The sequence below is a fragment of the Bradyrhizobium sp. CCBAU 11386 genome (genome assembly GCF_028128955.1).
Classification (GTDB): Bacteria; Pseudomonadota; Alphaproteobacteria; order Rhizobiales; family Xanthobacteraceae; genus Bradyrhizobium.
On the sequence record NZ_LBKA01000237.1, the window covers coordinates 1 to 56919 of the forward strand.

The window sequence follows — 56919 nt, forward strand, 5'->3', positions numbered from 1 at the left end:
ATGCTCGTGCCCCGCGGCATGCCGGTTTGGCAGGCTGCGCTGTGGAGCATCTTCACCAGCCTGCCGCAGCCGTTGATGGCGGTGCCGTCCTATTTGGCCGTAACCGCCTTCGCGCCGTTCCTGCCGATAGGCTTAGGCATCGCAGCAGGCGCGATGGTCTGGATGGCGTTCGCCGAACTGATTCCCGACGCCAACAAGGATGCGCCGGCAAGCGTGGTTGGCGTGACCGTGACATTGGCCTTTGCCGGGATGGTAGCCTTCCAGTATTTGCTGCTGAAGTAGGTGCTGTCTGGCGAGCGAGGGCGCAGTCGCCGCGACGTCCAGAGCCTAGCGCTTTGTGGCTGCGCGGCGAAGGAGAACGGGCAAACAATTGGCAGCCGACGCTGCGGCCCAATGACCGCTTGGGGTCAACAGGCGCCGTCCTGACCGCCGCCGGTCACGTCCGGTCTGCCGCGACAACCGGACGATTTCAGAGCCGGTCTGGGCTTCGCGTTCGGGCCAACAGGCGACATTGAAGGTCTGAGCAGATAGAAAGAGGCCGCTCTCTAGGCGGCCTCCGGAATTAGTGAATTTTGATCTCCTCCAAGGGAAGCCGCGGCTCCGCAGCGCGCTCCTCCCGGTCCTTCTTGCGGAACTCAAGTTCCCGACGCTCGAATTCAACTAGTTCCTTCCGAGCTGCCTCTAAGAGGTGGTCGCGCGGCGTCATGCCTAGTTGATTGCGTTCCGTCATCACTCGCTCCCCGTCTCACGCCACAGGCTACAAAAAGTCTGGAACCGCGGAAAGGTTCATTGCCGAAAAATTACGGATTTATGACGGCGAAGGAAAAATGCAGGGCCGCTTACCGACCCTGGATATTGCCCTTCTTGGTCGCTGGCGTCTGGGCAGTCCCCGAGTTTACTCCCACTCTTATCCGCGTTTTGCCTGGTCGGCGGCGAAGCGGGCGTCAATGGCATCGAGAACGGCCAGTTGTGCCTGTTCAACCGAGGCGATGGCGTAATCGATCGCGAAACCGGCGTCCGACTCCAAGAGCTCGGCGCGCTCCTCGGCGAGTTTCACGTCGAGACCATGCTTTGCTTTGGCCACGTGCGCCTTTAAGGCGTTTACATCCGCAGTAATTTTCGCTTGCAGGGCTTTCGTATCTCTGGTGGCGGACTCTCCGGCAAGCTTGATTTTCTGGTTCACCTTTTCGACTGCCGTCTTTGCAGCAGAAAGCGCCTCGGCTCTGCGCGCGTCGATCTTGTCGCGCGCTTCCTTTTTTGCGGCCGCAAAGGCATTTTCAGCACCCTTTGCACGTACCGACAACTCGGCGAGCTGTTCAGAGAGTGGCGTCATGTGCTCCTCCTTTTGAAAGGCTAATAGGTGAACACGCCCCCGCTCGAGTCACGTTGATCTGGGTCAACTCTTGTTTTGGCCCAACTAACAGGGCGACCGATTAGCATGGAGGCATCATGTTTCGTGGCCGCGCCGAGCGATGTCTCAGTTGGGTCATTTTCGGCCTTGGGCACGCTCTGTTGCGAAGTCCACTTTACCCCGATGAGCTGACATCGCGAGTGTCAACTGCAGCAGGATATCGGGTGCCAAGCTTGCGATCGAAGGTTCGTGCCTCTCGCAAGTGGAACCCGAATTGCGCTTGTTCTGTTAGGTATAGGGCGCGCGGCCCCCAACCAGTAAGATTTCCGAGCGAGTCCTATGCCCAAGATCCGCGTTTCAATCCAGGAATTGCAGCGTCGAGCGTTGTTAGAAGTGAGAAAGCAGCCTGGCTGTCATAACGTCCTGGAAATAGCGATCAATCGCGTTACAAAGCACGCTGAAAATAACTGGTCGCTCTGTGTGATCGTAGCGGGCGCGGCAGATGCCAATACCGCCGCGCGCGCCGCGGTTCACGTCCAAACTGTTTTGCGCCGGGACTATGATCTGCTGACGGATTGATCTGCAGTCCATCAAGGGAAGGCGGAGATCAAATGGACCGCGAGTGTCCGCTTTGCTGCGCATCACGGACGCAATGCGGACATAGCGCGAGGTCCAAGAAAGGTGCCACTTTCGGACCAAACGACCACCTCGTCGGCATGCGCGGGGAATGCCGCGCATCGTCTGTCTCGGCGGGGCGTGCTGGCGGAATTCCAAGACGCCAGCTTCCAGTAGCTTGTGCGCATCATCGTGCAGAACGCGACGATCGCGGTCCGGGGCATGGTTCGCGCACACTCTTCCGACATCGCCGCGGCGTTTGCCGCGCCCCGGAAATTGGAACTCCCTATGATGTTACCCATACGCATTTTGCAATTGTGCCGCGTAACGCTGGAATCTAAGTCCTCAATGATCCTGCGAGACAAAAATTCGCCTCGCGATCGCGTGTGTTTGGAGTTCAATTTTTGACATTGAGAGCTTCCGCAGCTGAATTGGATTTCGGGGTGCGAAGCGTAGGCGGATTCAAACAAAGTTCGAGGTTGCCGCCCTATGCCGCTCGAAATGCGATGCGGCGGATGGTTCGCGGCGGGCTACAGTGACGCATCCCAGCGGGATTGGTAACCGACTTTTGGCAGCACTACCGGCGGCGGATCTCGATCTGCTGGCACCCGACCTAGAGATGGTCGCGCTCGATCGGGACGCGGTCGTCTCGCGGGCGGGTGACCAGACTGAGCACGTCCTCTTCCCTCATAGTGGCGCCATTTCTGTGATGATCGACATGGCGAACGGGCAGACGGTCGCCAGCGCCGCAATAGGGCGCGAGGGAGCAGTAGGCACTCTTTCCGTGCTCGGGCCGTCTCCTGCGGCCGTTACCGCCATCGTTCGTGCCGCGGGCACCGCCTCGCGGATCCCCGCATCGCGATTCCACGCCGCTTTCAGCCGGAGCCCCGCGATCCGTCACGCAGTCCAGATTCACTTCAAGGCCATGCTGATACAGCTACAAATCGGCGGGGCCTGCAATGCGCTGCATCCGGTCCAAGCCCGCATGGCGCGCTGGCTGCTCCATCTTCGCGACCGCGTCGACCACGACGTCCTCCCGCTCACCCAGGAGGCGCTTTCGCAAATACTGGGTGTGCGACGAACGACGGTGACGCTCCTGATGCGGAATCTGCGCGCTTCCGGAGCGATCATATCTGAACGGCGAGGCGAAATCGAGATCGACCCTTCCCGGCTCGCAGCGCTGGCTTGCGAATGCCGCGACACCATGCGTCTCGAAATCGAGGGGATCTTCTCTATGAATGCAACCCAATCTCGCGTTTTGGTTCTGCCGACGCAGTAAATGAAACGGGCGATGTAGCCGCTTCGGCGCGGCCGGTGAAGTGGGCGAAGACGGTGCTGGATAGCGGATCCTTCGGGCCGATCAGGCCGCCGCCCCATGCCTTGAGCGGGACCTCCCACCTAATGTCCGTTGCGGGTCACGAGCCGTGCGGTGAGCAAATCAAGTCGGCTCTGCCTTCGATAGGAGACCTCAGCAAGACCTCCTACATTTGTCGAGACGGGCCAGCTCCGGACATTCCTTGGAGCCGCAGTCCCCGGCTCTGGAAGGTATGCCAATCGGGTCTTCACCCGAAACCACCTGTTTCTCAAGCACGTCAGGTGGCGTAGAATATAGTTGCCGTTGAAGCGGGATGTGCCGAAGTCGCCGTTCGGGACGAAAGAGCAGAACTAATGCTGTCGGCAGGTACGCACCCTTATGAGACCGCCCCCTTTCGGTCTCGCATGACAATTCACAGTCCACGAAACGCCTGAGCCGCTTTTGCGGCGGCGCGTTGCAGTAACTTCAGGAGAAAGCGATGAGCAAGATCAATCGAAGGTCTGCATTGGGATTCGGGTTGGCAGCGGCTACCGCAGCCGTGATGAAGCCCGCCGCTGCTCAAACCGCGGGCTACAAGGATACGACGCCGTGGCCAGGGGTGGTGGTGCGTGAATACGAGGGCGAGACACCATCCCTTATCCCCGGTTTCAAGACCGTCTCGATGCGCGACATCATCATGCAGCCGGGCTCGAAGACCATGGGCCCCCCGATGATGAATGCCATGGTTTGCCACATCACCGAAGGGGAGCTTCGGCTCGATCAGGATGGAAAGATCTTTACGGGCAAGAAAAACTTTGTCTGGACCTGCAACAAGGACACAAAAGAGCAGGCGTACAATGACGGAAACGTGGTCGCAATTATGAGGATCACGGATCTGAAAGCCTAAGGCTCGTTTCTTCGAGACCGATTTGCAGATGCGGATGGCGCATTCGAGGACGCGCCATCCGCGGAATGTAGACCGCCAATGATGGTTACCGTGGAGCAGCACAGGCGGCTTCAAGGGTGCTGCGCCGCCGACAGTTTTCTCTGGGGCCAAAGTCGAAATCGCTCATGCTGAGCGCAGCGCGCCCGCTATGCCCCAAAATAGCAAACATAAGAGCGAACCCTGCATGAGGTCCGCCTTGGGTCTTGGTCGTGTAAAAACACCGTTCCCTGGGGAAGTCGGTGAGAAGCCAGGACCGGCTTGGTCTCAGGCCACGATCGCAGCCATCAGCTGCTTGCTCCCGACGATGTTCATGACTCGCGTCAGATTATAGGCCAGGACCGAGAGTGCCATCTCGGCGGCTACTTTTGGGAGGGTTTTGGTGAGGAAGTGTGTCGCTCCCATGCGAGCCTTCATCGTGCCGAATGGATGCTCGACTGTCTCGCGACGCTGGCGCATGGCCTGTGGGTTTGCATCAAGGCGCTGCTGCACAGCCTCGAGCAGATGCTCATGCTCCCATCGCGTAATCCGCCGCTCTGGCCCGGTCGTACATTGCGATTTGAGCGAACAAGTTTGACAGGCTGTGGTCCAGTAACGCCGTAGCATCTTGCCGTCTTCTTCGTTTGTGTAGCGATACGGCAATCGCTCCCCAGCTGGACAGCGATAGGCGTCCTCCCCTGGCAAATACGCAAAGTCCTGCTTACCGAAGCGCCCCTCGGATTTGGCGCCCGACGTCTGCGGCTTAGGCAGCGTTACCGTGATGCCGGCCTCGTGGCACGCGAGGATCTCCGGGCTGTTGAAGTAGCCGCGATCGGCGACAGCTTCGAGCGTTTCGGTCTTTAGAACAGCCTTCGCCTGCTTGGCCATATTGGCGAGTTGTGCCCGATCGGAACCGCTGTTCGTCACCTCGTGCGTCACGATCAAATGATGTTCGGTGTCGACGGCGACCTGCACGTTGTAGCCGACGACCCCGGAGCCGCGGCCGCTCGTGGGCATCGAACGGCTGTCGGGATCAGTCAGGGAGATTTGCTGATCGGGCGAAGCAAGCATCCGCTTCTCGTAGACAGCAAGCTTGCCCATTTCCTCCTTCAGCTTCGTCAGCTTCTCGGTCAGTCTCGTCACCTTGGCGGCCAGCGCCTCCGTCGGTTCCTGCCGGTCGGCCGCGTCAAGTTGGCTCAGATAGCGCGCAACGCTCTCCTCCAGCTGGGCTCGCCGCCGCTCCACCTTCGCCCGCGTGAAGTTCTTGTCCCGGTTGTTCACCGCTTTGAACTTGCTGCCATCGATGGCGACGCTCGATGTCGCGAGGAGACGCATTTCACGGCAGAGTTCGACGAAGCGTGCACATACCTTGCGGAGCGCCAAGCCGTTGTCTTTGCGGAAGTCCGCGATCGTCTTATGATCGGGAGTGAGCCGGCCCAGCAGCCACATGGCCTCGACATTGCGTCCGGCCTCTCGTTCGAGCCGTCGGCTCGACTGCACCCGGTTCAGATAGCCGTAGATGTAAAGCTTCAGGAGAACCGAGGGATGGTATGACGGCCGACCGGTCGCCGCCGGCTCCACTCCCTCGAAGCTTAACTCGGCCAAATCGAGCGCATCGACGAATACGTCGATCACGCGAACAGGGTTGCTCTCGTCAATGAAATCATCGAGGCATTCGGGCAATAGCGTCCACTGCCCACGATCCGCCTGCTCAACGAAGCGCTTCATTCCAGCCCCCCGCAAATCGTGCGGGAATCATATCGCGCGAATCACATCAAGCGCAGCGTTTTCACACAGCCAGGGTCACAAGCGGTCTTCGCGCAAAGTTACCTCGCGCGCACGGGCAACAGCATTGGCGGAACTGCCGGTGCGACGGATCAAAATGACCACTACTCGTTCGCAGTGCCGTAGGGTGGGCAAAGACGCGCTCGTTGCGCGCCGTGCCCACCATCTTATCCTCACTGCGAATAGTGGGCACGCTTCGCTTTGCCCACCCTACATACTGGACGTTTCGCGATCCCCGCCACGATAGCATCCTGCCAGTGTTTTGCCCGACGCGTCAACTTGATCGCGGCCGCGAATGTCGTCGCGACGCGGCTCGAAAATCCTTTGTCGATCAAGGGGCCTTCTACTGTGCATGGGGTTGTTTTTCGACTTTTTGTTTTGAGCCCCGCCGAAGCACCTCACTCCGCCTGCAACATCTCCGCAATCGTGGCACCCGCGGCGAGCGTGCCGAGCTTGCCGCCGACATCGCGCGTCGCCCTGCCCTCGCCGATCGCCTTCGCCACCGCCGCCTCGATCGCACGCGCCGCTTCCTCGTAGCGCACGGCGCCGCTCTTTTCGCCGTACCAGCCGAGCAGCAAGGCCGTCGACAAAATCAGCGAGACCGGATTGGCGATGTCCTGCCCGGCGATGTCGGGCGCCGAGCCGTGCGCGGCCTGCGCCATGGCGTAGCGGTCGCCGACATTGAGCGAGCCGCCGAGGCCGAGGCTGCCCGAGAGCTCAGCCGTGAGATCGGACAGGATGTCGCCGAACATATTGGTGGCGACGATGACGTCGAAGCGATCGGGGTTGCGCACCACATGCGCCATCATGGCATCGACGAGGATGTCGTCGACGGCGAGGCCGGCATAGCCCTTCGCCGCCTCGCGGCAGATGTCCAGAAACATGCCGTCGCCGATCTTGAGCACATTGGCCTTGTGCACGATGGTGAGGTGCCTGCGCCGCTTCATGGCGAGACGGCAGGCGGCGTGCGCGATGCGCTCGCAGCAGGCCCGCGTGATCCTGCGCAGCGAGATCACGACGTCAGGCGTCACCAGCATCTCGCCGTTGCCCTGCTCCATGTTGCGGTCCGCGTAGAATCCTTCGGTGTTCTCGCGCACCACGACGAGATCGAAATTGCCGACACGGCCGGGCCGCCCGGCATAAGTCCGTGCGGGCCTGACATTGGCGTAGAGGTCGAGGCCCTTGCGGAAGTGCCTGGACGGATTGATCTCGCCATGCGCCTCGTCCTTGAAGTCGAAGGTCGCGGTCGGCCCCAGGATCAGGCCGTCGGCGGCGCGGACGATGTCGAGCAGCGCGGGGCGCACCGTCGTGCCGAATTGTTTCAGGCTCGCATGCCCGACCGCATGCTCCTCCAGGCGCAGATTGAGCTGAAAGCGTTCCGAGGCCGCGCGCAGCACGAGCGATGTCGCGGTTGTGATCTCGGGTCCGATGCCGTCACCGGGCAGAACGACGATATGCATGACGATCCCCTGAAATTGCGGCAGCCGGCGCGATCATACGCCAGCGCGCAGGCGCATCGCCTGACCTTCGCGCATACACAGCATGCAAGCATATGCCTGTGGAAGCGGCCTTAAGCGTAGTACACGCCGAAGGTCCCCTATGGCCACGCCGCCGGAGCAACGCGCCAACGCAATGACGATCACGTTACCTGCCGCCGCGCGCGAGCCCGACCATCCGATCGCCGACGGCCTGCCGGCCGCGCAGCGGCGCTGGGCGATCGCCGCGATCTTCACCGCGCTGGCGATGGCTTCGCTCGACACCGCGATCGCCAACATCGCACTGCCCGCCATTGCTGCCGATCTGCATGTCACGCCGGAGCAGTCGGTCTGGGTGGTCAACGTCTACCAGATCGCGCTGGTGGCGACGCTGCTGCCGCTCGGGGCCCTCGGTGAAATTGTCGGGCACCAGCGCATCTATCTCGGCGGCCTGATCCTGTTCACCATCGCCTCGCTGCTCTGCGCGGTGGCGTGGTCGCTGGACAGCCTGCTGGTCGCACGTACGCTGCAGGGCCTGGGGGCCAGCGGCATCATGAGCGTCAACACGGCGCTGGTGCGTTTCGTCTATCCCGGCCGGATGCTGGGCCGCGGCCTCGGCCACAACGCACTGGTGGTCGCGACCGCCTTCACCTTCGGGCCCTCGATTGCCTCCGCCATCCTCGCGCTCGGCCCGTGGCCGTGGCTGTTCGCCGTCAACATCCCCTTCGGCCTCGTTGCGATCGGCATCGGCTTTGCGATGCTGCCGAAGACGCCGCGGGCCGATCACGGCTTTGACTTTCTCGGCGCGATCCTGGCGTCTGCCTGCCTCGGCCTGTTCATCACGGGCATCGGCAGCGCCGCGCACAATCTGTCGCCTTTCATCGTGGGCATCGAGCTGGTCGCAGCCCTCGCGCTCGGCTTCATCCTGACGCGCCGCCACGCCGATCATCCGGCGCCGATGCTGCCGATCGACCTGTTCAACCGGCCGATGTTCGCGCTGTCGGCGGCGACGGCGGTCTGCTCCTTCGCGGTGCAGGGCCTCGCCTTCGTCTCGCTGCCGTTCTATTTCGAGGATGTGCTGGGGCGCTCGCAGGTCGAGACCGGCTTCTTCATGACGCCCTGGCCGCTGGTGGTCGGCATCATGGCGCCGATCGCCGGGCGCCTCTCCGACCGGCATGCGGTCGGACTGCTCGGCGGCATCGGGCTCGTGCTGCTTGGCCTCGGCATGGCCCTGCTCGCGCTGCTGCCGGCCAACCCTGCTATCCCCGATATCGTCTGGCGAATGGTGATCTGCGGCATGGGCTTCGGCTTCTTCCAGGCACCGAACATGAAGGCGGTGATGTCGAGCGCGCCGCCTCACCGCAGCGGCAGCGCCTCCGGCATCGTCGCTACCGCGCGCCTGACCGGACAGACGACGGGAGCCGCGCTCGCGGCGCTCTGCTTTGCGCTGGCCGGTCATGAGGGAGCAACCGTCGCGCTGGCGCTCGGTGCAGGCTTTGCCACGCTCGGCAGCGTGATGAGCTTCTTGCGGCTGGCGGTGAAGTAAGGCCTTCAGGCCAGATGCCGCGCCGCCGTCACGTCGATGGTCGCCGCCGGGATGATGGTCTCGTCGTCGAGCGCCGCAAGACGCGCGTCGATGGCATCGATGACCTTTCGCGAGAACGGCCCGAGATGCGCATAGGCCGCGATCATCTGCACCGCGATCCGCGCCGATGATGTGTCGCGCTTGGCGCAGTTCATGAAGGTCTGCCAGAGCGGCCCGCGCGCCTCGGGAATCGCGGTGACCACGCGATGCACCGTCTCCATCGCCCCGACTCTTGAACGGATGTCGCCTTCGGCGAGCTCATGGCGCTGCTTCGATCGATCCAGCAGCGTCATCAACTTGTCGACCCGGCCCGCATAGGCCGCCGGGCTGTAGACCCGCTCCAGCACCGTCTTGTAGTCGGTCAGGATGTCCCGCAGCGGACGCACCGGATCGAAATTGATGCCGCCGGTGCACTGATCGCCGCCCGTCGTCGATGCCAGATCGTGGTCCGCGTGCAACCGGCCCTCCTTCGCGAGCCGGCGCGTGAGCTGCGTGTTCGGCAACGCATAGAGCAGGCCGACCATGGCGACGGGAATCGCGGCCTCCTCGATGAAGTCGATCATCGCCTCCGCCATCGAGACCTTCTCGTTGTCGAAGCCGACGATGAAGCCGGCGGTGACGAGCATGCCGGCGCCGTAGATCTTGTGGATGCTCTCGGCGATGTTGCGCCGCGTGTTCTGCTTCTTCCGCATCGCCACCAGCGTCGCGGGATCCGGGCTTTCGATGCCGACGAAGATGCCGAAGAAGTTGGCGGCTGCCATCATGTCCAGCAGTTCCGGATCGTCGGCCAGGTTGACCGAGGCTTCGGTGGACAATTCGAAGGGATAGCCGTGGGCGCGCTGCCATTCGGCGAGCCGGGGCAGGAACAGCTTGAGCGACTTCTTGTTGCCGATGAAATTGTCGTCGACGAAGTCGAGATGGCCGCGGTAGCCCATCTGGTAGAGCGTCTCGAGCTCGACGAACATCTGCTCGGCCGTCTTGGTTCGCGGCACGCGTCCGTAGAGCTCGATGATGTCGCAGAACTCGCAGGTGAACGGGCAGCCGCGCGAATACTGCACACCGAGATAGAGATAGTCCTCGAATTTGAGCAGGTCGAACCGCGGCACCGGCGTCCTGGTGACGTCGGCCTGGAATTTCGGCGCGGTGAAGACGCCGAAGCGCACACCGCCCTCCCAGGCCGCGATGAATTCGTCGATGACGCTCTCGGCCTCGCCGAGCACCCGGAAGTCGGCCTTCTCATAGATGTGGGGGCTGGAGGTCGGATCGGGACCGCCGACGACCACCGGCTTGCCCGCCGCGCGGCATAGCTCGATCAGGCGCAGCGTGTCGGCCTGCTGCGGCAGCATTCCGCCGGTGAAGACGACATCGGCCCAGGCGAGATCCTCGTCGCTCAGGGGCGTCGTGTTGCAATCGATCAGCCGGACCGTCCAACTCTTGGGCAGCATCGCAGCAACGGTGATCAGGCCGAGAGGAGCAGCGGGGCGCTTCACGCCCATCAGCTCGCAGGACTCACCAAAACTCCAGAACGACTCCGCCGTGAACAGCGGATAGAGCATCAGCACGTTGCAGGGGCTCGGCACGTCCATGGAACTCCTTCTGGCTTCGGCCGAGTGTAGCAGAGCATCTTCGTCTTGCACCCCGGCAAAAGGGACAAACTGTCGCCCGCTCCTGCGCGGGAACACGCCGGACGTCGTCCCAGGCCCTGGATTGGCGCCCGGGGAGAGGCCGCGCCCGCCGAAACCGAGTACGGCACAACACCGCGGGACCCTTAATCATCCTGCGACCGCGAAAATCTTCGACCGCCACCCCGCGGACTGTTGATTTGAACAGTTCCAGTTTGCCGGACACATTGCGCCCCTGAGTCTAATCGGTGGATTGGGCCAATCAGGGGACTGCGATGGCAAACCTAACAATCAACGGAAAAACCTTCACCCTCGACGTCGAGCCGGATACGCCGCTGCTCTGGGCGATCCGCGAGAATGCCGGCCTGACCGGCACCAAATACGGCTGCGGCATTGCACAATGCGGCGCCTGCACGGTTCACATCGACGGCGTCGCCACCCGCTCCTGCGGCGTTTCGGTCGCCGAGGCCGAGGGCAAGAAGATCACCACGATCGAAGGGCTCGCCTCCGGCAAAACGCTGCACAAGGTGCAGGAAGCCTGGATCGCGAAGGACGTTCCGCAATGCGGCTATTGCCAGAGCGGCATGATCATGGCGGTGGCGGCGCTGCTGAACGAGAAGCCGAAGCCGACCGATGCCGACATCGACGAGGCCATCACCAATATCTGCCGTTGCGGCACCTTCCAGCAGGTGCGCGAGGCGATCCACACGATCGCAAGCGCGTAAGGAGCCGCACATGAACAAGCACGTCTCTCCCAAGATGAACCGCCGTGCCTTCGTCATCGGCAGCGCCGCGGTCGGCGCGGGCCTCGCAATCGGCCTCGACCTTCCCTTCGGCGGTCCCGCCGTGGTGCGCGCCGCCGACGGCTCGCCCGAGATCGGCGCCTGGGTTGTGGTCAGACCCGACGACACCGTGGTGATCCGCATCGCCCGCTCCGAGATGGGCCAGGGCTCGCTGACAGGCCTCGCCCAGCTCGTCGCCGAGGAGCTCGAATGCGACTGGTCGAAGGTCACGACCGAATATCCGACCCCCGGCCAGAGCGTCGCCCGCAAGCGCGTCTGGGGTGATTTCTCGACCGGCGGCAGCCGCGGCATCCGCTCCTCGCAGGACTATGTCCGCAAGGGCGGCGCCACCGCGCGCGTGATGCTGATCCAGGCCGCCGCCGACGCGTGGAAGGTGCCGGCCTCCGAATGCACGGCCGCGAGCAGCGTCATCACCCATACGCCGACGGGCCGAACCACGACCTACGGCAAAGTCGCCGAGGCCGCGGCGAGGCTGACGCCGCCGGCCGACGTCAAGCTGAAGGACCCGAAGGACTGGAAGCTGGTCGGCAAGGGCGTGCTGCGCCTCGACACCGCCGACAAGACCACCGGCACGATGGTCTACGGCATCGACGTCAAGGTACCGGGCATGCTGAACGCCGCGATCAAGGACTGCCCCGTGTTCGGCGGCAAGCTGAAGAGCTATGACGAAGCCAAGATCGCCGACATGAAAGGCGTCAAGAAGGTCGTCAAGGTCGGCGATACCGCGGTCGCGGTCGTTGCCGACACCTGGTGGCACGCCAAGATCGCGCTGGAAGCGCTGCCGATCGTCTGGGACGAGGGCGACAACGCCAAGGTCTCCAGCGAGTCGATCGCGAAGTGGCTCGCCGAAGGCCTCGACGACGGGCAGCCGGCCTATGTCGGCAACAAGAACGGTGACGTGAAGGCCGCGATCGCCGGCGCCGCGAAGAAGGTCGAGGCCGTCTACAGCTACCCCTACCAGAACCATGCCACCATGGAGCCGATGAACGCCACGGCACTCTACACGGCGGACAAATGCGAGGTCTGGTGCGGCACGCAGAATGGCGAGGCGGCCTTCGCCGCGACGCTCGAGGCCTCCGGCCTGCCGGCGGAGAAGTGCGACGTGCACAAGGTGATGCCCGGCGGCGGCTTCGGCCGGCGCGGCCAGACCGACTATGTCCGCCAGGCGGTCATGATCGCCAAGCAGATGCCGGGGACGCCGATCAAGCTGTTGTGGTCGCGCGAAGAGGACATGGCGCACGGCAGGTATCACCCGATCACCCAGTGCAAGATGACCGGCGCGTTCGACGCCGACAACAACCTGGTCGCGCTGCACTACCGCCTGTCCGGGCAGTCGATCCTGTTCTCGCTCCGCCCCGAAGCGCTCCAGAACGGGATGGATCCGGCCGCATTCCAGGGTGTCGCCCAATCCGGCGAAGCCGCGTTCGGCTATTCGGTGCCGAACCTGCTGATCGAGCATGCGATGCGCAACCCGCACGTTCCGCCGGGCTTCTGGCGCGGCGTCAACGTCAATCACAACGCGATCTATTTGGAATGCTTCATGGACGAGCTGGCCCATGCCGCAGGCCAGGACCCGCTCGAATTCCGCCGTAAGCTGATGGGCAATCACCCCAAGCACCTGGCGGTGCTCAATGCCGTGGCCGAGAAGATCGGCTGGAGCAAGCCGGCGCCGCAAGGCGTCTATCGCGGCATCGCGCAGGTGATGGGCTATGGCAGCTACGTCGCCGGCGCCGCCGAGATCTCGGTGACCGACGGCAGCAAGATCAAGGTGCATCGCATCGTCGCCTCCACCGATCCCGGCTACGTCGTCAATCCGGCACAGGTGGAGCGGCAGATCGCGGGCTCCTTCGTCTACGGTCTGTCGGCGCTGTTCTACGGCGGCTGCACGGTCAAGGACGGCAAGATCGAGCAGACCAACTTCGACACCTACAACTCGATGCGCATCAACGAGATGCCGAAGGTGGAATCGGTGATGGTGCCGAGCGGCGGGTTCTGGGGCGGCGTCGGCGAGCCGACCATCGGCGTCGCCGCACCGGCGGTGCTCAACGCGTACTTCGCCGCGACCGGTAAGCGCATCCGCTCAGTGCCGCTGCGCGACCAGAACATCACCTTCGCCTGAGAGAAGCCGCGGCGGCCACGACGGCCGCCGCGTCATTTTGCCTGGATGATCCCAATGAGTACGCGCCCGGTGACACGGCGGAATGCCGTGCTCGGCATCACCGCGGCAGCCGCAACGCTGGCGCGGCCATCGATTTCAAGGGCGCGGTCCGCGGGCCTCGTGGTCGTGGTCGGCGGCGGCTTTGGCGGTGCGGCCTGCGCGCGAGCATTGAAGCGGGCCAATGCGTCACTCGACGTCACGCTGATCGACGCGAACAGGGTGTTCACCGCCTGCCCGTTCAGCAACGAGGTGATCGCGGGTCTACGCGACATCCAACTCCAGCAATTCAGCTATGACAAGCTCGCCGCCAACGGCGTCTTTGTCGTCAGCGAGACCGCGACGAAGATCGACCCGCAGCAACAAAGCGTCACTGTCGAAGACAGCACCTCGTTCTTTTACGACCGCCTCGTGCTCTCGCCCGGCATCGACTTCCACGTCGAAGCCCTGCCCGGCTACGACGACGCGGCGTCGGAAAAAATGCCGCATGCCTGGAAGGCCGGCGCGCAGACGCTGCTGCTGCGCAGGCAGTTGGAGGCGATGGACGACGGTGGCACGGTCGCCATTGCGATCCCCGCCAATCCGTCGCGCTGTCCGCCGGCGCCCTACGAGCGCGCCAGCCTGATCGCGCATTACCTGAAGACGAAGAAACTGCGCTCGAAAGTCCTGATCCTCGATGCCAAGGACAATTTCTCGCAGCAGCGGCTGTTCGAGACGGCGTGGAAGGAGCTTTACGGCGACATGATCGAGCGCATCGCGCTGTCGCAAGGCGGCCGCGTCACCTCGGTTGACGCTTCGACGAAGACCATCGTTACCGAGTTCGGCAACTACACGCCTGACGTCGCCAACGTCATCCCGCCGCAGCGCGCCGGCCACGTCGCCCAGATCGCGGGCGCGGCGGATGCGACCGGCTGGTGCCCGATCGATCCAATCACTTTCGAGTCGAAGCTCGCCCCGAACATCCACGTCATCGGCGATGCCTGCCTCGGCGGCGGCATCCCCAAATCGGCGTCGGCCGCGAGCGCGCAAGGCAAGGCCTGCGCCGCCGCGATCGTCAGCCTGCTCGCAGGCCGCGCCCCGGAGGCGCCGCGGCTCACCGGTGTCTGCTACACCACCGTCGCGCCCGGTTACGGCTTCTCGCTCGCCGGCAACTACCAGCCCAGAGGCGACATCTTTGCCGAGGTCGAGGGCGGCGCGACCAGCCCGGTCGACGCCCCGCGCGAGCTGCGCGCCCGCGAGGCGACCGAAGCCGAGCGCTGGTTTCAAACCATCACGGCGGACACCTTTGGCTAGATCGACCGTCCATATTGCAGCGATGATCGCCGCTGGCCTCACATTCGCCTGTGGAGCAGGTGCAGAGGAGTTCGCGCCTTACACGGTCGTCGGCGACGGCATTGCGGCCTCGCTCACCGGCTCGCCCGGCGATGCCGCGCGTGGACGCGCGCTGGTGCTGGCGCGCACGACGACCTGCATCCTCTGCCATTCCGGCCCCTTCCCGGAAACGCGGTTCCAGGGCGACCTCGCGCCCGATCTGACCAGCGCCGGGAACCGGTGGTCGGTGAGCCAGTTGCGGCTTCGTCTGGTCGATGCGTCACGCTTCAACGCGGAGACCATCATGCCGTCCTATTATCGCAATGACGGCCTCGTCCGCGTCGGACGCAATTTCGCCGGCAAACCGATATTGTCGGCCGCGGAGATCGAGGACATCGTGGCCTATCTTGCAACGCTTCGGGACTAGGACTGCTCATGCCAACCACGCGACGACAATTCCTGAGCCTTGCCGGCGGCATCACCGCCGCCGGGACGATCCCGATCGTCACGCTGCGGCCGCTGGAGGCGACGCCCGCGATGCTCAACGCGGCGATCCGCAACGTCGTCGGTGAAGCCCAGATTCGCACCGGCAGGGTGAAGCTCGACATTCCGCCGCTGGTCGAGAACGGCAACACCGTGCCGATAACCGTGAGCGTCGCAAGCCCGATGACGCCCGATGACTACGTCAAGAGCATCCACCTCTTCAACGAGAAGAACCCGCAGCCGAACATCGGCAATTTCCATCTCGGCCCCTCCTCTGGCCGCGCCCAGGTCTCGACGAGGATCAGGCTGGCCGACACCCAGAAGGTGGTCGCAATCGCGCGTCTGTCCGACGACACGTTCTGGCAGGTCGCCGCCGACATCGTCGTGACGCTGGCGGCCTGCACCGAGGAGCTGAACTGATGGCCGCGCTGATCAACGTTCCGGCAAAGGCCAAGCGCGGCGACGTCATCGAAATCCGCACGCTGACCTCGCACATCATGGAAACCGGCTTCCGCCACACCGCCGATGGCCGGCTCGTGCCGCGCGACATCATCACGAACTTCACCTGCCGCTACAACGGCACCGAGATCTTTCGCGCCGACCTGTTTCCGGCGATCGCCGCGAACCCATACCTGTCGTTCTTCACGGTCGCGAAGGAGAGCGGCAAGTTCGAGTTCGAATGGACCGGCGACAACGGCTATTCGTCCACCGCGACGGCATCGATCACGGTCGAATGAATTCCTGGCGCGCGATAGCGGTGGCGATACTGCTCTCCACGGGCTCCGCCCTGCTCGCCGGCGAGATTGCGCCCGAGGCGCGCCGGTCCGGCTACGCTTTCATGGGGCCGGACACGCGTGCCATGCAGGATGACGACACGTCCAATCCAGGCATGCTGTTCGTGCTCGACGGCGAGGCGCTGTGGACGAAGAAGACCGGCAGCGCGGAGAAAGCCTGCGCGGATTGCCACGGCGATGCGCGGGGCAGCATGAAGGGCGTCGCGGCGCGCTATCCCGCTTTCGACAAGACACAAGGCCGCCCTGTCACACTCGATCAACGCATCAATCTCTGCCGCGCCAACCATCAGCAGGCAACGCCGCTCCCCTACGAGAGCCGCGACCTGCTGGCGCTGTCCGCCTTCGTCGCCCACCAGTCGCGCGGTGTCGCGATCACGGCTGGCGAGGATCAGCAACTCAAGCCATTCGTCGAACAGGGCCGCGACCTCTTCATGCAGCGCGAAGGCCAGCTCAACCTCGCCTGCACCAATTGCCACGACGACAACTTTGACAGGCATCTCGCGGGCGCGCCGGTCACGCAGGGACAGCCGACCGGCTATCCGCTGTATCGGCTGGAATGGCAGACGCTGGGCTCGCTGGAGCGGCGCTTACGCAGCTGCATGTCCGGCGTCCGCGCCCAGGCCTACGATTACGGCGCACCGGAGCTCGTCGCGCTCGAGCTCTATTTGATGTCGCGGGCGCGCGGCCTGCCGATGGAAACACCGGCCGTGCGGCCCTGATTCCTTCGAATTAGGACTAGGCAGGCGCGGCACGGTCGCTAGTATCCCTCCCAAAGACGATGAGTCACAGGGAGGACTTGAAGTGATCGACTACAGAATCTCGCGCCGTACGCTTCTGGCGGGCACCGCAGCGGCTGGCGCACTCAGCCTGACCGGATTGCCGGCGCGCGCCGAGGTCAACTGGAAGAAATACGCCGGAACCAAGCTGGAGGTGATCCTCGCCAAGGGTCCGCGCGGCGACAACCTGCAAAAGAACATCAAGGAGTTCACCGATCTCACCGGCATCCAGGTGGAATCGGAGCAGATCCCCGAGCAGCAGCAGCGCCAGAAGGTCGTGATCGAGCTCACCTCGGGCCGGCCGAGCTTCGACGTCGTGCACATGAGCTATCACGTGCAGAAGCGGCAGTTCGAAAAAGCCGGCTGGCTCGCCGACATGACGCCGTTCATGAAGGATCCGACACTGACCGCGCCCGATCTCGTCGAGAGCGACTTCTCGGCCGCCGGCCTGCAATACGCCAAGAACGACAAGGGCCAGATGCTGTCGCTGCCCTGGTCGGTCGACTATTTCATCCTCTACTACAACAAGGAGCTATTCCAGAAGAAGGGCGTCGCCGTCCCCAAGACGCTCGACGAGATGGTTGCTGCTGCCGAGAAGCTGACCGACACCAAGGACGGCACCTATGGCTTCGTCGGACGCGGCCTGCGCAACGCCAACATGACGTTGTGGACCAACTTCTTCCTCGACTATGGCGGCGAATTCCTTGACGCCAAGGGCAATATCCTCACGGACGGACCGGAAGCGGTCGCGGCGACAAAGCTCTATCAGACGTTGCTGACCAAGGTCGCCCCGCCCGGCGTTGCCGGCTTCAACTGGATGGAGTCGATGGCCTCGTTCACGCAAGGGCGCTCCGCAATGTGGATCGACGGCGTCGGCTGGGCGCCGCCGCTGGAGGATCCGGCCGCCTCGCGCGTCGTCGGCAAGGTCGGCTACACCGTCGTGCCTGCCGGACCGAAGGGACAATATTCAGCCACCTACGGCGACGGCCTCGGCATTGCCGCGGCGAGCAAGAACAAGGAAGCCGCCTATCTGCTCTGCCAGTGGGCGGTCTCGAAGAAGCAAGGCGCGCGGCTGCTGCAGGCCGGCGGCGGCGTGCCGTTCCGCAACTCGATCCTGAACGACGCTGAAGTCCAGAGCGGCGTGAAGATGCCCAAGGAGTGGCTGCAATCGGTGATCGACTCCGCCAAGATCAGCAAGCTCGGCCTGCCCGTCGTGATCCCCGTCGCCGAATTCCGCGATCTCGTCGGCGCGGCGCTCACCTCGACACTGTCAGGCGCCGATCCCGCAGCCGAGCTGAAGAAGGCCCACGACCAGTTTCGGCCGATCCTGGAGCGTAGCGAAAAGACGTGAGCGCGCTGACACAATCGGCTCCGGCCGCGGCACAGTCTGGTGCCGCGCCGGAGAAAGAGTTGCGGCCGCCGTCCTACTGGCCGTTCGTGGTGCCGGCGCTGGTCGTCGTGCTCGCCATCATCATCTTCCCGTGGGTCTTCACCATCTGGATGAGCCTGAACGAGTGGAAGGTCGGCTCGCCGACCACCTTCGTCGGGATCTCCAACTATCTGCGGCTGACCAGCGATCCGCGCTTCATCGAGGCGGTGGGCCACACCATGGTCTACACCGCGCTGTCGGTGCTGCTGCCGCTGCTGCTCGGCACGTTCGCAGCCGTAGTGTTCCACCAGAAATTCGCCGGCCGCGGCTTCCTGCGCGGCGTCTTCATCATGCCGATGATGGCGACGCCCGTCGCGATCGCGCTGGTCTGGACCATGATGTTCCACCCGCAGCTCGGCGTGCTGAACTACCTCTTGTCGCTGGTCGGGATACCCGCGCAGCTCTGGGTGTTTCATCCCGCGACCGTCATTCCCTCGCTGGTGCTGGTCGAGACCTGGCAATGGACGCCGCTCGTGATGCTGATCGTCCTTGGGGGCCTCGCCGCAATCCCGACCGAGCCCTATGAGAGCGCGCAGATCGACGGCGCCAATCTCTGGCAGGTGTTCCGCTTCATCACGCTGCCGCTGATCATGCCGTTCCTGTTCATCGCCGGCATGATCCGCATGATCGACGCGGTGAAGAGTTTCGACATCATCTTCGCGATCACGCAAGGAGGACCCGGCTCGGCGTCGGAGACCATCAACATCTATCTCTACAGCGTCGCGTTCACCTATTACGACCTCGGCTACGGCTCGGCGATCGCGGTGGTGTTCTTCCTCCTCATCGTCGCTCTCGCGGCCGTGATGCTCTACATGCGCCAGCGCATGCTGTGGACAGAAATCGCGAGCGACGCATGACACCTCGTCAGATCATCGGCAAAATCGGCCTGTGGCTTTCGGTGTTTGTCATCGTGTCGCCGGCAATCCTGTTCTTCCTCTGGATGCTGTCGCTGTCGCTCAAATTCGAGATCGACAACGCCGCCTACCCGCCGGTTTTCTTCCCCGAGCATATCGCCTGGAAGAACTATGCCGACGTGCTCGCCTCCAACCGCTTCCTGACCTATTTCGTCAACAGCTTGGTCGTCACCGGCAGCGCGACCGTGCTGGCACTGCTCGTCGGCGTTCCCGCCGGCTATGGGATCGCGCGCATGGCTGCGCACAAGTCCGCGATCGTGATCCTGATCGCGCGCATCACGCCCGGCCTGTCCTACCTGATCCCCCTGTTCCTGATGTTCCAGTGGCTCGGATTGCTCGGCACCCTGGTGCCGCAGATCATCATCCATCTCGTGGTGACTGTGCCGATCGTGATCTGGATCATGATCGGCTATTTCGAGACGACGCCGCTCGAGCTGGAAGAGGCGGCCCTGATCGACGGCGCCACGCGCTGGCAGGTCTTTCGCCACGTCGCCCTGCCGATCGCCAGGCCAGGGATCGCGGTCGCCCTCATCCTCGCCGTGATCTTCTCCTGGAACAATTTCGTCTTCGGCATCGTGCTGGCTGGACGCGAGACGCGCACCCTGCCCGTCGCCGTCTACAACATGATCTCGTTCGACCAGTTGAGCTGGGGGCCGCTCGCGGCTGCCGCGCTGATCGTCACCCTTCCGGTGCTGCTGCTGACGGTGTTTGCGCAGCGGCAGATCGTGGCCGGGCTCACCGCGGGTGCCGTCAAGGGCGGCTGATCACCGATGCCGCCAATCGTGGAGATGCGATCCTGGTGGGCTCACCAGCCCACGCGCAGCCCCACGCGCCCGCCGGCGACCTTCTGGTCCGGCCCGTAGCCGATGCCGCCGTTGAACTGCATGTTCCGATTGAGGCGCAGCGCCGCATTGAACGCGAGACCGTTGGCTCGCTCGAAGGTCCCGTAGTTCATCGTCATGGCGAAGGTCTCGTCCGGCAGCAGCGTCGGCACGCCGGCCATGGCAAAGGCCATGGCGACGCCGCTGGTCGCCTTGCTGGTCCGCGCGCTGAGGTCGTCGAGGCGACCGTTGATGCTGGCGAGCTGCGCATTGATAGCGCTGAGATCGCTCGTCGAGGCCAGGCCGAGATTGGCGAGCGTGGTGGTCGCGAGATTGCCGGCGCCGTCGGACGTGACAAGCTGCGTCGCGCCGCTTTGCGCGGCCTTGCTGGTCGACGAGGTGATGCCGGCCATCGTGTAGGTGTTGCCTGCCGTGCCGAACGCCTGCTGATTGGCGCGCGTCGTTGTGGCGCCGTTGCCGAAAGCAGCGGAGTTGGCGAAGCCGGCGCTGGTATTGTTGCCGACGGCGACGGCGTTGGCGCCTGCGACCGATACGGTGTTGCCGATCGCGATACCGCCTGACCCGGTCACGGTGGCCGTGTTCGCCATCACCAGCGCATTGGGCGCGTTGACGGCGTTGCCGGAGCCGAACACCGAGGAGCCGGCTGCGCTCGCGGTGCCGGCCACGATGTTGTTGGAGCCGACCACGTTGACGTTGTCGCCCCGGCCGGTCTGGTTGGTGCCGTTGATCGTGTTGTTGTCGCCCAGCACGAAGCTGCCGTTGCCGTTCACGGTGTTGGGGTCGCCGATGGCGAAGCTGCCATTGCCGCGGACGACCTGACCGGTGCCGAACGCACCGCTATTGCTGCCGGTGACGCTGTTGTTCGCGCCGACCGCGGTGCTGTTGGCGCCGGTCACCACACTGTTGGAGCCGACCGCCGTCCCGTTCGTGCTGCCTGCATTGGCAATCGCCCACGCACCGACGGCCAGCGAACTTTCGCCGGCCGCGTAGCTGCTGTTTCCGTACGCCGAGCTGGACATGCCGGTCGCGGTGCTCCAGCCGCCGGATGCGGTCGCGTAGTCGGCGGAGGCATGGGAGCTGGTCCCCACCGCCGTGGACATCCAGCCGGCAGCACTGCTGTTGGAGCCGACGGCAACGGCAAAGTCGCCACTCGCATTGCTCACATAGCCGTAGGCGGAGCTCTCATAGCCGTAGGCCGCGCTCTGCGCCCCGGTGGCGGAGGTGTATCGACCGCCCGCGTTGGCGCCATAACCCAGCGCGACGCTTTGCTCGTTGGTCGCCTGGCTCAAGGCGCCGGCGGCAAGACTGAAATTGCCAAACGCGTTGCTGGACGCGCCGTAGGCCGAGCTGGATGCGCCGCCGGCCGTGCTGCCGGCGCCGCACGCCGTACTTCCGGCAGAGCCTGCGCCTGCACCGCCGGTGCTGTTGCTGGCGTCGACGCAGACGAATTGCGCCTGCGCGGATGGAGAATCGAGCAAGGCGCCAAGCACGATCGCCGCCGCTGCACAAATCGCGGCTGGCCGCGTGCGCCGCCACGCCGCCTTCCTCCCCGTTCGCCCGGTCCGCTCGCCGATCCGTCCCCCGGCCGACCGCCCCGCAAGATTCAACCCCCGCTCGTACATCGCTCACCTTCACGTCATTGCAAATTGTCCGAGCCGCGAAACACACACGTCTGGCCCGCGCGCAATAATATGAATATTCATGTCCGGAGACTGCGGTTCGACGGTGCGGAAACTTGCCTGATCGTCCCAATTTGCAGACCAACTGCCCGAGGGAGCGGCCTGGCATGACGAAAATTCCGTATCTGCGCTTCGACACCGCGGAGTTGCCTGCCGCCGAGCGGCTCGACCGCTACCGCGCAATTCTCACGCACTACGACGTGTCGGTCCCCGAGGGCACGGACCGGGACGACTTCGAGGTCCTGGCCGAGGCCTGGTTGCTCGGGGGACTGGTCACTGCGTCCACCCGGATGGGGCCGGTGCGCTTCACGCGCTCCGCCGCGCTGGCCAAGGCCGACGGCCGCAATTCATTCGCGCTGCTGCTGCTCAGGCGCGGCGCCTGGAGCGGCGAAGTCGACGGCGAACCGATCTCGGCCGGTCCCGGCCAGGTGCTGGTGCTCGATCTGACCCGGCCCTTCGACGGCGTCGCCACGGCGACCGACACCATCAGCCTCGACGTCGAGCGCGATCCGATCGTCAGTGCCGCGCCCGACGGCCTCGACCTGCACGGCCTCGTCCTTGACGGCGCCGCCGGCCGCGTTCTCGCCGATCATATGGCGCTCCTGCGGCGCAGGCTTCCGGCGATGGACGAGAACGACGCGCCCGATGCGGTCCGGACGACGCTCGACCTGCTGCGCGGATGTCTTAGCGTGGCCGCCCGGCCGCGCGAGCAGGGGCTTGCCCGGCGTGACATCGCCATCCTTCACCGCGCCAGCCGCTTCATCGACCAGAATCTGGGCCGCTCCGACCTCTCGGTGGCAACTATCTGCCGCGAGATCGGCGTGTCGCGCTCGGTGCTCTATCGCGTCTTCGCGCCGCTCGCGGGCGTCGCCGACTACATTCGCGGGCGGCGGCTCGAAGCGATCCATGTGCTGCTTGATGACGCCGATGAAGATCGCTGGAACGCGGAGATCGCCGCTGAATTCGGCTTCGTGAGCCAGGCCCATTTCAGCCGCAGCTTCCGGCAACATTTTGGCTACTCGCCGCGCGCAGCGCGCGACACCCGCCTGCACGATCTTGCAGCCGCGGTGGAAGCCGGCCCGGAGCTGTTTCGCGAATGGATTGGCCGGCTCGGCTAACTCGCCGGGGCGTGCGGTCCGGAAAGGAACGGCCGGGCGACTTCTTGCCGCCCGGCCGCCATCGATGCTTCGCTCTGCTACTCCGCCGGCGCGGCGTGCATCTCCGGATGCGCGGCATAGTGCTCGGTGGTGCCCAGCTTGCTGGCCGCGAACAGGCCGGCGGCCATCACCGCGTAGGCGAATGCGACTGCGGGCGTGACGCCGAAGCCGCCGCCGATGCCGACGGCCTCGCCATGCATGAAGCCGAAATAGGTCAGCACCGCACCGACCAGCGCAAAGGCGGAGGCCTTCTCGAAGTCGCGTTCGATGATGAAGACACCGATCGCGCCGAGGATGAGGCCGCCGAGGATGGAGCCGCCGCCCATGACTTCGAGCCCGTGATAGAACACGCCCTGCTGTGGCAGCGCGGCGATCGCGGCCGCCTTGACCGCGTCGGCCTTGTCGGCGGCGAGCCCGCCGACGCTCGTCGCCGCCATCATGGCCGAGCCCAGCATCGTGTCGATCTGGAGCTTGGCCCAGGCGGCCAGATGCGGCGTCAGCGCCAGCACGATCGCAGGCGCATGCTTGACCGGCGTGGTCTGGAACGCCTGCGCGCCGATGAGCATGCCGATGTAGAGCAGGATCGGCGAGATCGCGACGACAGGCACCAGCGCCAGCAGCACCGAGATGATGCCGAACCAGGCCAGCACGACCACCATGATGCCGGTCGCAGCCGAATAGCCGATGCGGCCGCCCATCGCCTTCCAGCCGGGGTGGCCGATATAGACGGCGTTGATGAAGGGATTGCCCATCAGGCAGCCGATCAGGCTGACGACGCCGTCGGCGGTGAGCACGCGCGTGGTCGGGTACTCGTCGCCGGCGGCTTCCGCGCTCTCGACATTGTCCATGGCCTCCACGAGATCATAGATGCCGAATGGAATGGCCGTGACCAGAATGACGCCGAGGAATTCGAAGCCGGAGAAGACGTAGCCCACCGCCGGGATCGGCACCGAGAAGCCGAAATTGGCGAACGCCGCGCCAACGCCAGCGATGCTCAATCCGCCGAGGCCAAGACCGAACAGGTTCGAGCCCCAGGCGATGATCATGCCGGCCGCGATGGCGACGAGACCCGCCGGAATGCCGCGCCAATATTTCACGCCACCGAACCAGCTCACCAGGATGATGGCGAAGCAGACGAGACCGATCTGCGGCGTCATGTACATTTCGAGCGCCGGGCGCATCGAGATGAAGGTGACCGAGACGCCGGCGAGCGTGCCGAGCAGCGCCGCGCGCGGCGTGATCTTGCGGATGAACGGCGCGATGAAGCCGCCGATCATGAGAATAAAACTCTGGAAGAACACCCAGACGAGGCCGGCCGACCAGCCCTTGAGCGGATCTCCGGTCTTGATCGTGATCGGCAGCATGATCACGAAGGTGACGATGAACATGTGCGGCACGCTGACGCCCGACGGCAGCGCGCAGACGTCGTTGCGGCCGGTCTTCTGCGCGAGGCGGTAGGCGAGATAGGCGTAATAGAAGGTCGACAGGCACATCATCAGCCCGAGCGCGGGCAGGATGCGGCCGAATACGAGGCTATCGGGCATCTTCAGCACGAAGCGCAACAGGCCCGTGAGCACCAGCATGTTGACGAGGATGTTGGTGCCGAAGCCGAAAAACGCGTTCCAGTCGCCCGATGTCCATAGTGCCGGCTTGAACCCGGACGTGTTCAGATCAGATTTGCCGGCCGTCCCCGTCATTGTGCTCATGGTGATGCCCCTAAGCTGATGTGGAAATCTTCATCGCCTCCAGTACTGCGGCTGAGTCCGCGACCCAGCCGAAGATGCCGCCCTGGGCCTTGATCATCTTCAGGCCCATCTCGTGAAACTCGGGAAAGTAGGATGCGCAGCCGTCCGAGATGACGACGCAGCGATAGCCGCGGTCATTGGCTTCGCGCACGGTGGTGTTGACGCACACTTCGGTGGTGACGCCGCACACCAGCAGATTTTCGATGCCGTATTTCTCCAGCACGTCGGTGAGCTCGGTGGCGTAGAAGGCGCCCTTGCCCGGCTTGTCGATCACGATTTCGCTGTCGAGCGGATAGAGCTCGGGGATGATGTCGTGACCGGCCTCGCCGCGAATGAGAATGCGCCCCATCGGGCCGGGATCGCCGATGCGAAGGCTCGGCGCGCCGCGTTCGACCTTCGCCGGCGGCGCATCGGAGAGATCGGGCAGATGCCCTTCGCGCGTGTGGATCACCAGCATGCCGGTGTCGCGCGCCGCCTTCAGCACCGCGCCGATCGGCTTCACCGCACGCGCAAGCTGGCTGACGTCGTTGCCGAGCGTCTCGCCGAAGCCGCCGGGCTCCATGAAATCGCGCTGCATGTCGATGATGAGAAGCGCGGTGGCGGGCCAGTCGAGCCTGATCGGCTCGGGCTCGGCGCTGATGACGCCCAGTGTCGGCTTGGTCGAGTTCAACATGACGCCCGCCCCTCGCGAGAACTCTCTTTGCCGGGAGTTCTGCAAACGCCGTGCCATTGTGTACAATAGCTGCGGGGCGCGGGCGGCGAGAGAATTTGCTGCGCTGTCAGAATGTTAGGAGCGGAACGCGCGTCTGCTCATTCGCTGTGCGACGGCTTTGCGGCGTGCATTTGCTTAAACGATGTGCGCTCTCCGTCGTCATTCCGGGGCGCGACGAAGTCGCGAACCCGGAATCTATCGGGCCGCAATGTATAAGGTGAAATGGATTCCGGGTTCGCGCTACGCGCGCCCCGGAGTGACGGGGATGGCGTTACCGCCCCGCCCCATACAGCCGCCGATACTCGTCCTCATACGGCGCATACGAGTCCTTCAGCGTCGCCATGTTGAGCAGCATGGTGGCCACCATCGTGTCCGTCTTGTCGAACACGCGCGTCTTGACCCAGGCGCTTTCGGTGCGGCGGCTGCCGGAGAGCGCGACCACCTCGCGCTCCACCTCATACTCGTCGTCGACGAAGAGCGGCCCCTTCACCAGCCTGATCTCCTGGTCGGCGAACAGACCGACCGCCGGGCCCTTGGCCGGCAACGGGTCGTCCTTGGAGCGGTACTGGAACAGCACGCTCAGCATCTCCATCGGGATGATCGGCTTGCGCCATGGGTTGTCGGCACTGGAGTAATACGGTGAGTTCTCGGTGATCACGGCGAGCTTCTGCCGGAGCGAGAACGGATAGAGGTCGCCCATGGTCTGGTCGAACGCCATGCGCACAGCTTGCCGCTTGCTGGTCTGCGCGACCTTCACATCGCGCAGGATCACGGGATCGGCGAGCGGCTTGAGCTCGGTGAGGCGGGTCTCGAGCGCGGTCGCCGCGTGCGGTTCGCCGACCGAGGCCGTGCCGCGCAGCACTTCGGTGCCGTCGCGCTTGATCATCTGGATCTGGCACTGGCTCGCGCCGGCTAGAGGTTTCGACAGGATCGCCTGCACCTCCTCGCCTTCGAAGCAGGCGTTGCGATAATGCGTGGAGAGGCAGCCAGTCTCGAACCAGGCCTGTCCCCACAGCCGTGCGCCGAGCGGCGCGAACTGGCTGAAATGCGTCGGGCCTTCGATGGTGCCGCCCTTGAAGCCGAGCTTTTGCGCGGTGGCGTCATCATGGATCGAGGCGTGCGCGTCGTAAGTTTGCGCGTGAAGCATCTGGCGCGGCTGGCGCCACGGCCCGATCAAGGCCTCGGCCGTCTCAATGATCTCGGTGTCGAATGCGTTTGCCGTCATGGTGTCCTCCGCAAGCAAGCCATGACTAGCAGGAGCGCCACGGATGCGGCCAGCGATATTGACTTCGCCGGCCCATGCTCTTGACTGCGATCTCCCGCTTCGCACAGCCGCAAGCCTCCCGCGGCGCAAAATCCCCCGCCCGACCAGGACAATAAGGACTTCCGAAATGACGCTGATGCAGGTCGAGCTGGACGATAAATACCGGCTCGAATCGAAGCGGATCTTCCTGTCCGGCACGCAGGCCCTGGTTCGACTGCCCATGTTGCAGCGCGAACGCGACCGGCTTCAGGGGCTCAACACCGGCGGCTTCATCTCGGGCTATCGCGGTTCCCCGCTCGGCATGTACGACCACGCGCTGTGGCGGGCGAAGTCGCACCTCCAGCAGCACGACATCGCCTTCGTGCCCGGCCTGAACGAGGACCTGGCTGCGACCGCGGTCTGGGGCAGCCAGCAGGTCGGCCTGTTTCCCGGCGCCAAGGTCGATGGTGTGTTCGGCATCTGGTACGGCAAGGGCCCCGGCGTCGACCGCTCGGTCGACGCGCTGAAGCATGCCAACGCGGCCGGCACCTCGCTCAGTGGCGGCGTGCTGGCGCTGGCCGGCGACGACCATGGCTGCCAGTCCTCGACGCTGGCGCATCAGAGCGAGCAGGTGTTCGCGGCAGCGCTGATCCCCGTGATCAATCCCGCCACGCTTCAGGACTATCTCGACCTCGGCCTCTACGGCTTTGCGCTATCGCGCTTCTCCGGCTGCTGGGTCGGCTTCAAGGCGATCAGCGAAACCGTGGAGAGCTCGGCGTCCATCTACAGCGATCCCGAACGCATCCAGATCAAGCTGCCCGACGATTTCGAGATGCCGCCCGGCGGCCTCAACATCCGCTGGCCCGATCCGCCGCTGGACGCCGAGAGACGCCTGTTCGGCCCGAAGATGGCCGCCGTGCAGGCCTTTGCCCGCGCCAACCAGCTCGATCGCATCGTGCTCGACTCAAAGCCCGCGCGACTCGGCATTGTCGCAACCGGCAAGGCCTATCTCGATCTGCGCCAGGCGCTCGCCGATTTGGGCATTACCGACAAGGACGCGCAGGACCTGGGCCTGCGCATCTACAAGGTCGCGCTGACCTGGCCGCTGGAGGAAAGCGGAGCCAAGCGCTTCGCCGAGGGGCTTCACGACGTTCTGGTCGTCGAGGAGAAGCGCGGCTTCATCGAAGACCAGCTGATGCGCATCCTCTACAACATCGACGCGTCCAGGCGCCCGACCGTCACCGGAAAGCGCGACGAGCGCGGCGCGCCGCTGCTGCCGAGCGAGGGCGAGCTGACGCCGACCATCGTGGCGTCGGCGCTGGTCGCGCGGCTGCGCAAGCTCGGCCATCACAGCCCGGTGCTGGAGCAGCGCCTCGCGCGGCTCGAGGCCTTCGACAATCCCGTCACGGCCAGCGCGCCGATCAAGCTCGCGCGCACGCCGTTCTTCTGCTCGGGCTGCCCGCACAATTCCTCGACGCGCGTGCCGGAGGGAAGCCGCGCCATGGCCGGCATCGGCTGCCACGGCATGGCCCTGAGCATGCCGACCCGCCGCACCGACCTGATCTCGCATATGGGCGCCGAGGGCGTGAACTGGATCGGCCAGTCGCCCTTCACCACCGAGCAGCACATCTTCCAGAACCTCGGTGACGGCACCTACACTCATTCCGGACTTCTCGCCCTTCGCGCGGCGTCTGCCGCCGGCATCAACATCACCTACAAGATCCTCTACAACGACGCCGTCGCGATGACCGGGGGCCAGCCGGCCGAAGGCAGCTTCAACGTCGCGCAGATCGCGCACCAGGTCTGGGCCGAAGGCGTCAAGCGCCTCGCGATCGTCTCGGATGATCCGAGCAAATATCCTGACGGCAACTACTTCCCGCAGGGCGCGACCATCCATCACCGCCGCGAGCTCGATGCCGTGCAGCGCGAGCTGCGCGACATCAAAGGCCTCACCGTCATCATCTACGACCAGACCTGCGCAGCCGAAAAGCGCCGCCGCCGCAAGCGCGGGCTCTATCCCGATCCGGCAAAACGCGCCTTCATCAACGAACTCGTCTGCGAAGGCTGCGGCGACTGCTCGCAGGCCTCCAACTGTGTCTCGGTGCAGCCGCTGGAGACCGAGTTCGGGCGCAAGCGCCAGATCGACCAGTCGAACTGCAACAAGGACTTTTCCTGCGTCGGGGGCTTTTGCCCGAGCTTTGTCACCGTGCACGGCGGCTCGCTGAAGCGGGTCGAGACCTCGGCGGTCGATTCCGGGCAGCTGTTCGCCGACCTGCCGCTGCCGCCCGCGCGTGAGCTGGACGGTCCCTACAACATCCTCGTCACCGGCATCGGCGGCACCGGCGTCATCACCATCGGCGCGCTGCTCGGCATGGCCGCCCATGTCGACGGCCGCGGCTGCTCGGCGCTGGACTTCACCGGCCTGTCGCAGAAGAACGGCGCGGTGATGAGCCATGTCCGCATCGCACCGAAGCCCGAGGACATTTCGGCGGTCCGCATCACCACTGGCGGCGCCGACGTCATCCTCGGCTGCGACATGATCGTCTCGGCCGGTCCCTCCGCGCTCAGCCGCGCCGAACGCGGGGTGACGAAGGCCTACATCAATGCCGATCTGCAGCCGACCGCAAGCTTCGTGCAAAACCCCGATCTCGATTTCGAGATGGGCACGATGCAGACCGTGTTGCGCGACGCCGTCGGCGACAAGAACCTCGACATCATCGACGCCACAGGCATCGCCGCGGCGCTGATGGGCGATTCCATTGCGACCAATCCGTTCATGCTCGGCTTCGCCTTCCAGAAGGGCGCGATTCCGCTGTCGCTGGAGGCGCTGCTGCGCGCCATCGAGATCAACGGCGCCGCGATCGAGATGAACAAGCTCGCCTTCACCTGGGGCCGCCTTGCCGCCCACGACATGGCGCGGGTGCGCAGCGTACTCCAGTTCAAGAGCCGGGCCTCCGCGCCGACCAAATCGCTCGACGACATCGTCGCGACCCGCGCGGAATTTTTGACCGGCTATCAGGACAAGGCCTACGCCGACCGCTACCTCGCCGCCGTCGCCAAGGTGCGCAAGGCGGAGAATGCGGCCTCGCCGGCGTCCGTCGAGCTGACCGAGGCCGTGGCCAAGAACCTGTTCAAGTTGATGTCCTACAAGGACGAGTACGAGGTCGCGCGGCTCTACACCGACGGCAGCTTTGCCAAGAAGGTCTCGGAGAAATTCGACGGGGACTTCACGCTGAAGTTCTACCTCTCCCCGCCGATCTTCGCGCAACGCGACAAGACGACCGGGCATCTCCGGAAGAAGGAGTTCGGCGGCTGGATGATCCACGCCTTCCGCGTGCTGGCTAAGCTGAAATTCCTGCGCGGCGGCGCGTTCGATCCGTTCGGCCGCACCGAGGAGCGCAGGACCGAGCGCAAGCTGATCGAGGATTATCTCGCGATGATCGACCAGCGGATCACCGGGCTGAACGCGGCGCAGATTCCGCTGCTGGCACGGCTCGCGCGCGTGCCCGAGACGATCCGCGGCTTCGGGCACGTCAAGGAAGGCAATATCAAGCAGGCGATGGCCGAGACGGCGCGGCTGGAGGCGGAGCTCGAGAACAGCCGCTTTGCCGCCGCGGCGGAGTAGCGGTTAGAGCGCGAGCTCTCTCCACGTCATTGCGAGGAGCCCTTGCGACGAAGCAATCCAGAATCTTTCCCCACAAGCAGCCTGGATTGCTTCGCTACGCTCGCAATGACGGTGATCTTGGATACGACGGAGACTACAACTCGACAGATGCCCTCGCGGCACTCGACGCTGTGGTCGCTCCCTCCGCCAGATGCCGCCCCGCGATATACCCGAACGTCAGCGCCGGCCCGAGCGTGATCCCCGGGCCCGGATAGTTGCCGTTCATGATCGAGCCCATGTCGTTGCCACACGCATAGAGCCCCGCAATCGGCGTGCCGTCGCCCCGCAGCACGCGGGCCTGCGCATCGACCTTCATGCCGATCGCCGTGCCGAGATCGGCCGGATAGATCCGTAGCGCGAAGAACGGCGCGCGCAGGATCGGCGCGACGCAGGGGTTAGGCTTGTGCGCGGCGTCGCCGAGGTGACGCTGGTAGATCGTGCTCCCTCGGCCGAATTCGGGATCGCGCCCCTCCTTTGCGTCGGTGTTGTAGCTCGCCACCGTCGCGGCGAGCACGGATGGCTTGATGCCGATCCTGGCCGCAAGCTGCTCGATCTCGGGAGCCTCGATCAACTCACCGCTCGCCACATAGCGCCGGACGTTACGCGTGAACGGCTTGATGCGGCCGAGGCCATAGCGCCACAAAAACTGACGGTCGCAGACCAGGTAGAACGGCCGATCCGGCTCGCCATGGCCGTCGCGCAGCATGGCGAGCACGAACTCGTGGTAGGACAGCGCCTCGTTGACGAAGCGCCGGCCCGCGGCGTTGACGGCGATCACGCCGGGCTTAGCGCGATCGGTCACCGTGTGCGGAAAGACGCCACGGCTGCCGTCAGCGCGCCGGAACAGCGAGGCCGGCACCCAATAGGCCGGGCTCGTGGCCTCCGTATTGAGCGCAGCCCCGGCCGTCGCCGCGAGCCGAAGCCCGTCGCCTGTGCCTGATGGATTGGCCGCGGAGACAAATCCGGCCGCAGGCGGGAAGAACCGCTTGCGCAAAGCAGCATCGTGCGAGAAGCCGCCAGCCGCCAGCACCACGCCGCGGCGCGCCGCGATCGCACGGTCGCGGGAACCGTGACGGATCACCACGCCGCTGACGCGATCGCCCTGCATCGACAAATCCTCGACATCCGCGCTGAAGAGGATCTCCACCTGCCGCGCCAGCAGCGAGGCGAAGAGCCGCGCAGCGAGCGCGTTGCCGAGATGCAGCGTCGTGCCGCGCGGGCTACGCAGCCGCTGCAACATGTATTCCGAGACCAGCCGCGCCGCGCGCAGGGTCGAACGCAGCGACTTGCCGATCCGGCGCAGATGCGGAATGTCGAGAGGATTGACCATCATCCCGCCGAACAGCGTGAACTCCGGCAGCGGCGGCCGCAATCGCACGAAAGCCCGGCCCAGCCGCGTGCCGTCGAAAGCCGCGGGCTCGAGCACGCGCCCGCCTGATGTCGCGCCCAGCCGTTCCGGATAATAGTCGGGACAGGCCTTCACCGGCTGGAGGCGCACTTCCGTCTTGGCTTCGAGCCAGGTGATCGCTTCGGGTCCGCGCGCGAGGAAGGCGGCGCGCAGGCCGGCATTGGCGGGCTCGGGGACCGTGCTCGACAGATACTGGACGGCATCGGCGACGCTGTCGGACAGCCCCGCCTCCTTCATCTTCGGGTTGGCAGGGATCCAGACCATGCCGCCGGACCACGCCGTGGTGCCGCCGACGAAGGCCGTCTTCTCGATCACGAGGACACGAAGACCTTCGGCGGCAGCGACCGCCGCTGCCGTCATGCCACCGGCGCCGGCGCCGACGACAATGACGTCGTAAGTCTCTTGCGCCGGCATCATGCGGCAAGTTTCCGGAGGCGAGGCATGACATCGTCATACCTCGCCCGCGGGCTCGCAGCTAGCGGGCGGGCTTCCGCTCGATCGGATCGATGTCGATCGCCCGCAGGCGGCCAAGCCGCAGCACGTCCATGGCGAGCCGCCGGCCGATCCGGTCGCGGTCGAGCACGCGGATCAGATCGTCGACGCCGTTGATCTCGACGCCGTCGAGCCTGATCACGACGTCGCCGGGCAACAGGCCCGCCTTGGCCGCCGGCCCGTCCGGCTCGATCTGCATCAGAAGCGCGCCCATCTTGTTCTCGACGCCGGCCAGCACGGCATGCCGCCGCGGAACCGGCGCGGTCTGTCCGGCGACGCCGATATAGGCGCGGCGGACATAGCCGTGGCGGATGATCTCCGCCAGCACGAATTGCGCGGTGTTGCTGGCGACCGCGAAGCAGATGCCTTGCGCGCCATTGATGATGGCGGTGTTGATGCCGATCACCTCGGCATTCGACGACACCAGCGGGCCGCCGGAATTGCCGGGATTGAGCGCGGCATCGGTCTGGATCACGTCCTCGATGGTGCGGCCGCTGACCGAGCGGATCGAGCGCCCCAGCGCCGAGACCACGCCGGCAGTCACGGTCGATTCGAAGCCGAGCGGATTGCCGATCGCGATCACGAGCTGGCCGCGGCGCAGGGTCTTGGAGTTGCCGAGCGCGGCATACGGCAAGTCGCGCACGCCGTTGGCGCGCAGCAGCGCAAGGTCGGTGTCGGGATCGACGCCGAGCACCTGGGCGTCGCCGACATGGCCCTCGACGTCCCGCAGCCGGATCTCCTTGGAGGCGCCGACCACATGGCTGTTGGTGAGCACAAGCCCATCCGGCGAGATCACGATGCCCGAGCCGAGCCCACCGCGCTCGCGGCCGTTCGGCACCTTGGGCCCGGTCTCGACGCGCACGACGGCAGGGCCGACGCGGTCGGTGACGTCGATCACGGCATTGGAATAGGCGTCCAGCAGCGCCCGGTCATCGGCCGGCGCAGCCGCTGTCGTTAGCGATGACGAGGCGTCATCGGCGATATCTGAGGTAAAATCCAGCATGGCAAAAGTCCTTGAGGCTCACACAGATGGTGGCCTGTTCCCCCTCGCGCAAGTGGCCCGCCTGGGGCGCAAGGCTGGGCTGCCGGGTATTGACGACTAAGGCGCGCGCCGCAGTGCGCCCCCTCTTGCCTTGACCGGATCGAGCAGCGACCAGTCGCCGTCCGGGAGCACATGCCCCTTGGGGAACGGCGCGCGCGGCTCCAGCCCGAGCGAGCGCAGCACGCGGTCGTCGCGGTAGTAGCATTGCAGCACCACGCGGGCGAGGGTTGCAGCTGCCGCGCCGCCGGAGCTGCGGAACTGCTGCGCGACGCCATCGCGCGCGGCGGCTTCGAGGTCCGCCAGCGGCATGCCGGCGAGCCGCGCCAGATGATCGAGCGCCGCCACGACCGGCCTCGTGTCGCGGCCGAGGGTTGCAAGAATGTCGGCTTGGATGATCTCGTCATCGGCGCCGGGGACCCGGTATTCCTCGCTCGGTGGAATGATCATCGCGGCTATGGCGCGCAAATCCTGGCGCTGCCGCGGCGTGAGGGTGATCTGTTCGGTCATAAGAATCCTCAATCGAACAAATTGGCGAGGCGCTGCTTCATCTGGTCGGCGACGTACAGCGCGAGCGCCTGGATGGTGGACGTCGGGTTCACGCCGCCCGAGGTGACGAAGATGCTGCCGTCGACGATGAAGAGGTTCTTCACGTCGTGCGAGCGGCCCCATTCGTTGACGACGGAACGTTCGGGATCGGTGCCCATCCGCGCCGTGCCGAGCAGATGCCAGCCGCCCCACGGGATCGGCGAGTTGACGCAGATGTCGGTCGCCCCCGCGGTCTCGAGCACCTCCCGGCCGCGCGCCAGCGCATGCTCCATCATCTTCCGGCTGTTCTCGCTGATCGTGTAGTCGATCTTCGGCGCGGGAATGCCGTGGCTGTCCTTCAGGACGGGATCGAGCGTGACGCAATTATGCTCCTCGGGCAGGTCCTCGCAGATCGCGGAGAAACCGAGCCGATGGCCGTTGAGCTTGCGGAAGACGCGGTGATGATCGGCGCCCCAGGGCAGGATGCCCTTCTGCTCGCTGACGACGGCCTCGAACACCGGCCCTGCCCCGCGCACGAACTGGACGCCGTAGCCGCGCACGAAGCCGCGCGAGAGGTCGGTGTCATACCATTCCTTGCTCCACAGGCAGGTCGGTGGCGCGCGGTTGCTATCGGTCGGCTCCTTCACATAGCCGTAGATCTGCGCATAGGGATGGAACATCAGGTTCTTGCCGACGAGACCCGACGAATTGGCAAGCCCGTTCGGAAAGCGCCCCGACGCCGAGTTCAAAAGCAGCCGCGGCGTGCCGACGCCGTTGCAGGCGATGATGACGACATGCGCCGGCTGAAACTGCTCGACGCCGTCCTTGTCGTAATAGACCACGCCCGAGGCCATGCCGTTCTCGTCGGTGGTGATCTCGCGCACCCGGCAATGGGTGCGCAGCTCGACACCGGCGCGGATCGCGTGCGGCCAATAGGTGATGTCGGTCGAGGATTTGGCGCCTTGCGCGCAGGCCGGCGTGCAATGGCCGAGATTGATACAGCGCGCCCGGCCCTCATAATCCATGGTCGCGACCGTCGTGTCCGACGGCCACCAGTGCCAGCCGAGCTTGTTCATGGCCTTGCCGATGATCGCACCGGACAGTCCCATCGGCTGTTGCGGCATCGGCGGATGCGTCAGCGGCGAGAGCGGATCGCCCGACAGGCCGGACGTCCCCATCATGCGGTCGTTCTCTTCGAAGAACGGGGTCAGCGCGTCGTAGTCGATCGGCCAGTCGTCGGCGACGCCGTCGAGCGTCTTCACCTTGAAATCGGAGGGATGCAGCCGCGGCCAGTGCGCGGTGTACATCACCGTCGAGCCGCCGACCGCATTGTAGTTGACGACCTTGATCGGCGAATTGTCGTCATTGATCGGATAGTCCTCGGGCCGGCCGCGGACGTTCGGGCTCGACGACCACTCGCCGTAGAACTTGGCTTCCCAGTCCCGGCCCGTGCTGGGGTATTCCGCCGGGTTCATCCAGCCGCCCTGCTCCAGGCAGAGAATGTGCATCTTGGTCTCGGCCAGCGACCACGCCACCGCCGCGCCTGAAGCGCCGGCGCCTATGATCAGGACGTCCACGGGGTCTTTCATCGAAGCATTGTCCTCCCGCCCTCGCCGCTTCCCGGACGATTCGGCCTCTTGCTGCCGTGTCTACGACGCCGAACGATAGGGGCAGAGTGCCCGGCGAGTAAAGGCTGGCAGGCGAATGTCGCACTTCGCAGGGCGCAGACCATTGGTATCGCCGCGGGCGAATGCTAGGAACGAGGGGCAAGAGCAATCGATAGCGAGAAGTTATGTCCTTCGAGAATTCATTTGCCGCCGCCCGCGCTGTCGCGCTTGTTTTGTTTCTCGCTCTATCCGGATTTCTGGCTTCTTCCGGCCCTGCCTCCGCGCTGACGGCTGCTGCGACCGTCCGGGACGCCAATTCCATCCAGCTTGGCGACGTCACCTATCGGCTCGACGGCGTCGACGCGCCCGAGCTCGACCAGGTCTGCATCGACGATCACGCCGATCCCTGGACCTGCGGCATCGAGGCCCGCGATCAGCTGGCCAAGCTGATCGGCAAACGGGCGGTACGCTGTGACGATGTCGGGCCGGAAAAGAGCTTCGGCAAACGCCACCGTGCGATCTGCACGGCCGAGGGCGACAAGGCCAGCCTGAACGAGCAACTGGTGAAGCTCGGCTTCGCCATCGCCCGCGAACCGATCAAGGCCAACGTCAAGCCGGCGGCGGCCGAAGCCAAGACGGCCTCGTCCGGAATCTGGAAGGGCTGCTTTGTTGCACCGCAAGAATTCCGCACCGGCAAGAAGGACGGCGCGTTGCTCGGCGCCGCCTGCCGCGCCGATCGCGACGAGGAGATCCGCGCCGTGCTGTTTCCGGAGGAGCTGACCATGCCGCCGAGTTGCAGCATCAAGGGCAAGCTTGCGGTGCGCGCCCGCGTCACCGGCAATATCGGCATCTATCATTTGCGGGGCTGCACGAGCTATCCGGCGACCACCAGGCCGGACCGCTGGTTCTGCTCCGAGGACGATGCCCAGGCCGCCGGCTTCCGCAAGGCCTATAATTGCCGCCGGCCGAAGTGAACAAGTCGTTCACGCAGCCGTGAGCGGTAACCGGAGACAGTATTGATCCGGAATTGAACTCCATGGGGAGTTGCTGCACTTATCAACGTGCGCACGCGCTTTGCGCGAGCGCTTCCTTGGCAGACGATCCTCATTGGATTGTCTTTGCTCGGGCGTTTCCTCCCTAGACTTGGGCCGCTTGTCACAAACAAGCGGCTCTTCTTTTTTGTGCTCCCTACTTCCGCATCGGCATGATCTGGTCCATCGGCGGCATGTTCTGGTTGAGATGTGCCATGATCCATACGGTGCCGCCGACCACCAGGAAGACGATCAGCAGCCCGAAGGCGAGCGCCAGCACGTTGTTGGTGTTGTCGGGTCCGGTCGTGATGTGCAGGAAGAACACGAGGTGCACGCCCATCTGCGCGATCGCGAGCACGATCAACGCGACGGGAATGGACGGCTGCCAGACCAGGTCGGTGCCGGCGATGAAGAACGACGTCGCCGTGAGCAGCAGCGCGAGTGCGAGGCCGATGACGTAACCGAGGATGCGCACGCCGACACTGTGTTGCTCTTCCTCGCCCGGCGCGAGGTCATGATGGATGTGCGTCTGATCGCTCATGCGCCACTCCCAAGCAGGTAGACGACGGAGAAGACGGCGACCCAGATGATGTCGAGCGCGTGCCAGAACAGCGCAAAGCACATCATCCGGCGCAGGATGTCGGCGCGAAAGCCCTTGGCGAAGACCTGCGCCATCATGGTGAGGAGCCAGAGCACGCCGGCGGAGACGTGCAGGCCGTGACAGCCGACCAGCGAGAAGAACGACGTCAGGAACGCGCTGCGCGACGGGCCGTAGCCGCGCGCGACGAGATCGGCGAACTCGCGGAACTCGATGGCGAGGAAGATCAGCCCGAGCACGCAGGTCACGGCCATGCCGAGATAGAACCAGAACCGGTTGCGCACGTCGGCCGCGATGCTGGCCATGCCGCAGGTGAAGCTCGACAGCAGCAGGCAGACCGTCTCGATCGCAACGTTGCGCTGCTCGAAGATCTCCGCGCCCTTGGGACCGCCGGCGGTCTGGCCGGACAGCACCGCATAGGCCGCAAAGAAGCAGGAGAACATCACGATGTCGGAGAGCAGGAAAACCCAGAAGCCGTAGGCGGTCACGATCCGCTTCGACGCTGGCCCGGGATGCTCGATCACGAGCCCGATGTGATGGGGATCGGCATGGGCGCGGCCGACGGTTGCGGTCATCGACATCAAACCGCTCCCGCCATGCTGACGAGGCTGCGTCGCTCCTCGAGATTGATGCGATCGATGCGGGCGACCTCGTCGGCCGGAATGACGTATTCGTCATGGTCGCGCCAGGCGAACACGACGAAGGTCGCGAACGCGCCGATGCCGCCCAGGATCACCATCCACCAGATGTGCCAGATCAGCGCAAAGCCCATGATGGTGGCGAAGAACGCGCAGACGAAGCCGGTCGGCGAGTTCCGGGGCATTTCGATGTCGTGATATTCGGGCACTTCGTGCTCAAACGATTGCTGCCGGGCATGCGCCTTCATGTCCCAATAAGCATCCTCGCCGCGCACATCGGGACTGAAAGCGAAGTTGAAGACCGGCGGCGGCGACGAGGTCGCCCATTCCAGCGAGCGCCCGTCCCAGGGATCGCCGGTGCGGTCGCGCAGGGCCTCGCGATTCCTGATGCTGACGACGAGCTGCATGATCTGGCAGATCACCCCGATCGTCAGCACGGCCATGCCGGCCGCCGCGACCAGCATCCAGGGCCGCCACGCCGCGACGTCGTAATGCTGCAAGCGCCTGGTCATGCCGAGCATGCCGGCGACATAAAGCGGCATGAAGGTAACGTAGAAGCCGAGGAAGGTGAACCAGAACGCGAGCTTGCCCCAGCGCTCGTCGAGGCGGAAGCCGAACGCCTTCGGAAACCAGTATTCGAAGCCGGCGAAGGCGCCGAACAGCACGCCGCCGATGATGACATTGTGGAAGTGCGCGACCAGGAACATGCTGTTGTGGAGCATGAAGTCGGCCGGCGGCACTGCGACCAGCACGCCCGTCAGGCCGCCGATGATGAAAGTGACCATGAAGCCGACCGCCCACAGCATCGGCGTCGCGAAGCGGATGCGGCCGCCATACATCGTGAACAGCCAGTTGTAGATCTTCACCCCGGTCGGCACCGCGATGATCATGCTGGCGATGCCGAAGATGGCATTGACGTCGGGCCCGGCGCCCATCGTGAAGAAATGGTGCAGCCAGACCATGAAGGAGATCACGCAGATCGCCATGGTGGCGAGCACCATGGAGCGATAGCCGAACAGCGCCTTGCCGGAGAAGGTCGAGACCACCTCGGAGAAGATGCCGAAGGCCGGCAGCACCAGGATGTAGACCTCCGGATGGCCCCAGGCCCAGATCAGGTTCATGAACATCATGACGTTGCCGCCGGCCTCGTTGGTGAAGAAGTGGAAGCCGAGGTAACGGTCGAGCAGCAGCATCGCGAGCGTGGCGGTGAGGATCGGAAACGCCGCGACGATCAGGAGATTGGAGGCCAGCGTGGTCCAGCAGAACATCGGCATGTGCAGATAGTTCATGCCCCTGGTGCGCAGCTTCAGCACGGTCGTGACGAGATTGATGCCGGCGACCAGCGTGCCGACGCCGGAGATCTGGAGCGACCAGGCGTAGTAATCGACGCCGACGCCCGGCGAATAGGACAGTCCCGACAGCGGCGGGAAGGCGAGCCAGCCGGTGCGGGCGAACTCGCCGATCACGAGCGAGAGATTGACCAGCAGCGCGCCGGTCGCGGTCAGCCAGAAGCCGACCGAATTGAGCGTCGGGAAAGCGACGTCGCGCACGCCGAGCTGGAGCGGAACGACCAGGTTCATCAGACCGATCACGAACGGCATCGCGACGAAGAAGATCATGATGGTGCCGTGGGCCGAGAAGATCTGGTTGTAATGCTCCGGCGGCAGATAGCCCTGCGACTGGTAGGCCACCGCCTGCTGGATCCGCATCATGATCGCGTCGCTGCCGCCGCGCAGCAGCATCACCGAAGCCAGCAGGATGTACATGACGCCGATACGCTTGTGGTCGACGCTGGTGATCCACTCGTGCCAGAGATAGGGCAGATGCCCTTTCACCACGACCCAGATCAACACCGCGAGGATCGCAACCAGCACCACGGCACCGGCGACGAGCGGAATGGGCTGATCAAATGGAATGGCCGACCAATCGAGCTTACCGAGCATCGTGGCCTCCACTGTGCGGCCGCCCGGCGTCGGAGATCAGCTCCGGCCCCGGCCCCGGCGGAATGTGCTGGGTCGCGATCAGGTCGAACAGGCGGGGATCTTCGAGGCGATAGGTCGGCCTGCCCTTCTCGACGCCCTGCTGCATCAGCTTCTTGTAGCTGTCCTCGTTCAGCACGGCATCGGACTTCGCCGTGGTCGCGACCCAATCCGGAAATGCGAGCGGCGAGATCACGTTGACGTCGAACATCATGTCGGGAAAGCCGTCGCCGGAGAAATGCGCCGACAGGCCCTGAAGCTTGCCCTCGTTGTCGGCGCGCAGGTTCAGCTTCGTCACCATCCCGTTCATGGTGTAGATCATGCTGCCGAGCTGCGGGACGAAGAACGTGTTCATCACGCTCGACGACGTCAGTTGGAAATTCAATTCCGCGCCGGCCGGCACCGTCAGCGCATTGACGGTCGCGATGCGCTGGTCCGGATAGATGAACAGCCATTTCCAGTCGAGCGAGACCGCCTGAATCCGCACCGGACTGCCGGTGCCCGGCACGGGCGCCGCGGGATCTAGCTGATGCGAGCCGATCCAGGCGACGCCGCCGAGCAGGATGACGGTGAGTGCCGGGATCGCCCACACCACCATCTCGACGCGCCCGGAATAGACGAAGTCGGGCTGAAAGCGCGCCTTCGGATTTGAGGCGCGAAACCAGAACGCAAACGCCAGGATCGCGATGATGGTCGGCACCACGATCGCAAGCATGATGAAGACGGAATCGACCAGGATGGTGCTGTTGGCGGCAGCCACCGGCCCTTTTGGATCGAGCAGATTCATCGGCAAGCCACAGGCGATTGGGAAGCCCCGGGACAGAGCCTAGCGTGGGACAGGCTCCGCAACAAACGCTGCAACGTCGGAACGGTTCCTCAACCGCAAGGACCAGCCATGCGCGTGGACCGGCCGCAACATGCAATTCCATGTAATGTCAATGACATGAACACAGGGGTCGCGCCCTTCTCTCCGATCGGGGCGATTGCTAATCTGCACGAAAATATCGGGATGAACAGTGTCCCGAGCCCGGGAGTGAACCGAGATGCGCTTGAAGGACAAGGTTGCGATCGTGGTTGGGGCCGGCCAGAGCCCCGGCGAAGGCATGGGCAACGGCCGCGCCACCGCGCTCACCTTCGCGCGCGAGGGCGCCAGGGTGTTGTGCGTCGATCATCATCTGGAATCGGCACAGGAAACCGTCGCGATGATCACCGAGAAGAACGGCACCGCCGCGGCCTTCAAGGCCGACGTGACGAAAGCCGCCGACATCAAGGCGATGGTCAAGGACGCGCAGACACGCTGGGGCCGGATCGACGTGCTGCACAACAATGTCGGCGTCAGCCTGTCCGGCGGCGATGCCGAATTGCTAGAGATCACCGAAGAGGCGTTCGACCGCGTCGTCGCCATCAATCTGAAGAGCTGCATCCTGGCGGCGAAAGAAGTGATCCCGATCATGCGCGCGCAGCACAGCGGCGCCATCATCAACATCTCCTCGATGGCCGCGATCACCACCTACCCTTACGTCGCCTACAAGGCGACGAAGTCGGCGATGATCGCCTTCACCGAACAGCTCGCCTACCAGAACGCCGAATACGGCATCCGCGCCAACGTCATCCTGCCCGGCCTGATGAACACGCCGATGGCCGTCGATACCCGCGCCCGCGAATGGCACAAGACCCGCGCCGAAGTCGAAGTCGAGCGCGACAGCAAGGTGCCGCTGCGCAAGAAGATGGGCACGGGATGGGACGTCGCCAACGCCGCGCTGTTCCTGGCGTCGGATGAAGCGAACTTCATCACCGGCGTGACGCTGCCGGTGGACGGCGGGGCGAGTGTGAGACGGGGGTAGGTCGAGGCAGAGCGCGGTGCCTTCCCTTCTCCCCTTGTTGTGGGAGAAGGTGGCGCGTAGCGCCGGATGAGGGGTTGCATCCGCAAACTCAACAGCGAGAGAAGTGCGCGCGGAGAGAACCCCTCACCCGTCTCGCCGCTACGCGTCGAGCCACCCTCTCCCACAAGAGGAGAGGGAAAGCACTGTCACTGCCGCGTGCTCGTCACCCGCCAGATCGTGCCGTTGCCATCCTCCGACACCAGCAGCGATCCGTCCTTCGCCACTGCTACGCCTACCGGCCTGCCCCACACCTCCGTGTCGCTCACCACGAACCCCGTGACGAAATCCTCGTACTCGCCGGTCGGCTTGCCGTCCTTCATCCGGATGCGGATCACCTTGTAGCCGGTGCGCTTGGACCGGTTCCAGGAGCCGTGCTCGGCGGCGAAGGCGTCGCCCTGGTATTCGGATGGAAACTGCGTGCCCTGGTAGAAGGTCATGCCGAGCGAGGCCGAGTGCGGCTGTATCAGTACGTCGGGGATCGTCACCTTGTCCTTGAGGTCGGGCCGCGCGCCGGCGTGGCGCGGGTCTTCATTGCTTCCGATATAGAACCACGGCCAGCCGTAGAAGGCGCCCTCCTTCACGCTGGTCACGTAGTCAGGCACGAGGTCGTCGCCGAGGCCGTCGCGTTCGTTGGTCGAGCACCACGGCAGGCCGGTCTGCGGCTGGATCGCGAGGCCGACGCAATTGCGGATGCCGGTGGCGTAGATCTTCCGCTCCTTGCCATCGGGATTGAAGGCCAGCACGGTGGCGCGCTCGGTCTCGCTGGCCCAGGCCGCGCCGAGCGGCTGCGTTTTCGACCACGCATCCATCCCGCCCGGCGGCGTGCCCATGCCCTCGGCGACGTTGCTGAGCGAGCCGACCGAGACCAGCATGCGCTTGTTGTCAGGCGTGAAGACGATGTCGCGGGTGGAATGGCCGCCGTCATGCGGCAGGCTTGCCACGATCGTCTCGGCCTTGCCGCGCGCCTTGAGGTCGCCGGCCTGATAGGGAAAGCGGACGACGCTGTCGGTGTTGGCGGCGTAGACCCATTGCGGATTGTCGCCGTTCGGAAAGAAGGCGATGCCGAACGGCTGCCGCAGGCCGCTGGCAAACACCTCATTGGTCGCGACCTTGCCGCCCTCGCCGGCGCGCAACACGCGGATGGTGCCGGCCCGCGTCTCCGCGACGAAGACGTCGCCGTTCGGCGCCACGCGCACGATGCGCGGCGCACGCAGGCCTTCCGCGAACAGCTCGATCTTGAAGCCCGCCGGCACTTGAAGCGCGGCCTCCGGCGGACGCGGCACCACACGCGACGAGCTCGCGACCGACCGCGTGGCGCCGGGCCTGACCAGATCCTGCGGCCGGATCAGCCTGATTGTGCCGGGCTTGTCGGCCTGCCAGTCGCCGTAGGCATCCTTGCCCTGCAGCACCGGCTCGGCCTGTGCGCCGGCCACCAGCAAGCCCGCGGATATCACCGCGATCGAAATCCGGTTCTTCACGTCGTCTTCCTCCCGGCCTGCATGTCTCGGACGTCAACGCCGATCGATCCGTAAACGTTCTGCGGCAGGTCAAACGCCTGCCGAATCCCACATCAGCTCATGCCCGCACGATGTGCATCAGCCCCGACCCATCGTACTGGAAAATGCCGCTGATCGGTGCGACACATTGTAAGGGCACGGCCGCCGGTTGCGGTTATCAAAGCTGCGGCATTTGTGTCGCACCTGATGGGGTGATCATGTGGGGATCCATCATATCGGAATGGGCGGGCCTGCTGCTCCGCTGGCTGCACGTGGTGGCGGCGATCGCCTGGATCGGCAGTTCCTTCTATTTCATCGCCCTCGACCTCAGCCTTCAACCCAGCAGCGATCTGCCTGATGGCGTGCAGGGCGAAGCCTGGCAGGTCCATGGCGGCGGCTTCTACCGGATCATGAAATACCTGGTCGCGCCCACCCGGATGCCGGACGAGCTGACCTGGTTCAAATGGGAGGCCTACACCACCTGGCTGTCCGGCTTCGCGCTGATGGTGGTGGTCTATTATCTCGAGGCCGATCTGTTCCTGGTCGACAAGTCGATCCTCGACCTCACCCCATTCCAGGCCGGGCTATTCAGCTTCTTCAGCCTGGCTCTGGCATGGGCGCTCTACGAGGCCGCCTGCCGCACCGGGCTTGCGCAGCGCGAGCTGCCGTTCGCCATCGGCGGCTATCTGTTCCTGGTCGCACTGACCTACGCTTTCACCCATGTGCTGAGCGGCCGCGGTGCGTTCAACCAGATCGCGGCGATCATCGGCACCATCATGGTCGCCAACGTCTTCACGCTGATCATCCCGAACCAGAAAGAGATCGTGGCGGCGCTGATCGCGGGACAGGCGCCCGATCCGAAGCTCGGCAAGACCAGCAAGGAGCGCTCGGTTCACAACAACTACCTGACGCTTCCCGTTGTCGTGCTGATGATCAGCAACCACTATCCCCTGCTCTACGCCACCCGCTTCAACTGGATCATCGTCGCGATCATCCTGGCGCTCGGCCCCGTGATCCGCCACTTCTTCAACGAGCGTCACGCCGGGCGGAAATCGCCGTGGTGGGTGTGGGGTGTCGCCGCCGCTGGAGCGATCGCGATCCTGTTCCTCTCCGCAGCCGGCCCGCGCGAGGTGAAGACCGGCGCGCTGTCGGTGCAGCCCACGGTCGCCAATGTCGAGGACATCGTGATGTCCCGGTGCAGCATGTGCCACGCGGCCGAACCGGTCTGGGCCGGGATCGTCACCGCGCCGAAGGGCATATTGCTCGATGCGCCCGAGCACATCCAGCGCAACATCCGCCTGATCGGCCGCGTCGCGGCCTGGTCCACCGCGATGCCGCCCGGCAACATCACCGAAATGACCAGCGAGGAGCGTGCCATCCTCGCCGCCTATATCGAGCAGGCGCGCTGACGCCATCACGCGTCGATATCGCGTTTCGCGGAATGAAATTTCCGCATGTCCCGCCGATTTGAAAATGACTTGATCGTCTATCCGGCGTAGACAGGGACAGCGGCCACTCGTGCCGCCCAAATCCAATCTGCATCTGCCGCGGGGAAATCACAGTGGCCCTCAAGAACGTCATCGGTATCGACCACGCCGTGGTCATGGTGAAGGACCTCGACAAGGCCGCCGAGAACTACCGGCAGCTCGGCTTCACGGTCTCGCCGCGCGGCACCCACAGCGCGCATATGGGCACCGGCAACTACACCATCATGTTCGACCCGGACTACATGGAGCTGCTCGGCGTGCTGGCCGCGACCGAGCACAATGCGCCGGCCCGCGCCTTCCTCGACACGCGCGGCGAAGGCATCGAGCGCATCGCCTTCACCGCGGTCGATAGCACCGCCGGCGCGGAGGAAATCCGCGCGCGTGGCCTGACGCCGATCGGCCCGACCGATTTCGAGCGGCCGGTGACGCTGCCTGATGGCACGGTCTCGGCGGCAAAATTCCGCACCTTCATGTGGCCGACCGCGGAAGCGCCGGGCGGCGTTCGCATCTTCGCCTGCCAGCACAAGACCCGCGAGACCGTGTGGATTCCCGAGCTGATGAAGCACGCCAATGCGGCGAAGCGGATCAGGCAGACGCTGATCGCAACGCCCGAGCCCGCGAAGGAAGCCGCGCACCTCGCGCGCCTGATCGACCGCGAGCCGCGAGCGGAGGCCGACGGCGCGGTGGCCGTACCCTCCGGCGGCGATCGTGCCGACTTCGTCTATCTGACGCTGGACCAGCTCGGAAAGCGCTATCCCGGCGTGCCGCTCGCGGGCCTCTCCGAGCGCGGCGGCGCGGCGCTGGTGCTGGTCAGCGGCGATCTCGCCGCGACCGAGAAGGCGCTGGGCGCGGCGGCGCTGCGCAGCGGGCCTGCGATCGTCGTGCCGCCGGCCAAGGCCAACGGCACCCTGCTCGCCTTCGTTGCCGGCTGATTTGAACTAATTCTTTAACAAGCGTTTACCGGGCGGCTCTAGGCTTCTGGCCTATCCACGCCGCCCGAGACCAGACGCATGTTCAAAGAGGGATCGCCGATCGTCTATGACGCGCCGGCCGAGCTGAAGAAGTGGCCGTCGCTGAAGGGCGAGAGGCAGAAGGACCGAGGTCCGCCCTATCTCGTCTACAACGGCACGCTCGCCGACTGCGTCCGCGAGCTGATGGGCAAGCCCATCAAGGGCATCTCGCTCTACGACATCATGACGAGGCCGCAACCGGCCTTCGACCAGACCGTGCTGTCGCCCGGCGACGCCGCCGAGATCGCGATGCGCAAGGATTTTCCGAAGGATTAGCCTCCGTGCCACCACTCGCACGTCGCATTTGCTCGCGGTCCCCGTAGATCAGCGGGGCCGGCGGCGCATGTTCTGCTGCAGGCCCCCGTACTAACACCTGCCTTCCCGCGGAATCGCAGCTTCGCCGCAATTACGGTTAATGAAGTCCTCCTCACCGGCGCACGCGCTGGTCGTTCCCCCACAGTTCGAGGACTCTTACCGAGATGCGATTTGTCGTCGCGGCTTGCGCTGCGTTCCTGATTCTGATGTGCGACGTCGGCTCGTCGCCCTCCTGGCAGCCGTCAAGCTTCGACCACGCTGCTCTCAAGACTGATCGCGGTCCTTCTCTGGTTCCCCTCGCCGAACTCTTCCTCGCAAGCGTGCAGGCCATCGAGCTCGCCAACGCACGCGCGGCCTATGAGGAGACGATCGAACCGCCGCGCGCGGTCGAGCCCGTCGCGCAGGCCCCGGTTTCACCGACTGAACGCTTCTGCCGCGCGCTTCGCGAAGCCGCCGAGGCCAGCGGCATTCCCGTGCCGTTCTTCGCACGCCTGCTCTGGCAGGAGAGCCGCTTTCGTTCCAACGAGGTCAGCCCGGCCGGCGCACAGGGCGTCGCGCAGTTCATGCCGGAGACGGCGGCCGAGGTCGGGTTGGATGATCCCTTCGATCCCATGAAGGCGCTGCCCGCATCGGCAAAATTCCTGCGCAAGCTGCGTGATGATTTCGGCAATCTCGGCCTCGCCGCGGCCGCCTACAACGCAGGTCCCGGCCGCATCCAGAAATGGCTCGCCAGAGAGAGCGAGCTGCCGCGCGAGACGCGCGACTATGTCCGCATCATCACGGGCACCAAGGCCGAGGACTGGACCGAGCGCGCAGAGGCCCTCGCAATCCGGATCGACCTGCCGCGCGAAGCGCCTTGCGAAGGCGTCGGCAGCCTGTCCAAGACGAAGGACGTCGCCTGGGTTCCGGTGAACCTGACACCGTCGGTCGTCACCATCATGCGCAAGGCCGAGCAGCTGGCGGCGCGACTCTCGGCGAGCCGTGCACGCAAGCGGTTCGCATCCTTGCTGCGCAAGAATGCCGGGGCCCACGGCAAGGCACGGAGCATGATCGCGGCCCGCGCGGCCGGAAAGAGCGCAAAGGCTCGTGCCATCCGCTTTGCGGCGCGCGAACGCTCCTCGAGCTAGCTAGGTCACACCGGCTTCTCGTCGTCGGTGACCGGCGAGGTCACCACCAGGAACACGAGATCGGTCAGGCCCGAATTCGAGATCGCGTGCTTGACGCCGGGCGGCAGGAAGATCACGTCGTGCTTGCGTACGACATGGCTCTTGCCGGCGATCCCAAGAGGAGAAAGCCCTCACCCGGCGCTGCGCGCCGACCTCTCCCGCAAGCGGGAGAGGTGCAGCGGAGCGAGCCGTACGATGATGCCTAAATCCAAGCGGCCGCCTCACTCCGCCTTGATGTTCGCCGCCACCACGACCTCGGCGAGCTCCTTGGTCTCCTTCGCGATCTTCGCGGCGTACTCGGCCGGGCTGAGCACGCTGACAACGCCCTGCGAGCCGAGCTTCTCCGCGACTGCCGGATCCTTGGCCGCCGTGACGATCTCCCGGTGCAGCGTCTCCAGGATCGGCGCGGGCACAGCCTTCGGCATGAAGAAGCCGACCCAGAACGACAGGTCGAAGCCGGGATAGCCTGCTTCCGCAACCGTCGGCACGTCAGGCAGCGACGGCAGCCGCTCGGCGGAGGACACCGCGAGCGCGCGCAGCTTGCCGGCTTTTACCAGCGGTACGGCGGAGAGCGGATCGAACACCGCCAGCACCTCCTGCGCGAGGATGCCGACCTCGGAGGCGGCACCGCCGCGATACGGCACGTGGATCATCTTGATGCCGGCCTTCTGGCCGAGCAGCTCCATGGCGAGATGGGCGAGGTTGCCGTTGCCGCCCGAACCGTAGGCAAGCTCGCCTGGCCTGGCCTTCGCCGCGGCGACGAGATCGGCCACGGTCTTGATGTCGGCGGTCCTGGGATTCTCCGGATTGACCACCAGCACCAGCGGCGCCGACACCACGGTCGTCAGCGGCGCGAAGTCGCTTATCGGGTCGTAGCGGATGTCCTTGAACAGCGTCTTGTTGAGCGTGATGGTGGACGAGTTGCAAGCCAGCATCGTGTAGCCGTCGGCATCCGCACGCGCCACGCCTTCGGCGGCGATCATGCCGTTGGCGCCGGCGCGGTTCTCGACCACAAAGGGCTGCCCGAGCTTGTTGCTCAGCCGATCGCCGACGATGCGCGCGACGACATCGACCGGCCCGCCCGCGCTGAAGCCGACCATGATCTTGACCGGCCGCGTCGGATATTTTTGCGCGAGCGCCTCTGTTGACAGCGCGCAGGCGCACAATCCGGCGATGACTGCCAGCAGGCGAGCCGTTCGTTGCATTGGTTCTCTCCCCAGACCTCGGCGCCGCTTGTGCATGTTTGTTGGTACGGCGCGTTCGGGATCATGATGAGCGGCCGCACGGGATTCCGCAATCGCGTTTCCACGCACGTCAATTCCGTCGCACGGCACGTGCGGGCCGGCTCAAAATAAAAAGTGCGAAAACAACCCCATGCACAGTAGCCGGCGCTTGAGAGAACAAGGACTTGCGCGCTTCGCAATGCCGTTTGACTCGTCGGGCAAAACACCGGCAGAATGCCATCATCGCAACAATCGTGAACGTGACGGCCGGCCTGACCAGGGCCGCTCCGACGTGGTTGCGCGTAAGCCCTTCATCGACATCTGAAAATTCGCATCCGCGCGCAGCAGCGAACGGTCGTTCGCGCGCGCCTGCGCCGGCAAAGGACACAGCACATGACGACAGCACCGAACCGCCGCATCACCTCGCCGCTTGCGACAAACGATCGCGGCGGCCCCGCCGCGAGCCCGCGGATAAGACTCTACAAGCGCCGCATTGCGATCAGCCATCCGGACCCGCAAGCCGGCGAGCGGCTGCTGGCCGAAGCGCTCGGTGCCGCCGACCGCGACGCGCTGCACGGCATGCTGAGGCAATTGGTCAAAGCCAGCGCGATCGGGCAGAAGCCCGACGAAGCCAATCTCGCCTTCATGGTCTCGATGATCAGGAGCATCGCACCGAAGGATTCCATCGAGGCCATGCTGGTGTCCCAGATGATTTCCGTTCACGTGGCGGCGATGCGCTGCGCCTGTCGCCTCGCCTGTACGGACAACCTTCCGCAGCAGGAGAGCGTCACACGCGCATTGACCCGGCTGACCCGCACCTTCGCCGCGCAGGTCGAAGCCCTGAGCCGCCACCGCAACAGCGACGAGCGCGCGATCACGGTGCGGAACCTGTCCGTTCAGGACGGAGGACGTGCGATCGTTGGCAACGTCACGCAGCACGCGAGCATGATTGTTGCGGACGCGAGCCCGCGCGAGGCAACCCAAGGCGCCAACCCATGACCGGCGGCCACACCCGCAACACCGTCCCGATGCGGACCAGTCCCCGCTGCGGCGCCCGAACCCGCGATGGTGATGCCTGCCGCGCACCAGCCGCACACGGCAAGGCGCGCTGCCGCATGCATGGCGGGGCGCTGAGGACCGGTGCGCCGAGGGGAAATCAGAATGCGCGCACGCACGGCGCCTTCACACCGGACGACATCGCGGAGCGACGGGCGATCCAGGCGTTGCTGGGCGAGACGCGAAAGCTGTTGGTCGAGATGAAGTCAAGCTGACGCCGGAGGAACTGGATCATCATTGTCGAGTCGACCTGCCCGGGAAAGACGCGGGCGACAGCGCCACGCTTTCCAAGGTCGAACCGCAAGGTCCTATGGCAACGACTCAACGCCTCGACTTGATGGAGGACGTCCTGGATCCTGGACTGGTCCAGACTTCAACTCCTTCGTTTGCGCGCGGGCACTCTTCTCTGCGGCTGACGGTGCCCTCTGCGTTTGATGGGCTTTGTAGTTTCCTGAACAGTCGCCTCGACCTCGTCAGATAGCGTTACCAATCGCTCGATCAGCCACCGCCCTGCCGGGCCCGGGGGAGTATCGGTCTTGTGTATGGCCTGCATGATATGTTCTGCGCCGCGCCAGTCAGGAAGGTTCAACCGCACGAGCCTTCCTGACTCGATATCGGCCCGGACGACCGGTTCCGGCATTCCGCCCCATCCGAGTCCTGCGAGAAGAAGCTTGTGCCTCGCTGCTTGATCGCCGACGCGCCATGTGTTGAGGCTGACGACCCCAAAATCCCTGCTCTCCGCCGCGGATCGCTCCGCAAGAACAAGCTGGACGAAATCACGAGCCTGCAGTGGAGCAACCGTGCTCGCCTTGGCCAGCGGATGATCGGGCGCCGCCACGGGAATGACCCGGACGCCTTTGATGTCGATGCGGCGAAACCCCGTCATGTCCATGTGCAACTGGCTTCCCACGCCGATGCGAGCATGGCCGTTTCGGATCACACGCTCGACCCCGCCAAGGGTCTGCACCAGCAGGCGAACCGGTACCGAAGGGAATTGACCGTGAAATTCACGCAGCAGTGCTGTCAATCGATCGCTCGGCAACATGCTGTCCACCACGAGCGATACTTCGGGCTCGAGTCCATCAAGAAATCCCCGGACGCGCGCGCGTAATGTCTCCACGCTATGGGCAACTGCCCTCGCTTCAGACACGATGGCTTCGCCCTGTTGCGTGAGCTTCGGCTTACGGGTCGTTCCGCGATCGAACAGAGACAGACCGAGTTGCGCTTCCAGCGTGTCGATGGCGTAGCTGATGGCCGACGTGGCGCGCCCCAATCGCTTGGCGGCGGCGGAAAAACTTCCCGCTTCGGCCACAACAAGCAGCACCAGAAGCTGATCGATACTGGGGGTGGCCGCGCTCTTCATTTCAAATTACCTGAAAAGAACCATCAGATTATAGGGACTTTTTTGGACAAAAAGAAGCCCTTAGCTTCTCCGGATCGGGCTGGGATCACGCCAGGTATCCCGTGTTGCCTGCGACGGCGTCCCAGACTTTTGGATACCGGGGCAGTGAAAATGAAAGGGACCAAGCATGTCATCCAACGATAGAAAACTGATCGCGGTGATCGGCGCAACGGGACAACAGGGAGGCTGTGGTACGTGCCCTGCAGGTCGGCGGCCAATTCAAGGTACGCGCTCTCACTCGCAGCCCAGGAGAGCATCGCGAACTCGCCGATGAAGTCGTCGAAGCCGATCTGGACCGCCCGGAAACCCTAAAGGCCGCATTTGACGGAGCGCACGGCATTTTTCTGGTTACCAATTTTTGGGAAGAAGGTGCCGATGAACTGAAGCAGGCAACTACAGCGGTGCGCGCTGCCAAGGAGGCCGGTGTCAAACACTTGGTTTGGTCAACGCTGCCGGATGCGGAAGCCGTTAGCGGCGGCAAGTTCCACGTTCACCACTTTACCGGCAAGGCCAGGATCGATCGGATCGTGAAGGAAGCCGGGTTTGCGTATCATACGTTTGTCATCGCACCTTTTTTCTATCAGAACCTTGCCGGCATCCTAGCTCCGCAAGAGCAGGAAGACGGAACTTTGGGCTGGGTTCTTCCGCTCGATCCGACTGTCCGTTGCATCCACATGGGCGACATTCGCGAACTCGGCGCCATCGTTGCCGGAGCATTCGCACAGCCGCAACAGGCAGGCCATGGCGAGTATTTGCCCCTCGTCGGCGATTTCATGAGCTTCAACGAAATCATCGACACGCTGAATCGACAGGGACGTCAATTGTCATTCAAGCAAGTCCCCAAGGAGGTTTTCGCCACCTTCTTCCCTGGAGCCGCCGAGGTGGCAGACATGCTTGGTTACTTCGAAGCGCACACCTACCTGGGCAAGAATGCGCAGGACGAAATTGCACTCGCAAACAAGATCGCTGGCAAACAACCGAGCAAGCTGTCGACTTGGGCCCAAGCGCAATTCCCGCCCAAGGCATCGATGGCGTGAAGCAGGTAAACGTTGGGTCGGAACGAGACTCAAATTTCCCATTACATGAGAGAGCAGGATTCGCGCCGTGAACAACACTGACAAAATCCTCACCAATGGCTTTGCCATGCCCGCAGGCGAAGGCGAGCGCATTTGGTTCGTCGCCGATACGTTGACGCTCAAGGCGACCGCTGCAAGCACCGGCAAAAGCTATACGGTTGTTGAATGCCTGACCGCTCCCGGCGGCGGGCCCCCGCCGCACGTCCACACCCGTGAGGACGAGTTCTGGTATGTGCTCGACGGGACCTTCGAAATCCACATCGGCGACAGGGTGTACGACGTCGGGCCCGGCGGGTTCGCGTTCGGGCCGCGCGGTACGCCGCACCACTTCCGTAACACCGCGGCGACCCCGAGCCGGATTCTCTTGGGCTTCACGCCGGGTGGGATCGAGGGCTTCTTCCGCGAGTCCGGTCAGCCCGCAACTAACGACGGGCCCGCGCCCTCGGTCGATGCGGCCGAAATCGCCCGCATGGCGACGGCGGCGCCGAAGTACGGCATCGAGCGCGTCGCTGGCGGCGACGAGATGTGAGCTATCAGGAGGTTGTCCATTCGGACCAGACTGAGGGGACCGGAGTTACCAAGCTTCAGCACTCACTGGAGAGCCCGAATGAACATCCACAACGCCGTTGCGTCGAGAGGATATGATGGCGGCCATCGCCGTCAGCCTGTGGATGCGCGCCGGCGGTGCAACCTTCGACGAAACCGGAGGTCCAGCCACGGCGGCGCAGGCGCTGAGGAATCCGCAACGGCCGGTTCAAATGGCCGCAACTATCCTCGCAGCGTAGAGCCTGTTGCCGCGCCTCGAACGGTTTCGAAGCTGGTACGTTGCAACGCGGCTCGCCTCTCGGCAATGGCATTGCTCAAGAGGTCGAGCACCAGCCCAAACGCGGCGAGTTCCTCTTCCTCGATAGCGCCGTCATCGTAGCACTCGAGCGTTTCAGCGATGATGGCGTCCGCCTCATGCTGCAAGGTCAGCAGTTCCTGGTTGGATTCCGCGGTACGCGCGCTCGCGACCATGGCCAGGATTCTCTTGCGATGGCTGGTGTTGTCCTCCCTTTCGTCGCGGTTCAAGTAGCGGCGCAACCAGGCGACGGCCGAGCCGATCCCGGAGAGAAGCAGGAGCCCGAACCAGAACAAATCGCCGTACCGGTCGAGAAAGGTGCGTTCGTTGCCGTCGATGACGGCCGCCGCTCCCCGATGTACCGGCAGCTCGGTGTCCTTCTCAAGGTCCGGCTTGGTGATGTGTGCAGCGCCAGGTACCTGCCTCGCAATCGCCTGACGGACGGCAAAGAGCTGCCGGAAAAACGCGGCTACCGTGGTTTCGGACATGCTCTTTCTTGCCACGATGAGGTGGCTGACGCTGAGCGTCTCGACCTTGTCACCCGGCCAAGCCGGATCCCCATTGAAGACGCTGGGCGGAATTTCCTCCGATTCATACCGGGGATGCCTCAAGGCGATCGCTTCCGACGTCTCGATGGCGAGAAACTTCGGTTCGCCGCGGGCCCGCGCCGTAGCAGCAACGGCGTCGGATGTGATTTTGCTGTCGAGTGGCCCGACTGCCATGAACGCATCGAGGGTGAGATCGCGCGCCAGCTCCCCGATCTGTTCAGTGCCAAAGTGCGTCACCGCGACCTTCTCGGCGTCCACGCCGGAGGCGCTCAGGATGACCCGCAGCAACGCGGCATTCACGGGGGTCCGCCCAATCACGCCGACACGGTGCCCCGCGAGATCGGCGACCTCCTTGATTTTCGGCGACCGCTTTCCTTTCGAGCCCTTGCCCGCAGGCGCGGAGGGTGCCCACAGCACAACAAAGTTCTTACGCACGACGGCGACGGTTTGCGCCTCGGCGGGCATGTCCAGATCACCGCGGCCGACGGCAAGGTCCGCCTTGCCAGCCCCAAGCAGGGCGAGAGACTCCACCGCCCCGTTAGTTTTGATCGGAGACAGCCTGACGGTTCGACTTTCGCTCCTGAAGGCATCGGCCATTGCCTCGATGACTTTGTAATCGTCGCTGCCGGGCGGTCCAACGGCGATCCGGAGAACTTCCGGCCGCAATGCGTAGTAGAGTGCACCCGCGGCCGCACCAAAGACAAGAAATCCAACGGCGAGAGCCAACAGTAAGGAATTGCCCCTCCTCCGCTCTCGGCGGGCCGCGTCACTGGTCGTCTTGCCTGTACTCTCGGTGGAAGACATTGCCGCCGCCAGCTGCATCCAAGTCCCTATGATACCACATCTTGCCGGGAACAACGTTCTGACGGCCGGTCTGGTTCAGTCTCAGACCGCGGCGTCAGACTCGTTTTGATGGACAACGTGCCTGACGTCACGGCGGTAGCACCGGACAACGGGCAGAACGCGGTCTTCGTCACGGAAGAACCTGTGAAGGTGTCAGGCGGCACGGCGAGGTCGCGACGCGACATGGCACCGGGTACCGCGTCCCCGGCGCGGCAAGATCCGCTGCCGCATGCACGGCGGCGCGCCGAGATGCGGCGCGCCAAGAGCAGGCATGGTCATGGGTGAGTTCCCGACGTGCCCCTCAAATCGACTGCAGGAACGGCGCGGCGCCCAGCCAACCGCGATCCGCGCCGCGGGCTCGATCGCGCGGTTCGGCGTCTGCACGCAAGGGAAGGCGCCGGGGCTCCTATCCGCCAACAGGCCCTGAAAGCGCTTGCAGGCCCGCCTCAATGGTCGTGATGTCCTGTTCGATCTGAGCGATCGACAACCGGCAATCAAAGCCCGTCCGGGCCTTCAGATCGACCGCCAGGCGCCGGCGGTGCATCCTGAGATCCTCGAGCGACTGGCGGTCCTTCAGTCGAGTATAGCCGTCAACAATCAACTCAATCGCCTGCGACATGACACTACCCCAATAAAAATTCGGATTCCCAATGGGACCTAGCGTAGGGGCAGAAGGACGCCGGGGAAATGATACCAACGACGTAGCTGCCCGGCCCCGGCGCAATCGCCTTGGCATCCCTTTTGCTGGATTGCACACAAACCTCAGACCCGCGACGAGGTCTGTTTCAGATTGAGGCGATCACATGCAGCCAACGTCCCGTTTCGACGCGACCTTCTTGCACCTCCACGCTCTCATTGCCGACTTGGACTGGCGAGTCCGGATGCTCGATGCCGATATTCGGGAGGAAGAGGACAAAGCTGGCAATGCCGACCCGAGCAGTTCCACCTATCCCATGCTTGCTCAGACGATGAGAACACGCCAGGACAATCTCCGCGCTTCGATCGCGATGTTGGAGAGCCGCCTTCCCGCGGATGTTGCGCGGGCGGCCTAACGGCCGCGACCGCTTCCTTGGCTCACAGGATGGGCTGAGCTCTTCGCGAAACCCATCGTTGCGATTGAGCCGTAGGACGGGTCGAGCTTTACGCGAGGCCCATCATCGTCACGAATGGATTGATCGGTTTCGTTTGCTCTATCCATCCTACGATCTCGTCGAACAGCGCGAGGTCGACGACATCGAAGCAATCTGCGATCTTGTCTGGCGGGCCTTGCACTAAGGCTGCCTCTCCCGAGGTTGGCACGGGCCGCTTGATCATGTACCCCACCCAAAACCATCTCGGGACGGGACACTCATGGGGACCGCAGCCACTGACGACGCGGGAAGCGCCACTCGCGTGCTGATCTTCGCGCTGGTCGCGCTGGCCTGCGGTCACATGCTCTCGACATTGCTGCGCACCATTCCAGCCATCAGCCTCGACCTGATGGCGGCAGACTTCCATATCGAGCCGCAGGCGCTGGCGAGCCTGACCTCGGTCTATCATTTTGCCTTTGCCGCCGCGCAGATCCCGGTCGGCGCGGCGATGGACCGGTTTGGCGTGCGGCCGGTGTCGCTCGGCCTGCTGGCGGGAACCGTGCTCGGCGCGGTCGCGTCCGGCTTCGCGACAGGCCCCGAGAGCTTTGCGGTCGGCCAGCTCATGCTCGGCGTCGCCACCTCGGGCATGCTGATGTGCCCGATGACGCTCGCGGCCAAGCAATTGTCGGCGGCGCGATTTGGACTGTGGTCGGGCGCGATCCTCTCGATCGGCAATATCGGCATGCTGCTGTCGTCGAGTCCGCTCGCCTTCGTCGTCGACACCTGGGGCTGGCGTGCCGGGTTCTGGGTCTCCGCAGTTGGCGGCGTCGTGGTGGCGCTCGCAGTGTTCGCGCTGGTGCCGAACCAGCCGGCCGAGCACAAGGACCATTCCTCGCCGATGTCGCAGATGATCGAGGTGCTCAGGCTCGGCCTGTCGCGGCCGCTGCGCGGCCTGATCGCGCTGGCGCTGGTGTCGCTGGCGACCTCGCTGGTGCTGCGCGGCCTGTGGGGCGGGCCGTGGCTGATGCAGGTCAAGGGACTAACGCGGGTCGAGGCCGGCAACCAGCTCGGCGCGTTCACGCTGGCGATGATCGTGGGGCCGCTTCTCATCGGCATGATCGACCGCAGGCTCGGCCGCCGCCGCGAGCTGGTCGCCGGCACCCACGCATTCGCGGCGCTGCTGCTTGCGCTGATGGCGTTGGGAGCCCCGCACTTTGCCGTTGCATGGCTGTTCGGCGTGACCGTCATGCCACCGCACTACGATCTGGCACTGTTCGTGCTCATCGGGCTCTTCACCTCCGCCCAGCCGCTGCTGTTCGGCATGTCCAGGCAACTCGTCGACGCGCAGGTCGCGGGCAAGGCACTCGCTGCCGTCAATCTCGCCTTCTTTCTCGGCACCGCGCTGATGCAGTCCGTCACCGGCGCGGTGGCGGCGCTCGCGGGGCTGCCGGCGGTGCTACTGTTCATGGCGGCGGCGCTGGCGTTCGGCGTGCTGATCTTTTTGACTTATACGTCGCCGCGTTCGTAGGATGGGTAGAGCGCTTCGCGAAACCCATCATCTTCGCACACGGGTCGATGGGCTTCGCTTCGCTCTACCCATCCTACGAGCCTGCGCCGCTACTTGCATCAAGGGAATTCCAGTCCATGCCTGTCGACACCAAAGCCGCCACCGATCGCCTCATGCGCTTCCTCTCCGTCGAGGGCGTCACCGGACAGGAGGCGGCGATCGGGCGTGAGCTCAGCGCCGCGCTGAAGGAGAGCGGGGTGCCGGCGAAGGCGATCCGGCTCGACGACGCCAACACGCGTATTCCGGTGCCGACCGAGACC

General features: G+C 64.7%; 52 protein-coding genes and 1 pseudogene (1 of these 53 only partly in view). 30 read left to right on the forward strand and 23 right to left on the reverse strand.

The window, feature by feature from the left end; translation table 11 throughout:
* Positions 1-282, forward strand: a pseudogene (locus tag XI09_RS24795) (ZIP family metal transporter); the annotation flags it as partial.
* A gap of 280 nt (positions 283-562) precedes the next feature.
* Here the strand turns inward: XI09_RS24795 and XI09_RS24800 are convergent.
* Together XI09_RS24800 and XI09_RS24805 are read right to left on the reverse strand one after the other, a co-directional pair.
* Positions 563-730 carry a hypothetical protein gene (locus tag XI09_RS24800; protein ID WP_271569182.1) on the reverse strand — a complete coding sequence of 56 codons (168 nt, stop codon included), beginning with the start codon at positions 728-730 and terminating at the stop codon, positions 563-565.
* Positions 731-907: 177 nt separating this feature from the next.
* Positions 908-1333, reverse strand: coding sequence for a hypothetical protein (locus XI09_RS24805; protein ID WP_271569183.1), 426 nt, complete (start codon positions 1331-1333; stop codon positions 908-910).
* Positions 1334-1690: 357 nt separating this feature from the next.
* Between XI09_RS24805 and XI09_RS24810 the strand changes: the two genes are divergently transcribed.
* The 3 genes from XI09_RS24810 (at position 1691) to XI09_RS24820 (ending at position 4167) form a co-directional block, all read left to right on the forward strand.
* Positions 1691-1930, forward strand: coding sequence for a hypothetical protein (locus tag XI09_RS24810; protein WP_162603685.1), 240 nt, complete (start codon positions 1691-1693; stop codon positions 1928-1930).
* A 571-nt stretch (positions 1931-2501) separates the two neighbouring features.
* The gene (locus tag XI09_RS24815) at positions 2502-3245 is read left to right on the forward strand and encodes a Crp/Fnr family transcriptional regulator (protein ID WP_271569184.1); all 744 of its coding nucleotides are present in this window, start codon (positions 2502-2504) and stop codon (positions 3243-3245) included.
* 514 nt (positions 3246-3759) lie between these two features.
* Complete coding sequence (locus XI09_RS24820) at positions 3760-4167, forward strand: hypothetical protein (protein ID WP_271569185.1); 408 nt, start codon at positions 3760-3762, stop codon at positions 4165-4167.
* Positions 4168-4470: 303 nt separating this feature from the next.
* Here XI09_RS24820 and XI09_RS24825 read toward each other — a convergent pair whose 3' ends face one another.
* Together XI09_RS24825 and XI09_RS24830 are read right to left on the reverse strand one after the other, a co-directional pair.
* The gene (locus XI09_RS24825) at positions 4471-5910 is read right to left on the reverse strand and encodes an IS1182 family transposase (protein ID WP_271569186.1); all 1440 of its coding nucleotides are present in this window, start codon (positions 5908-5910) and stop codon (positions 4471-4473) included.
* A gap of 455 nt (positions 5911-6365) precedes the next feature.
* Complete coding sequence (locus XI09_RS24830; RefSeq protein WP_271569187.1) at positions 6366-7427, reverse strand: isocitrate/isopropylmalate dehydrogenase family protein; 1062 nt, start codon at positions 7425-7427, stop codon at positions 6366-6368.
* 172 nt (positions 7428-7599) lie between these two features.
* Here XI09_RS24830 and XI09_RS24835 point away from each other — a divergent pair, with 172 nt between their 5' ends.
* Entirely contained in the window at positions 7600-8988 is a 1389-nt protein-coding gene (locus XI09_RS24835) for an MFS transporter (RefSeq protein WP_271569255.1), read from the forward strand.
* 5 nt (positions 8989-8993) lie between these two features.
* On the opposite strand, the gene XI09_RS24840 is transcribed toward XI09_RS24835, so the two are convergent.
* Positions 8994-10613 (reverse strand): B12-binding domain-containing radical SAM protein, encoded by a 1620-nt coding sequence (locus XI09_RS24840; protein WP_271569188.1) that lies wholly within the window; start codon positions 10611-10613, stop codon positions 8994-8996.
* A gap of 311 nt (positions 10614-10924) precedes the next feature.
* Here XI09_RS24840 and XI09_RS24845 point away from each other — a divergent pair, with 311 nt between their 5' ends.
* From XI09_RS24845 to XI09_RS24890, 10 genes are all read left to right on the forward strand, one after another.
* Positions 10925-11374, forward strand: coding sequence for a (2Fe-2S)-binding protein (locus tag XI09_RS24845; protein WP_027546355.1), 450 nt, complete (start codon positions 10925-10927; stop codon positions 11372-11374).
* 10 nt (positions 11375-11384) lie between these two features.
* Positions 11385-13571, forward strand: coding sequence for a xanthine dehydrogenase family protein molybdopterin-binding subunit (locus tag XI09_RS24850; RefSeq protein ID WP_271569189.1), 2187 nt, complete (start codon positions 11385-11387; stop codon positions 13569-13571).
* Between the two features lie 45 nt (positions 13572-13616).
* The gene (locus XI09_RS24855) at positions 13617-14900 is read left to right on the forward strand and encodes an NAD(P)/FAD-dependent oxidoreductase (protein ID WP_271569190.1); all 1284 of its coding nucleotides are present in this window, start codon (positions 13617-13619) and stop codon (positions 14898-14900) included.
* Entirely contained in the window at positions 14893-15345 is a 453-nt protein-coding gene (gene soxX / locus XI09_RS24860) for a sulfur oxidation c-type cytochrome SoxX (RefSeq protein WP_271569191.1), read from the forward strand. The genes XI09_RS24855 and soxX overlap by 8 nt, the downstream gene beginning before the upstream one ends.
* A gap of 8 nt (positions 15346-15353) precedes the next feature.
* Positions 15354-15821: a SoxY-related AACIE arm protein gene (locus tag XI09_RS24865; RefSeq protein ID WP_271569192.1), complete on the forward strand. Its 468-nt coding sequence runs from the start codon at positions 15354-15356 to the stop codon at positions 15819-15821.
* Positions 15821-16138, forward strand: coding sequence for a thiosulfate oxidation carrier complex protein SoxZ (gene soxZ / locus XI09_RS24870; RefSeq protein ID WP_092185793.1), 318 nt, complete (start codon positions 15821-15823; stop codon positions 16136-16138). The genes XI09_RS24865 and soxZ overlap by 1 nt, the downstream gene beginning before the upstream one ends.
* On the forward strand, positions 16135-16914 hold the full coding sequence (gene soxA / locus XI09_RS24875) for a sulfur oxidation c-type cytochrome SoxA (protein WP_271569193.1): 780 nt from the start codon (positions 16135-16137) through the stop codon (positions 16912-16914). Before soxZ ends, soxA begins: the two co-directional genes overlap by 4 nt.
* 82 nt (positions 16915-16996) lie before the next feature.
* Entirely contained in the window at positions 16997-18322 is a 1326-nt protein-coding gene (locus XI09_RS24880) for an ABC transporter substrate-binding protein (RefSeq protein WP_271569194.1), read from the forward strand.
* Positions 18319-19257, forward strand: a complete 939-nt coding sequence (locus tag XI09_RS24885; protein ID WP_271569195.1) for a carbohydrate ABC transporter permease — start codon at positions 18319-18321, stop codon at positions 19255-19257. Before XI09_RS24880 ends, XI09_RS24885 begins: the two co-directional genes overlap by 4 nt.
* Entirely contained in the window at positions 19254-20078 is an 825-nt protein-coding gene (locus tag XI09_RS24890; RefSeq protein WP_271569196.1) for a carbohydrate ABC transporter permease, read from the forward strand. Before XI09_RS24885 ends, XI09_RS24890 begins: the two co-directional genes overlap by 4 nt.
* Before the next feature lie 41 nt (positions 20079-20119).
* Here the strand turns inward: XI09_RS24890 and XI09_RS24895 are convergent, their stop codons facing one another.
* Positions 20120-21646, reverse strand: a complete 1527-nt coding sequence (locus tag XI09_RS24895) for a hypothetical protein (protein WP_271569197.1) — start codon at positions 21644-21646, stop codon at positions 20120-20122.
* Positions 21647-21942: 296 nt separating this feature from the next.
* On the opposite strand from XI09_RS24895, the gene XI09_RS24900 reads away from it, so the two are divergent.
* A complete protein-coding gene (locus tag XI09_RS24900) occupies positions 21943-22953 on the forward strand; it encodes a helix-turn-helix domain-containing protein (protein ID WP_271569198.1) in 1011 nt (336 codons plus the stop codon).
* Between the two features lie 77 nt (positions 22954-23030).
* On the opposite strand, the gene XI09_RS24905 is transcribed toward XI09_RS24900, so the two are convergent.
* From XI09_RS24905 to XI09_RS24915, 3 genes are all read right to left on the reverse strand, one after another.
* A complete protein-coding gene (locus tag XI09_RS24905; protein ID WP_271569199.1) occupies positions 23031-24698 on the reverse strand; it encodes a regulator in 1668 nt (555 codons plus the stop codon).
* Positions 24699-24708: 10 nt separating this feature from the next.
* The gene (locus tag XI09_RS24910) at positions 24709-25410 is read right to left on the reverse strand and encodes a cysteine hydrolase family protein (RefSeq protein WP_271569200.1); all 702 of its coding nucleotides are present in this window, start codon (positions 25408-25410) and stop codon (positions 24709-24711) included.
* Positions 25411-25720: 310 nt separating this feature from the next.
* Entirely contained in the window at positions 25721-26674 is a 954-nt protein-coding gene (locus XI09_RS24915; RefSeq protein WP_271569201.1) for a hypothetical protein, read from the reverse strand.
* Between the two features lie 166 nt (positions 26675-26840).
* Between XI09_RS24915 and XI09_RS24920 the strand changes: the two genes are divergently transcribed.
* Positions 26841-30317 (forward strand): indolepyruvate ferredoxin oxidoreductase family protein, encoded by a 3477-nt coding sequence (locus tag XI09_RS24920; protein ID WP_271569202.1) that lies wholly within the window; start codon positions 26841-26843, stop codon positions 30315-30317.
* A 133-nt stretch (positions 30318-30450) separates the two neighbouring features.
* On the opposite strand, the gene XI09_RS24925 is transcribed toward XI09_RS24920, so the two are convergent.
* From XI09_RS24925 to XI09_RS24940, 4 genes are all read right to left on the reverse strand, one after another.
* Positions 30451-32181, reverse strand: coding sequence for an FAD-dependent oxidoreductase (locus XI09_RS24925; protein ID WP_271569203.1), 1731 nt, complete (start codon positions 32179-32181; stop codon positions 30451-30453).
* Between the two features lie 58 nt (positions 32182-32239).
* On the reverse strand, positions 32240-33259 hold the full coding sequence (locus tag XI09_RS24930) for a S1C family serine protease (RefSeq protein ID WP_271569204.1): 1020 nt from the start codon (positions 33257-33259) through the stop codon (positions 32240-32242).
* Positions 33260-33355: 96 nt separating this feature from the next.
* Positions 33356-33805 carry a hypothetical protein gene (locus tag XI09_RS24935; RefSeq protein WP_271569205.1) on the reverse strand — a complete coding sequence of 150 codons (450 nt, stop codon included), beginning with the start codon at positions 33803-33805 and terminating at the stop codon, positions 33356-33358.
* Between the two features lie 8 nt (positions 33806-33813).
* Complete coding sequence (locus XI09_RS24940) at positions 33814-35412, reverse strand: GMC family oxidoreductase (RefSeq protein ID WP_271569206.1); 1599 nt, start codon at positions 35410-35412, stop codon at positions 33814-33816.
* Between the two features lie 203 nt (positions 35413-35615).
* Between XI09_RS24940 and XI09_RS24945 the strand changes: the two genes are divergently transcribed.
* Complete coding sequence (locus XI09_RS24945; protein WP_271569207.1) at positions 35616-36404, forward strand: thermonuclease family protein; 789 nt, start codon at positions 35616-35618, stop codon at positions 36402-36404.
* A gap of 214 nt (positions 36405-36618) precedes the next feature.
* On the opposite strand, the gene cyoD is transcribed toward XI09_RS24945, so the two are convergent.
* Genes cyoD through XI09_RS24965 form a run of 4 tightly spaced genes read right to left on the reverse strand, consistent with a single transcriptional unit; the run spans position 36619 to position 40463 of the window.
* Positions 36619-37002 (reverse strand): cytochrome o ubiquinol oxidase subunit IV, encoded by a 384-nt coding sequence (cyoD, locus tag XI09_RS24950; protein ID WP_271569208.1) that lies wholly within the window; start codon positions 37000-37002, stop codon positions 36619-36621.
* A complete protein-coding gene (locus XI09_RS24955; RefSeq protein WP_271569209.1) occupies positions 36999-37640 on the reverse strand; it encodes a cytochrome (ubi)quinol oxidase subunit III in 642 nt (213 codons plus the stop codon). Before XI09_RS24955 ends, cyoD begins: the two co-directional genes overlap by 4 nt.
* Positions 37640-39640 (reverse strand): cytochrome o ubiquinol oxidase subunit I, encoded by a 2001-nt coding sequence (gene cyoB / locus XI09_RS24960; RefSeq protein WP_271569210.1) that lies wholly within the window; start codon positions 39638-39640, stop codon positions 37640-37642. Before cyoB ends, XI09_RS24955 begins: the two co-directional genes overlap by 1 nt.
* Positions 39630-40463, reverse strand: coding sequence for a cytochrome ubiquinol oxidase subunit II (locus tag XI09_RS24965; protein ID WP_271569211.1), 834 nt, complete (start codon positions 40461-40463; stop codon positions 39630-39632). The genes cyoB and XI09_RS24965 overlap by 11 nt, the downstream gene beginning before the upstream one ends.
* A gap of 256 nt (positions 40464-40719) precedes the next feature.
* Between XI09_RS24965 and XI09_RS24970 the strand changes: the two genes are divergently transcribed.
* Positions 40720-41520: an SDR family NAD(P)-dependent oxidoreductase gene (locus tag XI09_RS24970; RefSeq protein WP_271569212.1), complete on the forward strand. Its 801-nt coding sequence runs from the start codon at positions 40720-40722 to the stop codon at positions 41518-41520.
* 185 nt (positions 41521-41705) lie between these two features.
* Here the strand turns inward: XI09_RS24970 and XI09_RS24975 are convergent, their stop codons facing one another.
* Positions 41706-43037, reverse strand: a complete 1332-nt coding sequence (locus XI09_RS24975) for a PQQ-dependent sugar dehydrogenase (RefSeq protein ID WP_271569213.1) — start codon at positions 43035-43037, stop codon at positions 41706-41708.
* A gap of 236 nt (positions 43038-43273) precedes the next feature.
* Between XI09_RS24975 and XI09_RS24980 the strand changes: the two genes are divergently transcribed.
* From XI09_RS24980 to XI09_RS24995, 4 genes are all read left to right on the forward strand, one after another.
* Positions 43274-44464, forward strand: coding sequence for a urate hydroxylase PuuD (locus tag XI09_RS24980; protein WP_271569214.1), 1191 nt, complete (start codon positions 43274-43276; stop codon positions 44462-44464).
* 152 nt (positions 44465-44616) lie between these two features.
* Complete coding sequence (locus tag XI09_RS24985) at positions 44617-45474, forward strand: VOC family protein (protein ID WP_271569215.1); 858 nt, start codon at positions 44617-44619, stop codon at positions 45472-45474.
* Positions 45475-45552: 78 nt separating this feature from the next.
* On the forward strand, positions 45553-45828 hold the full coding sequence (locus XI09_RS24990; RefSeq protein WP_271569216.1) for a hypothetical protein: 276 nt from the start codon (positions 45553-45555) through the stop codon (positions 45826-45828).
* Between the two features lie 203 nt (positions 45829-46031).
* Positions 46032-46994 carry a lytic transglycosylase domain-containing protein gene (locus tag XI09_RS24995; protein ID WP_271569217.1) on the forward strand — a complete coding sequence of 321 codons (963 nt, stop codon included), beginning with the start codon at positions 46032-46034 and terminating at the stop codon, positions 46992-46994.
* A gap of 260 nt (positions 46995-47254) precedes the next feature.
* Here XI09_RS24995 and XI09_RS25000 read toward each other — a convergent pair whose 3' ends face one another.
* The gene (locus tag XI09_RS25000) at positions 47255-48238 is read right to left on the reverse strand and encodes a Bug family tripartite tricarboxylate transporter substrate binding protein (protein WP_271569218.1); all 984 of its coding nucleotides are present in this window, start codon (positions 48236-48238) and stop codon (positions 47255-47257) included.
* Between the two features lie 411 nt (positions 48239-48649).
* On the opposite strand from XI09_RS25000, the gene XI09_RS25005 reads away from it, so the two are divergent.
* Together XI09_RS25005 and XI09_RS25010 are read left to right on the forward strand one after the other, a co-directional pair.
* A complete protein-coding gene (locus XI09_RS25005; RefSeq protein ID WP_271569219.1) occupies positions 48650-49255 on the forward strand; it encodes a hypothetical protein in 606 nt (201 codons plus the stop codon).
* Positions 49252-49527, forward strand: coding sequence for an HGGxSTG domain-containing protein (locus tag XI09_RS25010; protein ID WP_271569220.1), 276 nt, complete (start codon positions 49252-49254; stop codon positions 49525-49527). Before XI09_RS25005 ends, XI09_RS25010 begins: the two co-directional genes overlap by 4 nt.
* A 158-nt stretch (positions 49528-49685) precedes the next feature.
* On the opposite strand, the gene XI09_RS25015 is transcribed toward XI09_RS25010, so the two are convergent.
* Positions 49686-50675: a LysR family transcriptional regulator gene (locus XI09_RS25015; protein WP_271569221.1), complete on the reverse strand. Its 990-nt coding sequence runs from the start codon at positions 50673-50675 to the stop codon at positions 49686-49688.
* 227 nt (positions 50676-50902) lie between these two features.
* On the opposite strand from XI09_RS25015, the gene XI09_RS25020 reads away from it, so the two are divergent.
* Positions 50903-51751, forward strand: coding sequence for an NmrA/HSCARG family protein (locus XI09_RS25020; protein WP_271569222.1), 849 nt, complete (start codon positions 50903-50905; stop codon positions 51749-51751).
* A 67-nt stretch (positions 51752-51818) separates the two neighbouring features.
* Positions 51819-52319 carry a quercetin 2,3-dioxygenase gene (locus XI09_RS25025; protein WP_271569223.1) on the forward strand — a complete coding sequence of 167 codons (501 nt, stop codon included), beginning with the start codon at positions 51819-51821 and terminating at the stop codon, positions 52317-52319.
* A 239-nt stretch (positions 52320-52558) separates the two neighbouring features.
* Here the strand turns inward: XI09_RS25025 and XI09_RS25030 are convergent, their stop codons facing one another.
* A complete protein-coding gene (locus tag XI09_RS25030; RefSeq protein ID WP_271569256.1) occupies positions 52559-53983 on the reverse strand; it encodes a TAXI family TRAP transporter solute-binding subunit in 1425 nt (474 codons plus the stop codon).
* A 445-nt stretch (positions 53984-54428) separates the two neighbouring features.
* The gene (locus tag XI09_RS25035; protein ID WP_271569224.1) at positions 54429-54641 is read right to left on the reverse strand and encodes a hypothetical protein; all 213 of its coding nucleotides are present in this window, start codon (positions 54639-54641) and stop codon (positions 54429-54431) included.
* A 262-nt stretch (positions 54642-54903) separates the two neighbouring features.
* Here XI09_RS25035 and XI09_RS25040 point away from each other — a divergent pair, with 262 nt between their 5' ends.
* On the forward strand, positions 54904-55074 hold the full coding sequence (locus tag XI09_RS25040; protein ID WP_333939132.1) for a hypothetical protein: 171 nt from the start codon (positions 54904-54906) through the stop codon (positions 55072-55074).
* Between the two features lie 88 nt (positions 55075-55162).
* Here XI09_RS25040 and XI09_RS25045 read toward each other — a convergent pair whose 3' ends face one another.
* Positions 55163-55336: a hypothetical protein gene (locus XI09_RS25045; protein ID WP_271569225.1), complete on the reverse strand. Its 174-nt coding sequence runs from the start codon at positions 55334-55336 to the stop codon at positions 55163-55165.
* A gap of 36 nt (positions 55337-55372) precedes the next feature.
* On the opposite strand from XI09_RS25045, the gene XI09_RS25050 reads away from it, so the two are divergent.
* A complete protein-coding gene (locus tag XI09_RS25050) occupies positions 55373-56620 on the forward strand; it encodes an MFS transporter (protein ID WP_271569226.1) in 1248 nt (415 codons plus the stop codon).
* A gap of 116 nt (positions 56621-56736) precedes the next feature.
* On the forward strand, positions 56737-56919 hold the start of the coding sequence (locus XI09_RS25055) for a M20/M25/M40 family metallo-hydrolase (protein ID WP_271569227.1). The gene runs 1011 nt beyond the window's last position; 183 of the gene's 1194 nt are visible here — the first part of the coding sequence; the start codon lies at positions 56737-56739; its stop codon lies off the right edge, out of view.

Excerpts from the sequence above, each read along its gene's own strand:
- XI09_RS24800 (WP_271569182.1), bottom strand. The coding sequence starts at position 730 with ATGACGGAACGCAATCAACTAGGCATGACGCCGCGCGACCACCTCTTA.
- XI09_RS24805 (WP_271569183.1), bottom strand. The coding sequence starts at position 1,333 with ATGACGCCACTCTCTGAACAGCTCGCCGAGTTGTCGGTACGTGCAAAG.
- XI09_RS24810 (WP_162603685.1), top strand. The coding sequence starts at position 1,691 with ATGCCCAAGATCCGCGTTTCAATCCAGGAATTGCAGCGTCGAGCGTTG.
- XI09_RS24820 (WP_271569185.1), top strand. The coding sequence starts at position 3,760 with ATGAGCAAGATCAATCGAAGGTCTGCATTGGGATTCGGGTTGGCAGCG.
- XI09_RS24825 (WP_271569186.1), bottom strand. The coding sequence starts at position 5,910 with ATGAAGCGCTTCGTTGAGCAGGCGGATCGTGGGCAGTGGACGCTATTG.
- XI09_RS24830 (WP_271569187.1), bottom strand. The coding sequence starts at position 7,427 with ATGCATATCGTCGTTCTGCCCGGTGACGGCATCGGACCCGAGATCACA.
- XI09_RS24835 (WP_271569255.1), top strand. The coding sequence starts at position 7,600 with ATGACGATCACGTTACCTGCCGCCGCGCGCGAGCCCGACCATCCGATC.
- XI09_RS24840 (WP_271569188.1), bottom strand. The coding sequence starts at position 10,613 with ATGGACGTGCCGAGCCCCTGCAACGTGCTGATGCTCTATCCGCTGTTC.
- XI09_RS24845 (WP_027546355.1), top strand. The coding sequence starts at position 10,925 with ATGGCAAACCTAACAATCAACGGAAAAACCTTCACCCTCGACGTCGAG.
- XI09_RS24850 (WP_271569189.1), top strand. The coding sequence starts at position 11,385 with ATGAACAAGCACGTCTCTCCCAAGATGAACCGCCGTGCCTTCGTCATC.
- XI09_RS24855 (WP_271569190.1), top strand. The coding sequence starts at position 13,617 with ATGATCCCAATGAGTACGCGCCCGGTGACACGGCGGAATGCCGTGCTC.
- XI09_RS24865 (WP_271569192.1), top strand. The coding sequence starts at position 15,354 with ATGCCAACCACGCGACGACAATTCCTGAGCCTTGCCGGCGGCATCACC.
- soxZ (WP_092185793.1), top strand. The coding sequence starts at position 15,821 with ATGGCCGCGCTGATCAACGTTCCGGCAAAGGCCAAGCGCGGCGACGTC.
- soxA (WP_271569193.1), top strand. The coding sequence starts at position 16,135 with ATGAATTCCTGGCGCGCGATAGCGGTGGCGATACTGCTCTCCACGGGC.
- XI09_RS24890 (WP_271569196.1), top strand. The coding sequence starts at position 19,254 with ATGACACCTCGTCAGATCATCGGCAAAATCGGCCTGTGGCTTTCGGTG.
- XI09_RS24900 (WP_271569198.1), top strand. The coding sequence starts at position 21,943 with ATGACGAAAATTCCGTATCTGCGCTTCGACACCGCGGAGTTGCCTGCC.
- XI09_RS24905 (WP_271569199.1), bottom strand. The coding sequence starts at position 24,698 with ATGAGCACAATGACGGGGACGGCCGGCAAATCTGATCTGAACACGTCC.
- XI09_RS24910 (WP_271569200.1), bottom strand. The coding sequence starts at position 25,410 with ATGTTGAACTCGACCAAGCCGACACTGGGCGTCATCAGCGCCGAGCCC.
- XI09_RS24915 (WP_271569201.1), bottom strand. The coding sequence starts at position 26,674 with ATGACGGCAAACGCATTCGACACCGAGATCATTGAGACGGCCGAGGCC.
- XI09_RS24920 (WP_271569202.1), top strand. The coding sequence starts at position 26,841 with ATGACGCTGATGCAGGTCGAGCTGGACGATAAATACCGGCTCGAATCG.
- XI09_RS24925 (WP_271569203.1), bottom strand. The coding sequence starts at position 32,181 with ATGATGCCGGCGCAAGAGACTTACGACGTCATTGTCGTCGGCGCCGGC.
- XI09_RS24930 (WP_271569204.1), bottom strand. The coding sequence starts at position 33,259 with ATGCTGGATTTTACCTCAGATATCGCCGATGACGCCTCGTCATCGCTA.
- XI09_RS24935 (WP_271569205.1), bottom strand. The coding sequence starts at position 33,805 with ATGACCGAACAGATCACCCTCACGCCGCGGCAGCGCCAGGATTTGCGC.
- XI09_RS24940 (WP_271569206.1), bottom strand. The coding sequence starts at position 35,412 with ATGAAAGACCCCGTGGACGTCCTGATCATAGGCGCCGGCGCTTCAGGC.
- XI09_RS24945 (WP_271569207.1), top strand. The coding sequence starts at position 35,616 with ATGTCCTTCGAGAATTCATTTGCCGCCGCCCGCGCTGTCGCGCTTGTT.
- cyoD (WP_271569208.1), bottom strand. The coding sequence starts at position 37,002 with ATGAGCGATCAGACGCACATCCATCATGACCTCGCGCCGGGCGAGGAA.
- XI09_RS24955 (WP_271569209.1), bottom strand. The coding sequence starts at position 37,640 with ATGTCGATGACCGCAACCGTCGGCCGCGCCCATGCCGATCCCCATCAC.
- cyoB (WP_271569210.1), bottom strand. The coding sequence starts at position 39,640 with ATGCTCGGTAAGCTCGATTGGTCGGCCATTCCATTTGATCAGCCCATT.
- XI09_RS24965 (WP_271569211.1), bottom strand. The coding sequence starts at position 40,463 with ATGAATCTGCTCGATCCAAAAGGGCCGGTGGCTGCCGCCAACAGCACC.
- XI09_RS24970 (WP_271569212.1), top strand. The coding sequence starts at position 40,720 with ATGCGCTTGAAGGACAAGGTTGCGATCGTGGTTGGGGCCGGCCAGAGC.
- XI09_RS24980 (WP_271569214.1), top strand. The coding sequence starts at position 43,274 with ATGTGGGGATCCATCATATCGGAATGGGCGGGCCTGCTGCTCCGCTGG.
- XI09_RS24990 (WP_271569216.1), top strand. The coding sequence starts at position 45,553 with ATGTTCAAAGAGGGATCGCCGATCGTCTATGACGCGCCGGCCGAGCTG.
- XI09_RS24995 (WP_271569217.1), top strand. The coding sequence starts at position 46,032 with ATGCGATTTGTCGTCGCGGCTTGCGCTGCGTTCCTGATTCTGATGTGC.
- XI09_RS25000 (WP_271569218.1), bottom strand. The coding sequence starts at position 48,238 with ATGCAACGAACGGCTCGCCTGCTGGCAGTCATCGCCGGATTGTGCGCC.
- XI09_RS25005 (WP_271569219.1), top strand. The coding sequence starts at position 48,650 with ATGACGACAGCACCGAACCGCCGCATCACCTCGCCGCTTGCGACAAAC.
- XI09_RS25010 (WP_271569220.1), top strand. The coding sequence starts at position 49,252 with ATGACCGGCGGCCACACCCGCAACACCGTCCCGATGCGGACCAGTCCC.
- XI09_RS25015 (WP_271569221.1), bottom strand. The coding sequence starts at position 50,675 with ATGAAGAGCGCGGCCACCCCCAGTATCGATCAGCTTCTGGTGCTGCTT.
- XI09_RS25030 (WP_271569256.1), bottom strand. The coding sequence starts at position 53,983 with ATGTCTTCCACCGAGAGTACAGGCAAGACGACCAGTGACGCGGCCCGC.
- XI09_RS25035 (WP_271569224.1), bottom strand. The coding sequence starts at position 54,641 with ATGTCGCAGGCGATTGAGTTGATTGTTGACGGCTATACTCGACTGAAG.
- XI09_RS25040 (WP_333939132.1), top strand. The coding sequence starts at position 54,904 with ATGCTCGATGCCGATATTCGGGAGGAAGAGGACAAAGCTGGCAATGCC.
- XI09_RS25045 (WP_271569225.1), bottom strand. The coding sequence starts at position 55,336 with ATGATCAAGCGGCCCGTGCCAACCTCGGGAGAGGCAGCCTTAGTGCAA.
- XI09_RS25050 (WP_271569226.1), top strand. The coding sequence starts at position 55,373 with ATGGGGACCGCAGCCACTGACGACGCGGGAAGCGCCACTCGCGTGCTG.